Annotated in this window: 60 protein-coding genes, 1 pseudogene, 2 riboswitches and 1 other annotated feature (1 of these 64 running past the window's edge); of the genes and pseudogenes, 39 read left to right on the forward strand and 22 right to left on the reverse strand. The window is 36.3% G+C overall.

Going from position 1 to position 57,671, the window contains the following annotated elements:
* The 3 genes and pseudogenes from HMPREF2846_RS13815 to HMPREF2846_RS01660 all read right to left on the reverse strand — a co-directional run.
* Positions 1-153: pseudogene (locus HMPREF2846_RS13815) on the reverse strand (ornithine carbamoyltransferase subunit F); the annotation flags it as partial.
* A 275-nt stretch (positions 154-428) separates the two neighbouring features.
* A complete protein-coding gene (locus tag HMPREF2846_RS01655) occupies positions 429-767 on the reverse strand; it encodes a type II toxin-antitoxin system PemK/MazF family toxin (protein WP_060804334.1) in 339 nt (112 codons plus the stop codon).
* Entirely contained in the window at positions 761-1,018 is a 258-nt protein-coding gene (locus tag HMPREF2846_RS01660) for an AbrB/MazE/SpoVT family DNA-binding domain-containing protein (protein WP_002480320.1), read from the reverse strand. Before HMPREF2846_RS01660 ends, HMPREF2846_RS01655 begins: the two co-directional genes overlap by 7 nt.
* A 153-nt stretch (positions 1,019-1,171) precedes the next feature.
* Here HMPREF2846_RS01660 and HMPREF2846_RS01665 point away from each other — a divergent pair, with 153 nt between their 5' ends.
* The 6 genes from HMPREF2846_RS01665 to HMPREF2846_RS01690 all read left to right on the forward strand — a co-directional run bounded on the left by HMPREF2846_RS01665 (position 1,172) and on the right by HMPREF2846_RS01690 (position 5,528).
* A complete protein-coding gene (locus HMPREF2846_RS01665; protein WP_070625394.1) occupies positions 1,172-2,155 on the forward strand; it encodes a thermonuclease family protein in 984 nt (327 codons plus the stop codon).
* Between the two features lie 161 nt (positions 2,156-2,316).
* Entirely contained in the window at positions 2,317-2,613 is a 297-nt protein-coding gene (rpsF, locus tag HMPREF2846_RS01670) for a 30S ribosomal protein S6 (protein ID WP_070625396.1), read from the forward strand.
* 21 nt (positions 2,614-2,634) lie between these two features.
* On the forward strand, positions 2,635-3,153 hold the full coding sequence (ssb, locus tag HMPREF2846_RS01675; RefSeq protein ID WP_070625398.1) for a single-stranded DNA-binding protein: 519 nt from the start codon (positions 2,635-2,637) through the stop codon (positions 3,151-3,153).
* A 53-nt stretch (positions 3,154-3,206) separates the two neighbouring features.
* Positions 3,207-3,449, forward strand: a complete 243-nt coding sequence (gene rpsR / locus HMPREF2846_RS01680) for a 30S ribosomal protein S18 (protein WP_002480324.1) — start codon at positions 3,207-3,209, stop codon at positions 3,447-3,449.
* Positions 3,450-3,992: 543 nt separating this feature from the next.
* A complete protein-coding gene (locus HMPREF2846_RS01685) occupies positions 3,993-4,604 on the forward strand; it encodes a hypothetical protein (RefSeq protein ID WP_070625400.1) in 612 nt (203 codons plus the stop codon).
* A 336-nt stretch (positions 4,605-4,940) separates the two neighbouring features.
* Positions 4,941-5,528, forward strand: coding sequence for a histidine phosphatase family protein (locus HMPREF2846_RS01690; protein WP_070625402.1), 588 nt, complete (start codon positions 4,941-4,943; stop codon positions 5,526-5,528).
* A 56-nt stretch (positions 5,529-5,584) separates the two neighbouring features.
* Here HMPREF2846_RS01690 and HMPREF2846_RS01695 read toward each other — a convergent pair whose 3' ends face one another.
* Positions 5,585-6,751, reverse strand: a complete 1,167-nt coding sequence (locus HMPREF2846_RS01695; protein ID WP_023014893.1) for an ArgE/DapE family deacylase — start codon at positions 6,749-6,751, stop codon at positions 5,585-5,587.
* A 158-nt stretch (positions 6,752-6,909) separates the two neighbouring features.
* On the opposite strand from HMPREF2846_RS01695, the gene HMPREF2846_RS01700 reads away from it, so the two are divergent.
* A complete protein-coding gene (locus HMPREF2846_RS01700) occupies positions 6,910-7,350 on the forward strand; it encodes a carboxymuconolactone decarboxylase family protein (protein WP_023014894.1) in 441 nt (146 codons plus the stop codon).
* Positions 7,351-7,415: 65 nt separating this feature from the next.
* Here the strand turns inward: HMPREF2846_RS01700 and HMPREF2846_RS01705 are convergent, their stop codons facing one another.
* From HMPREF2846_RS01705 to HMPREF2846_RS01730, 6 genes are all read right to left on the reverse strand, one after another.
* Entirely contained in the window at positions 7,416-8,039 is a 624-nt protein-coding gene (locus tag HMPREF2846_RS01705; RefSeq protein ID WP_083309955.1) for an NDxxF motif lipoprotein, read from the reverse strand.
* A gap of 63 nt (positions 8,040-8,102) precedes the next feature.
* Positions 8,103-8,639 carry a phosphatase PAP2 family protein gene (locus HMPREF2846_RS01710; RefSeq protein WP_023014895.1) on the reverse strand — a complete coding sequence of 179 codons (537 nt, stop codon included), beginning with the start codon at positions 8,637-8,639 and terminating at the stop codon, positions 8,103-8,105.
* A 195-nt stretch (positions 8,640-8,834) separates the two neighbouring features.
* The gene (locus HMPREF2846_RS01715; RefSeq protein WP_070625404.1) at positions 8,835-9,161 is read right to left on the reverse strand and encodes a hypothetical protein; all 327 of its coding nucleotides are present in this window, start codon (positions 9,159-9,161) and stop codon (positions 8,835-8,837) included.
* Positions 9,162-9,319: 158 nt separating this feature from the next.
* A complete protein-coding gene (gene ahpF / locus HMPREF2846_RS01720; RefSeq protein WP_002480332.1) occupies positions 9,320-10,843 on the reverse strand; it encodes an alkyl hydroperoxide reductase subunit F in 1,524 nt (507 codons plus the stop codon).
* 16 nt (positions 10,844-10,859) lie between these two features.
* Entirely contained in the window at positions 10,860-11,429 is a 570-nt protein-coding gene (gene ahpC, locus HMPREF2846_RS01725) for an alkyl hydroperoxide reductase subunit C (RefSeq protein ID WP_002480333.1), read from the reverse strand.
* Positions 11,430-11,810: 381 nt separating this feature from the next.
* Positions 11,811-12,587, reverse strand: coding sequence for a 2-keto-4-pentenoate hydratase (locus HMPREF2846_RS01730; protein WP_002480334.1), 777 nt, complete (start codon positions 12,585-12,587; stop codon positions 11,811-11,813).
* A 144-nt stretch (positions 12,588-12,731) separates the two neighbouring features.
* On the opposite strand from HMPREF2846_RS01730, the gene nfsA reads away from it, so the two are divergent.
* Positions 12,732-13,487, forward strand: coding sequence for an oxygen-insensitive NADPH nitroreductase (gene nfsA / locus HMPREF2846_RS01735; protein WP_002480335.1), 756 nt, complete (start codon positions 12,732-12,734; stop codon positions 13,485-13,487).
* Between the two features lie 153 nt (positions 13,488-13,640).
* On the opposite strand, the gene HMPREF2846_RS01740 is transcribed toward nfsA, so the two are convergent.
* The 4 genes from HMPREF2846_RS01740 to HMPREF2846_RS01755 all read right to left on the reverse strand — a co-directional run bounded on the left by HMPREF2846_RS01740 (position 13,641) and on the right by HMPREF2846_RS01755 (position 17,574).
* Positions 13,641-14,966, reverse strand: coding sequence for an L-cystine transporter (locus HMPREF2846_RS01740; RefSeq protein WP_371099726.1), 1,326 nt, complete (start codon positions 14,964-14,966; stop codon positions 13,641-13,643).
* Positions 14,967-15,325: 359 nt separating this feature from the next.
* Entirely contained in the window at positions 15,326-16,297 is a 972-nt protein-coding gene (locus tag HMPREF2846_RS01745; protein ID WP_070625406.1) for a hypothetical protein, read from the reverse strand.
* Positions 16,298-16,413: 116 nt separating this feature from the next.
* Positions 16,414-17,079 carry a hypothetical protein gene (locus HMPREF2846_RS01750; RefSeq protein WP_002480338.1) on the reverse strand — a complete coding sequence of 222 codons (666 nt, stop codon included), beginning with the start codon at positions 17,077-17,079 and terminating at the stop codon, positions 16,414-16,416.
* A gap of 96 nt (positions 17,080-17,175) precedes the next feature.
* Positions 17,176-17,574: a general stress protein gene (locus tag HMPREF2846_RS01755; RefSeq protein WP_070625408.1), complete on the reverse strand. Its 399-nt coding sequence runs from the start codon at positions 17,572-17,574 to the stop codon at positions 17,176-17,178.
* 232 nt (positions 17,575-17,806) lie between these two features.
* A riboswitch (purine riboswitch) is annotated at positions 17,807-17,908 on the forward strand.
* Positions 17,909-18,301: 393 nt separating this feature from the next.
* Between HMPREF2846_RS01755 and xpt the strand changes: the two genes are divergently transcribed.
* The 4 genes from xpt to guaA are packed head-to-tail and all read left to right on the forward strand — an operon-like array spanning position 18,302 to position 23,215.
* On the forward strand, positions 18,302-18,892 hold the full coding sequence (gene xpt, locus HMPREF2846_RS01760; RefSeq protein ID WP_002480340.1) for a xanthine phosphoribosyltransferase: 591 nt from the start codon (positions 18,302-18,304) through the stop codon (positions 18,890-18,892).
* Complete coding sequence (pbuX, locus tag HMPREF2846_RS01765; protein ID WP_070625410.1) at positions 18,889-20,157, forward strand: xanthine permease PbuX; 1,269 nt, start codon at positions 18,889-18,891, stop codon at positions 20,155-20,157. Before xpt ends, pbuX begins: the two co-directional genes overlap by 4 nt.
* 33 nt (positions 20,158-20,190) lie before the next feature.
* Positions 20,191-21,657: an IMP dehydrogenase gene (gene guaB, locus HMPREF2846_RS01770; RefSeq protein WP_002480342.1), complete on the forward strand. Its 1,467-nt coding sequence runs from the start codon at positions 20,191-20,193 to the stop codon at positions 21,655-21,657.
* Positions 21,658-21,673: 16 nt separating this feature from the next.
* A complete protein-coding gene (gene guaA / locus HMPREF2846_RS01775; protein WP_070625412.1) occupies positions 21,674-23,215 on the forward strand; it encodes a glutamine-hydrolyzing GMP synthase in 1,542 nt (513 codons plus the stop codon).
* A gap of 191 nt (positions 23,216-23,406) precedes the next feature.
* Here guaA and HMPREF2846_RS14890 read toward each other — a convergent pair whose 3' ends face one another.
* Together HMPREF2846_RS14890 and HMPREF2846_RS01780 are read right to left on the reverse strand one after the other, a co-directional pair.
* Positions 23,407-23,472 carry a hypothetical protein gene (locus HMPREF2846_RS14890; protein WP_107552666.1) on the reverse strand — a complete coding sequence of 22 codons (66 nt, stop codon included), beginning with the start codon at positions 23,470-23,472 and terminating at the stop codon, positions 23,407-23,409.
* A 349-nt stretch (positions 23,473-23,821) separates the two neighbouring features.
* The gene (locus HMPREF2846_RS01780) at positions 23,822-24,496 is read right to left on the reverse strand and encodes a hypothetical protein (RefSeq protein WP_070625414.1); all 675 of its coding nucleotides are present in this window, start codon (positions 24,494-24,496) and stop codon (positions 23,822-23,824) included.
* Positions 24,497-25,568: 1,072 nt separating this feature from the next.
* Here HMPREF2846_RS01780 and HMPREF2846_RS01785 point away from each other — a divergent pair.
* Positions 25,569-26,630: a PTS sugar transporter subunit IIC gene (locus HMPREF2846_RS01785; protein ID WP_031262374.1), complete on the forward strand. Its 1,062-nt coding sequence runs from the start codon at positions 25,569-25,571 to the stop codon at positions 26,628-26,630.
* Positions 26,631-26,712: 82 nt separating this feature from the next.
* Here HMPREF2846_RS01785 and chrA read toward each other — a convergent pair whose 3' ends face one another.
* Together chrA and HMPREF2846_RS01795 are read right to left on the reverse strand one after the other, a co-directional pair.
* The gene (gene chrA / locus HMPREF2846_RS01790) at positions 26,713-27,870 is read right to left on the reverse strand and encodes a chromate efflux transporter (protein WP_070625416.1); all 1,158 of its coding nucleotides are present in this window, start codon (positions 27,868-27,870) and stop codon (positions 26,713-26,715) included.
* A 151-nt stretch (positions 27,871-28,021) separates the two neighbouring features.
* Positions 28,022-28,426 (reverse strand): NUDIX hydrolase, encoded by a 405-nt coding sequence (locus HMPREF2846_RS01795; protein WP_060804230.1) that lies wholly within the window; start codon positions 28,424-28,426, stop codon positions 28,022-28,024.
* A 163-nt stretch (positions 28,427-28,589) separates the two neighbouring features.
* On the opposite strand from HMPREF2846_RS01795, the gene HMPREF2846_RS01800 reads away from it, so the two are divergent.
* From HMPREF2846_RS01800 to HMPREF2846_RS01845, 10 genes are all read left to right on the forward strand, one after another.
* The gene (locus HMPREF2846_RS01800) at positions 28,590-29,186 is read left to right on the forward strand and encodes a complement inhibitor SCIN family protein (protein WP_070625419.1); all 597 of its coding nucleotides are present in this window, start codon (positions 28,590-28,592) and stop codon (positions 29,184-29,186) included.
* A gap of 134 nt (positions 29,187-29,320) precedes the next feature.
* Entirely contained in the window at positions 29,321-31,219 is a 1,899-nt protein-coding gene (locus HMPREF2846_RS01805; protein ID WP_070625421.1) for a glycosyltransferase family 2 protein, read from the forward strand.
* Between the two features lie 280 nt (positions 31,220-31,499).
* Entirely contained in the window at positions 31,500-32,225 is a 726-nt protein-coding gene (locus HMPREF2846_RS01810; RefSeq protein ID WP_070625423.1) for a phosphoadenylyl-sulfate reductase, read from the forward strand.
* Between the two features lie 159 nt (positions 32,226-32,384).
* A complete protein-coding gene (locus HMPREF2846_RS01815; protein WP_037556148.1) occupies positions 32,385-34,220 on the forward strand; it encodes an assimilatory sulfite reductase (NADPH) flavoprotein subunit in 1,836 nt (611 codons plus the stop codon).
* 18 nt (positions 34,221-34,238) lie between these two features.
* Positions 34,239-35,945, forward strand: a complete 1,707-nt coding sequence (locus HMPREF2846_RS01820) for an NADPH-dependent assimilatory sulfite reductase hemoprotein subunit (RefSeq protein ID WP_002480352.1) — start codon at positions 34,239-34,241, stop codon at positions 35,943-35,945.
* Positions 35,946-36,047: 102 nt separating this feature from the next.
* The gene (cobA, locus tag HMPREF2846_RS01825) at positions 36,048-36,809 is read left to right on the forward strand and encodes a uroporphyrinogen-III C-methyltransferase (protein ID WP_070625425.1); all 762 of its coding nucleotides are present in this window, start codon (positions 36,048-36,050) and stop codon (positions 36,807-36,809) included.
* Positions 36,810-36,967: 158 nt separating this feature from the next.
* Positions 36,968-37,882: a sulfite exporter TauE/SafE family protein gene (locus HMPREF2846_RS01830; RefSeq protein ID WP_070625427.1), complete on the forward strand. Its 915-nt coding sequence runs from the start codon at positions 36,968-36,970 to the stop codon at positions 37,880-37,882.
* A 15-nt stretch (positions 37,883-37,897) separates the two neighbouring features.
* The gene (gene sat, locus HMPREF2846_RS01835) at positions 37,898-39,097 is read left to right on the forward strand and encodes a sulfate adenylyltransferase (protein ID WP_070625428.1); all 1,200 of its coding nucleotides are present in this window, start codon (positions 37,898-37,900) and stop codon (positions 39,095-39,097) included.
* 2 nt (positions 39,098-39,099) lie between these two features.
* Entirely contained in the window at positions 39,100-39,699 is a 600-nt protein-coding gene (gene cysC / locus HMPREF2846_RS01840; protein ID WP_002480356.1) for an adenylyl-sulfate kinase, read from the forward strand.
* A 140-nt stretch (positions 39,700-39,839) separates the two neighbouring features.
* Positions 39,840-40,622 carry a (S)-acetoin forming diacetyl reductase gene (locus HMPREF2846_RS01845; protein WP_070625429.1) on the forward strand — a complete coding sequence of 261 codons (783 nt, stop codon included), beginning with the start codon at positions 39,840-39,842 and terminating at the stop codon, positions 40,620-40,622.
* Positions 40,623-40,674: 52 nt separating this feature from the next.
* Here the strand turns inward: HMPREF2846_RS01845 and HMPREF2846_RS01850 are convergent, their stop codons facing one another.
* Entirely contained in the window at positions 40,675-41,145 is a 471-nt protein-coding gene (locus HMPREF2846_RS01850; RefSeq protein ID WP_023014909.1) for a thioesterase family protein, read from the reverse strand.
* Between the two features lie 390 nt (positions 41,146-41,535).
* Here HMPREF2846_RS01850 and HMPREF2846_RS01855 point away from each other — a divergent pair, with 390 nt between their 5' ends.
* The 10 genes from HMPREF2846_RS01855 to HMPREF2846_RS01900 all read left to right on the forward strand — a co-directional run bounded on the left by HMPREF2846_RS01855 (position 41,536) and on the right by HMPREF2846_RS01900 (position 49,058).
* A complete protein-coding gene (locus HMPREF2846_RS01855) occupies positions 41,536-42,168 on the forward strand; it encodes a DUF5067 domain-containing protein (RefSeq protein ID WP_002480359.1) in 633 nt (210 codons plus the stop codon).
* A 122-nt stretch (positions 42,169-42,290) separates the two neighbouring features.
* Positions 42,291-42,390, forward strand: a riboswitch (SAM riboswitch).
* A gap of 75 nt (positions 42,391-42,465) precedes the next feature.
* Positions 42,466-42,648: a hypothetical protein gene (locus tag HMPREF2846_RS01860; RefSeq protein ID WP_002480360.1), complete on the forward strand. Its 183-nt coding sequence runs from the start codon at positions 42,466-42,468 to the stop codon at positions 42,646-42,648.
* A gap of 16 nt (positions 42,649-42,664) precedes the next feature.
* The gene (locus tag HMPREF2846_RS01865) at positions 42,665-43,135 is read left to right on the forward strand and encodes a 2-thiouracil desulfurase family protein (RefSeq protein WP_061054948.1); all 471 of its coding nucleotides are present in this window, start codon (positions 42,665-42,667) and stop codon (positions 43,133-43,135) included.
* Between the two features lie 70 nt (positions 43,136-43,205).
* Positions 43,206-43,440 (forward strand) — a binding site (T-box leader).
* Positions 43,441-43,513: 73 nt separating this feature from the next.
* A complete protein-coding gene (locus HMPREF2846_RS01870) occupies positions 43,514-44,638 on the forward strand; it encodes a 5-methyltetrahydropteroyltriglutamate--homocysteine S-methyltransferase (protein WP_002480362.1) in 1,125 nt (374 codons plus the stop codon).
* Between the two features lie 216 nt (positions 44,639-44,854).
* The gene (locus tag HMPREF2846_RS01875) at positions 44,855-45,178 is read left to right on the forward strand and encodes a PadR family transcriptional regulator (protein WP_002480363.1); all 324 of its coding nucleotides are present in this window, start codon (positions 44,855-44,857) and stop codon (positions 45,176-45,178) included.
* Positions 45,171-45,731 carry an HAAS signaling domain-containing protein gene (locus HMPREF2846_RS01880; protein WP_023014914.1) on the forward strand — a complete coding sequence of 187 codons (561 nt, stop codon included), beginning with the start codon at positions 45,171-45,173 and terminating at the stop codon, positions 45,729-45,731. The genes HMPREF2846_RS01875 and HMPREF2846_RS01880 overlap by 8 nt, the downstream gene beginning before the upstream one ends.
* Complete coding sequence (locus HMPREF2846_RS01885) at positions 45,728-46,531, forward strand: DUF4097 family beta strand repeat-containing protein (protein WP_070625431.1); 804 nt, start codon at positions 45,728-45,730, stop codon at positions 46,529-46,531. Before HMPREF2846_RS01880 ends, HMPREF2846_RS01885 begins: the two co-directional genes overlap by 4 nt.
* A 166-nt stretch (positions 46,532-46,697) precedes the next feature.
* Positions 46,698-47,246, forward strand: coding sequence for a hypothetical protein (locus HMPREF2846_RS01890; protein WP_002480366.1), 549 nt, complete (start codon positions 46,698-46,700; stop codon positions 47,244-47,246).
* A 183-nt stretch (positions 47,247-47,429) separates the two neighbouring features.
* Positions 47,430-48,419: a ring-cleaving dioxygenase gene (locus tag HMPREF2846_RS01895; RefSeq protein WP_070625433.1), complete on the forward strand. Its 990-nt coding sequence runs from the start codon at positions 47,430-47,432 to the stop codon at positions 48,417-48,419.
* A 39-nt stretch (positions 48,420-48,458) separates the two neighbouring features.
* Positions 48,459-49,058 carry an alpha/beta hydrolase gene (locus tag HMPREF2846_RS01900; protein ID WP_070625462.1) on the forward strand — a complete coding sequence of 200 codons (600 nt, stop codon included), beginning with the start codon at positions 48,459-48,461 and terminating at the stop codon, positions 49,056-49,058.
* 190 nt (positions 49,059-49,248) lie between these two features.
* Here the strand turns inward: HMPREF2846_RS01900 and HMPREF2846_RS01905 are convergent, their stop codons facing one another.
* On the reverse strand, positions 49,249-49,866 hold the full coding sequence (locus tag HMPREF2846_RS01905; protein WP_070625435.1) for a LysE/ArgO family amino acid transporter: 618 nt from the start codon (positions 49,864-49,866) through the stop codon (positions 49,249-49,251).
* Between the two features lie 413 nt (positions 49,867-50,279).
* On the opposite strand from HMPREF2846_RS01905, the gene HMPREF2846_RS01910 reads away from it, so the two are divergent.
* The 4 genes from HMPREF2846_RS01910 to HMPREF2846_RS01925 all read left to right on the forward strand — a co-directional run bounded on the left by HMPREF2846_RS01910 (position 50,280) and on the right by HMPREF2846_RS01925 (position 54,144).
* On the forward strand, positions 50,280-50,780 hold the full coding sequence (locus HMPREF2846_RS01910; protein WP_061054946.1) for an isoprenylcysteine carboxyl methyltransferase family protein: 501 nt from the start codon (positions 50,280-50,282) through the stop codon (positions 50,778-50,780).
* A gap of 158 nt (positions 50,781-50,938) precedes the next feature.
* Positions 50,939-51,664 (forward strand): alpha/beta hydrolase, encoded by a 726-nt coding sequence (locus tag HMPREF2846_RS01915; protein WP_083309956.1) that lies wholly within the window; start codon positions 50,939-50,941, stop codon positions 51,662-51,664.
* Between the two features lie 281 nt (positions 51,665-51,945).
* Positions 51,946-52,509, forward strand: a complete 564-nt coding sequence (locus HMPREF2846_RS01920; protein WP_070625437.1) for a TetR/AcrR family transcriptional regulator — start codon at positions 51,946-51,948, stop codon at positions 52,507-52,509.
* 303 nt (positions 52,510-52,812) lie between these two features.
* Positions 52,813-54,144, forward strand: a complete 1,332-nt coding sequence (locus HMPREF2846_RS01925; RefSeq protein WP_002480373.1) for a sodium-dependent transporter — start codon at positions 52,813-52,815, stop codon at positions 54,142-54,144.
* 109 nt (positions 54,145-54,253) lie between these two features.
* On the opposite strand, the gene HMPREF2846_RS01930 is transcribed toward HMPREF2846_RS01925, so the two are convergent.
* A complete protein-coding gene (locus tag HMPREF2846_RS01930) occupies positions 54,254-54,856 on the reverse strand; it encodes a CPBP family intramembrane glutamic endopeptidase (protein WP_070625439.1) in 603 nt (200 codons plus the stop codon).
* A gap of 495 nt (positions 54,857-55,351) precedes the next feature.
* Here HMPREF2846_RS01930 and HMPREF2846_RS01940 point away from each other — a divergent pair, with 495 nt between their 5' ends.
* Positions 55,352-56,257, forward strand: coding sequence for a PLP-dependent cysteine synthase family protein (locus tag HMPREF2846_RS01940; protein WP_070625441.1), 906 nt, complete (start codon positions 55,352-55,354; stop codon positions 56,255-56,257).
* Positions 56,258-56,272: 15 nt separating this feature from the next.
* On the forward strand, positions 56,273-57,421 hold the full coding sequence (locus tag HMPREF2846_RS01945; RefSeq protein ID WP_070625443.1) for a bifunctional cystathionine gamma-lyase/homocysteine desulfhydrase: 1,149 nt from the start codon (positions 56,273-56,275) through the stop codon (positions 57,419-57,421).
* Positions 57,422-57,492: 71 nt separating this feature from the next.
* On the opposite strand, the gene merB is transcribed toward HMPREF2846_RS01945, so the two are convergent.
* Positions 57,493-57,671 carry the 3' end of an organomercurial lyase gene (merB, locus tag HMPREF2846_RS01950; protein WP_070625445.1) on the reverse strand. The gene runs 421 nt beyond the window's last position, so the window shows 179 of its 600 coding nt (coding positions 422-600); the start codon falls outside the window, past its right edge; it ends in the stop codon at positions 57,493-57,495.

The raw sequence follows: 57,671 nt of genomic DNA on the forward strand, positions 1-57,671 counted from the left end.
AATTAATGCAATGTTTTTTCCTTTAAGTGTTTGTTGCTCAATACCGGCGTATTTCGCACGTTTCAAATCCTCTGAAAGGTTTAATAAATATTCTACTTCTTTTTGGCTGAAATCTAATAATGTTAGGAAATGTCTGTTTCTTAAGTTTTGCATTCTACTACAACTCCTCTTTGTGATATATTACACCTTCATTATAAGTGACTTATTTTTCAAGACAATGAAATAAATATAGTTTTAAAAAACTTTACAGAACTCTAATTATTCCTAAACAATTGCGATTCTATAATTTTGAAAATTAGGCTTTAATTGTAATCTGCTTCTTATTGTTAGAAATAAAGGTATGAGACATTGGTTTTGATTTATTATACACTATTACGAATAAAGATATATAATTATTTATAAAAAAACACACTTTTTGAAAAAGCGTGTTAGAAATGCTCCATTTTCAGAATGTGCGTAATAATATCGTCGATTTTGTGCATGACTTCGTGCGTTGTACGATCAACGATTTTATAATGCCTCGAGCTTAAATCTAAAGTACGTATTTGACCGACATCGACAGTACCCTTAATTCGATGTTCCATAGTATGTAGTTCAACATCAGTAGGATACTTAACAGCTCTACTTGTAATAGGAGAAACCCATACTAAACCTGTCTTTTGATTGAATTCATTTCTGCTTAGAACGACACAAGGTCTATATTTACCTTTCTCGCGACCAAGTGTGGGATTCAGATTAACTTCTATAATTTGATATTGTTTTACCATTGCTCACGCTCCGATGCTTCGCCCCATTCATGCGTTTTGTAATCTGAGTAATCGCCGCCCTGTTGAAAGAAACGGTTCCACTCTTTAGTAAAATCTTCATGGTTTACTTTTTTTAAAACGATAGTATCGTTGATTATTTCGTGAACTAATTGATCTCCAGGTTTTAAATTTAAAGATTCTATCACAGTATCAGGCAATGTAACGGCATGACCTTGTTCAGTTTTGAAAATTCGTGCATGTTCTTCTGACATAAATAACACCTCTTCAGACTTATCATATCTTATTTAACTTAAAATCGGCAGAAATAATGTTGGATTTATTATAAAGTGTAGATTGAATCTTATTAATAATAAAGAAATAGTTTAGAATAGAAAGAAACAAGTGCTAAAGAGGAGGTGTACAAGATGTTGGGAATACTAGGTGTGTTGTGTTTTATTGTATTTATAATTTACATAGCCATGTTTGTCTTTTTATGGATAAAAGGTAAGCAGAAGAAAGCAGCAGGTATCATTGCTTTAGTAGCATTTATTTTAAGTATGATGTTCTTTGGAATGTCTGAACCAGATACAAAGCCTGAAACAACGAATAATCAAACTGCAGATACAACACAAGATCAATCAAAAGATGAATCGAAAGATACACAAAAAGACAATCAGTCAGAACAACCTAAAGCAGCTCCGAAATCAGAACAAGAATCGGACAATGGCCAAAAGAAAGAAACGAGTGAACCTAAATCTGAACCGCAAACACAACCTAATGGTTTAGTTAGAGAAGAAGTTGAATTCACACGTCCTGTAGATGGAGATACAGTAAGATTGAGATATGAAGGAAAAGAATCTGCCTTCAGATTATTGTTGATTGATACACCGGAGACGAAACATCCTAGAAAAGGCGTAGAACCATATGGTAAAGAAGCGTCTGATTTTACCAAGAATATGTTGATGCATGCTTCTAAGGTTGAAGTTGAGTTTGATAAGGGCGGTAAGACAGATAAATATGGCAGATATCTAGCATATGTCTATGCCGATGGTGTGATGGTAAATGATGCATTAGTCAGACAAGGTTTAGCAAAAGTGGCTTATATTTATCCGCCAAGTGTTACGTATTTAGACCAATTACAAGAGAGTCAACGTTTAGCGCAACAGGAGCATCTGAATATTTGGAGTGGTAACGTCCCAGAAAATAATTATCAAAGTAGCCTGCCGTCAGGCTCCCAAGGATCTCAAAATCATTCACAAAACAGTGCGTCTCAAAATGGAGGAACGAAGTATTATGCTAACTGTACAGAATTGAGAAAAGACTATCCTGGAGGCGTGTCTAAAGATCATCCGGCTTATAGAGATAAAATGGATGGAGATAAAGATGGATGGGCATGTGAGATAAATTAATGGGTATGAAAAAAGTAGAATTCGTTTGAATTCACATAATAAAAATGATTGTAAAAAGTAAATGGCTATGCTATAATTCTTGATTGTGAGTAATGAAAATTATTCCTTGCTTACTCCAATTGAGAGTAAGCCGTATAGTCCACGAGGAGGTGCAGATAAAAATGAGAACATATGAAATTATGTACGTTGTTCGTCCAAACATTGAAGACGAAGCGAGAAAAGCATTAGTTGAACGTTTCAAAAATATTTTAACTAACGACGGTGCTGAAATCATTGAAGAAAAAGATTGGGGCAAACGTCGCCTTGCTTACGAAATCGACGATTTCAAAGAAGGTTTCTACAACATTGTACGTATCAACACTGAAAACAGTGAAGCTACAGATGAATTCCAACGTTTAGCAAAAATCAATGACGATATCATTCGTTATACGGTTATTCGCGAAGACGAAGATAAGTAAAAACAGAATGGGGGCGTTTAAATGATTAACAGAGTTGTATTAGTAGGCCGTTTAACTAAGGATCCTGAATACAGAACGACACCCTCAGGCGTAAGTGTAGCGACTTTTACTCTAGCGGTTAATCGTACGTTTACGAATGCGCAAGGGGAACGTGAAGCGGACTTTATTAACTGTGTTGTTTTTAGAAAACAAGCAGAAAACGTAAGCAATTACTTGTTTAAAGGAAGTCTTGCAGGCGTTGATGGTCGCTTACAATCACGCAGTTACGAAAACCAAGAAGGACGCCGTATCTTTGTTACTGAAGTTGTATGTGACAGTGTTCAATTCCTTGAACCAAAATCACAAAACCAACGTCATGGCCAACAACCTGGCGGTAATAACCAATTCCAGAGCTATGGTCAAAACTATGGTGGTCAACAACAAGGACAAAATACGTCATCTTATCAAAACAACAATTCATCCAACGCTGGTCAATCAGACAATCCATTCGCAAATACGAACGGACCTATTGACATCAGTGACGATGATTTACCATTCTAATACGTGTAATGAACGTAAAATTTGAAAATATCGATTAAAGGAGGCAGTTAACCATGGCAGGTGGACCAAGAAGAGGCGGACGTCGTCGTAAAAAAGTTTGTTACTTCACAGCAAACGGAATTACACACATCGACTATAAAGATACTGACTTATTAAAACGTTTTATCTCAGAACGCGGTAAAATTTTACCACGTCGTGTAACTGGCACTTCAGCTAAATATCAACGTATGTTGACTACAGCTATCAAACGTGCTCGTCATATGGCTTTATTACCATATGTTAAAGACGAAAACTAAGATAAAACTTATAGATAAACCCCGTAGGCATAGGCTTACGGGGTTTTTTCATGTTCAAAAATAATAATAAAGGGCGAAATAAGGGCAGAAAATATTAATCTAAAAGAGGTAAGATTCTCTAAAATTTGATTTATTAACAGAAAAAATACGCCCGACATTGCGAGCGTATTAAGAAAGTCATTAAGTATTTATGGATTATTTTTTAGGAGCAAAAGTGTCTACTAAGTTCACGATTAACTTGATAATACCACCAATAATATCTGCGATCATCATGATAAGCAACCTCCTTTTTTTATCTTAATTTTATTCTAGATGTTTTTTCTATTTCATTGCGCAAAATTCCTTAAGTCATCATTTAACCTACTTAACTGTTAAATTTTGACTCTGGAAATAACAGTTACGTTCCCTAAGTGTTCTAAAAGTATAAGTATGATGAGTTGTACACTGTGTTTATTGCGTTTATGGACGGGTAAAATATTTTTGAAATGTATCCACTACATTGGACAAGTGAATAAATGTCAAGTTGAAAAGGAGCATCTTGATATGAGTAGACAAGGATTAAATAAAAACGATAAGAATGAAACATCTCATCCAACGCACTACGAAGGATTAGATCATAGCGGTAAAAGTGAAGAACACTTTGATCTGCATAAAGCGAATGATTTATTAACAGAGTACAAAGAAAATGAAAATAAGTGGTCAAAAGAAGAACGTAATAAAGAATTAGAATTAATCGAAGATGAAATCAAAAAACAAAAAATGTTGGTTAAAGATAGAGTGAAACCAGATAGTCAACCAGAAAAAGATCGTTTAGCTAACTTATCAGATAAAGTGACTGAACAAGTATTCGGTATTTTTGAACATACAGATGATTTAGAAGAGGCTAAAAGATTTTTAGAGTCTCATTATCAACGTGGTAAAGTTGATATTGCTTATGGTCGTTCTTTCATTTTAGTTTGTGAAGATTCACTGCTTGCACAAGCAAAAAGCGAATACTCAAGCAATAAAGATAATGAAGAGTTAGTTAATTTTATCTCTGAAAAGAATATTGAATTAAGTAAAGAAATTATGTCAGATGATTACGTTCATTTATTAGAAGTAGAGCGTGAATTCTTAAAAATCTTGATGAAAAATAATCAACTTGACGAAATTTAAAAGTTAAATAAAAATGTATGAGACCTTAACCCTGTAGCATTGATGCATATCAATATTACAGGGAATTTTTTATCTGATTTTATTTTCATTAGCTATCTGTATAGGTTGAAAGGAATGTTTGGGTGTTGTTAATGTAAGAAGTACATAAAATATAATCGCTTGTACACAAGAGACCGTACAAGAATGTTAAAATTAGATAACAAACAAACATTAAGTCGATAAAATTATATAAAAACATGTTATCATTACGTTAAATCTATTTGCTCAGTGTCATAATGAAGTAAAGTGAATTGAGTAAACGGCAGAGGATAACGAGATTATAGGAGTGAACACAACGTGAAGCTTTATTTGATACGGCATGGAGAATCAACCGCAAACTATGATAATCATCATGGAAATCAATACTTTACTGGACAATTAGATGTCTCTTTAACAAAAGAAGGCGTATGTTCTGCACAAGCATTAAAAACATATTTTGAAGGTATACATATAGACCATATCTACATTTCTGATTTAACCCGTACGATTCAAACATATGAAAATGGTTTTGACAGTGCGATTCCACATACTTTTTCGCCATTATTAAGAGAACGCTCTCTAGGGGAGTTTGAAGGCTATCCAAGAGAAACATTGCGTGACAATCCCGTTTATAGTCGTTATTTTGAAGATCCACGATACAGCGACTTTCGAAACAGTTTCACACAACGTGCACCTGGCGGTGAAAACTATTCAGATGTATTAGGAAGAATAGATGAATTTTTTAAAGATGTATTGGATATTAAAGACGAAGTAGTAGTGATTGTGGCGCATCAAATTTGGATACGTTGCTGCTTGTATTATTTAGGTGTAATTACTGAAGAAGAATTATTCGACAAACACATTGAGAATTGTGATCCGATTCTTGTAGATACTGAAAACATATAAAAGCGGTTGAATCCTTTGTTTTGGATTCAACCGCTTAACATTTATCTTGATTGATTTTATTTTAATTTGTCGATTGCTTGAGGTAATAACTCTTCAAACAAATCAATAAAGTTTAAATAAACATCTTTATAAACGTATTCATCAATTCGGTGTGCTTGGCTTGTTTCGCCAGGACCGAACATAATAAGTGGGAAGTCTTTTCCTTTATCAAGCATTAAGTCAGCCGCATCTGTGACACCTGGTGAAGCTTGTTTAGGAATAGATTCACCTAAATATTTTTTACCGAGTGATTGTGCTAGGTCTACTACTGGATTATCACCAGTTGTGAAGACTGCAGAACGTGACATATACGTATCAATGTCTAAATCACAATCACTGTATTTTTCTTTAACATCTTTTGCGACTTGTTCGAATAAGTCTTGGTAGCCATCATTGTCTGCTTCTGGAATTGTTCTGATATTAAATTCTACTACTGCGCGGTCAGGAATAGAGTTGACTTGTGTACCGCTATTAAAGATTGTCGCATTTGCGACAGGTTCGCCTAACTCTTCATTTGTCGCAGTAATTTTAGCTTGTGCTTCATTAATGCGATGCACAAAGTCTACTAATGGATTCAACGCATTATAACCGAGTTGAGGCATAGAACTATGCACAGATGAACCTTTTGATGTGACACGGATATCCATAGAACCTTTGTGTGCATAAATAATTTTATCTTGAGATGGTTCTGAAATAAGCAATGCATCTACATCATCCATATAACCATCTTTATAGAAGGCTCTAGCTCCGTCACCTTCAATCTCTTCGCCTACTGTCGCAAGTAAACGGATTGTGCCTTCTTTTGGTAAGCCTTGGTCGTGTAATTCAATTAAGCTGATCACAAATGCAGCTAAACCAGATTTCATATCTGCTGCACCACGACCGTGTAGACGTCCTTCATCATCTTCAGTTAGTTTGAAAGGTGGTGTTTGCCAATCTTCTGGGTTACCTGGTGAAACAACATCCATATGACCAGATACCCCGATAACAGGGCTGCCGCTACCAATTTCAGCTACAAGGTTTGCGCGTGTATCTGTTAATTTAATAATTTTAGCGTCGATATTATGTTTTTTGAAAAGGTCTTGCAGATACTCTGCGACGTCTAATTCATTATCGTTCACAGATTCAATACCGACTAAATCTCTTAATATATGAATACGTTCATCTGACGTTAATTTACCCATATCATCAGCTCCCTCATAAATTTTCATACAATATAAGCGTAAAATATCGGATAATAGTATTCAAACAATTCGCACTTTTGAACGTTAAAATAAATAAGCGTAAACTCGGAGGTAGAGGGGAAAATAATAAATGAGTCGAAGACATTGGAGGAATCGTATTGGATAATAGAATTCAATATCAAAACGTTGCGAAAGATAAGGTTAATATTCTATACGAAATGGAAAAACAATTGAAAAAAGCGAGCATCGATCATCACTTACAAGAATTAGTGAAAATTCGTGCTTCTCAAATTAATGGCTGTGCCTTTTGTTTGGCAATGCATACAAGCGATGCACGTAAAATCGGTGTAAGTGAGGAAGAAATTTTCTTATTGAACGCATGGCATGATACGAATATATATTCTGAGAAAACGAAACTGGCTTTAGAATTAACAGAAGCTATTACTTTAATTTCACAACATGGCGTATCTGATGAGCTATATCGCCGCGTACGGGAAGTATACTCAGAAGAAGAATATACAGATTTAGTCTTTGTGATTAATCAAATCAACTTCTGGAATAGACTCTCTATTTCAATGGGTAATGAACATAATGTTTAATATCATATAAAGAAGCGCGCGAGCACTGTTTAATGAGTGTTCGCGCGCTTTTGTATGTTCAATGATTATTTATCAATCGCTTGAGTAGATAGCTTGTGTTTCTTTAAGAAAGCTTTGATTTTCTTTTGTTGTTTTAAATTTACGTCACCTGCGTAGTTTGTAGGAACATCGACGACATTGATTGTTTTTTGTGGACTATAACTCAACTCTTCTAACTGTTGGTCTGCACGTGCAACTTTATAGTTAACAGCGCTGAAGTATTTATTAATACGTTCGATATCTTCTTTTTGATTAGAAGGAACTTTATTATCTTTTAAGAATGCTTCGAAATTCATTTGATTCTTCGTTGTAAGGTTAGCTAATTCTCGTAAATCTGTATCTAACTGATCTGAGACTTTTTGACGACCATCATATTGTTGGTCTAGCTTATGTTGTAAGACGTATTTGTTATCAATGATATCGTTATTCGCTTCTAAGTAACGTTTTAAATAATCACGCGTTTCTTGTTCAGTTAAATCTTTACCTTTTTCAGAGGTTTTAAAGATTTCTATTTTGTGAATCGGTGTCGCATTTTTCGGCGCATATTTTGCGTGATGTTCTTGTTTTCCGTCTTTTTGTGCACAAGCTGTAAGCGTCACAGCTAACATTAATGTGAAAGCGATGATTAATAGTTGTTTTAGTTTACTCACTTTTGTTTCTCCTTCACTGTTCTATATAATTACTTTCATTATAGCCTAACATCCTAGTATGCGTTAAGTATCTCGTTGCCATGGAGATTCCAGTCTTGAAGTGAAAGGAACATCGAGTTGATATTTTGCGATGAAATGTTGCGCAACGTGCAGCATGAGATAGCCGAATAACACAGCACCGACTGTATCAGAAAAGTAATGCGCATGAACGTAAATGCGTGAAACCATCATAATGAAAATCATCAAATACGCGATATAATGCCAATAACGTTTACGCATTAACGTTAAGAAGACCACTGCCGCAACGACAATTGTTAACGTATGCAAACTTGGGAAACTGAATCCTGAGATATATTCCACAGGACGTGCGCGATGAATAAAGTACTTCAATCCAATTCCTAATAAAAGTGTCACAATTGCCCAAGTCATTGTTATCAATGAGAGCTTTTTATTCTTGAAGAATAAAATAATTAAAATGACAGCCATAAAACCAACTAAGTGCCATGGTTGAAATAGGTTAGAGTAGACGATTAAGAAGCGGTCCATAAATGGTACTTGATGTAAGAGTCTGACGAAGTTATAAATCGGTTCGTCTATCATAAGGATGAAGTCCAATTTCACCAGCAGCATTAAAATAATAAAAATAACGAGGGTAATGCCGATATGTTTGGTATGTAGGACCTTCATAATAAAACCTAACTTTCTTTCTTGATTTAGATAAATTATAGCTTACTGTCTCATCTTTGCCATCCTACTTTGGAATGAACTAAACCTAACGGTAGGTGATAGGTTTGATTAATCATGGGATTGAATATATTTTTCAACTTTACGCAGTATAAAGAAGAGCAGTGCTAAATATACACCGAGTTCGACTAAAATGAGCCATGCGTGGCCAAATTTGATAAGTATAAATAAGTCGAAGACGCTTAATGGAAGACTGACGTATAAAAGACGTTTGAAGTAACGTGTTTGCAGTGACTGATAAAAGCGTTGCAGCTGTTCCCAATTGAGGTTTCTAGGAAACGTGCGGGTTCGATTCAAACCGATGAAAAGATTGTTAAAATTGACAGTAGAACGAGAAGCTTGGCTGAGATGAACTATAGAAACAAGTAATAATAACATAGACAACCAAAGCTCCTTTTCTCAGCTATATTGTAGTGAATTATATTAATTGTAACATGAATATGTATAAAAAAAGACAGGCAAAGATAGCTTTCTTAAAGAAATTTATCTTTGCCTGTCTTATTAGTTATCCGTCTTAATCAAATGATAGGGAGAGATTAGTTACGGATAATATAATCAAATGCGTTCAGTGCAGCATCTGCACCTGTACCCATTGCGATGATAATTTGTTTGAAGCGATCGTCTGTTACGTCGCCTGCCGCGAATACACCCGGCATACTTGTTTCTTGTTTACGGTCTACGATAATTTCGCCATGGTCGTTTGTGTCAATTGCACCGTGCAACCATTCAGAGTTTGGTAATAGACCGATTTGGACGAAAATACCATCTACATCAATTTGATGTGTTTCGCCAGTTTTGTTGTCTTCATATTTAAGACCGGTAACATGATCGTCACCAAGAACTTCTGAAGACTGTGCATTTTTCAAGATTGTAACGTTTGATAATTCACCTAAACGTTTTTGTAAAATCTCATCTGCACGTAAGAAGTCTTTGTATTCTACAAGTGTAACGTGTTTTACAATACCTGCTAAGTCAATAGCAGCTTCAGCACCAGAGTTGCCGCCGCCGACAACCGCAACATTTTTACCTTCGAATAAAGGTCCGTCACAGTGAGGGCAGTATGCAACACCTTTGTTGCGTAACTCGTCTTCACCTGGAATGTTCAAGTTTTTGAAGCGTGCACCTGTAGCAATAATAACTGTCTTACTTTTTAGTTTGGCATCATTTTCTAAAGTAACAACAATGCCGTCTTCAGTTTTCTCAACGTTAGAAGCACGGATACCATCCATCACATCAATATCGTATTCATTGATGTGTTGCTCTAAAGCAGATGAGAATTCTGGACCTGTTGTTTCTTTAACTGTGATAAAGTTTTCGATACCTGCAGTTTCAGTCACTTGACCACCGATACGATCTGCCACAATACCTGTACGTAAACCTTTACGTGCAGTATAGATAGCAGCTGTACCACTTGCAGGACCGCCACCGATGACTAATACATCGAATGGTTCTTTATCATTGAATTCAGCAGGGTCTGCTTGGCTGCCTAACATGTTTAAGATGTCAGAAATAGTCATGCGGCCGTTACCGAATTCTTCACCGTTTAAGAATACAGCAGGAACTGCCATAATATCTTCAGATTCTTCTCTGAAGACTGCGCCATCAATCATTGTATGCGTAATGTTAGGGTTTAACACACTCATCATGTTCAATGCTTGAACCACATCCGGACATTTTTGACAGCTTAAGCTGATAAATGTTTCGAAATGAAGTGGTCCTTCAAGCGCTTTGACTTGATCGATAACACTTTGTTCTTCTTTCGGAGGGCGTCCGCTGACTTGTAATAAAGCCAATACGAGTGAGTTGAATTCATGACCTAATGGCACACCGGCAAATACTATGCCTGTGTGCGCATCAGGAGTATCTACACTGAAACTTGGTGTACGTTTCAGCGTATCCTCTTTAACAGTGATATGCGATGACATATCAGCAATTTCATCTAACAGGTCTTTCAACTCTTTAGATTTGTCGCTGTCATCATAGCTCGCTGTTAAAACCACGTCGCCTTCCATTAATTCAAGAAGTTGAGATAATTGTGATTTTAACTCTTTATCCAGCATTTATATGAATGCCTCCTTAAATTTTACCTACTAAGTCAAGACCTGGTTGTAAAGTTTCGCCGCCTTCTTCCCATTTAGCTGGGCAAACTTCACCTGGATGTTGACGTACATATTGAGCAGCTTTAATTTTGTGAACTAAAGTGCTTGCGTCACGGCCAATACCGTCTGCGTTAATTTCTGCAGCTTGTACTACGCCATCAGGGTCAACGATGAAAGTACCACGTTGAGCTAATCCTAGTTCTTCATCTAATACATCAAAGTTACGAGTGATTGTTTGTGATGGGTCACCAATCATTGTGTATTGTAATTTGCTGATAGCATCTGAGTGGTCATGCCAAGCTTTGTGTACGAAATGAGTATCTGTTGAGATTGAGTACACATTAACACCTAATTTTTGTAATTCATCATATTGGTTTTGAACGTCTTCTAATTCAGTTGGGCAAACGAATGAGAAGTCTGCTGGGTAGAATACTAAAACGTTCCAAGAACCTTTTAATGTTTCTTCTGAAACTTCGATGAACTCATCTTTTTTAGGATCATAAGCATTTGCTGTGAATGGTAAAATTTCTTTGTTAATTAATGACATAAAATACATCCTCCTAGAAATTAAAAAGTTTTTTTGATTAGAAAGCTAATCAGGATAGCTAAATTATCCTAATTATTTATTTATAATAATTCTAATCTCCTTGATTCCTATTATCACATTATCGTCAGAAATAGTCAATACTCGTGATTGTGTAAGTGGAATAATGCATAAAACACTGTAAATACTAGTGTATTAGAAATATTAACGACTTTTAGAATGTGTGTAAAGCAAAGAAATTCATAGGAAATTAACAATTATTTCTCAATATCAATTAGAGATTAATTTTCTCAATAAAGATGACTGATTATTAATCGCAATCTCTACAATAACGTTATACCCCGTTTCTGTCTCTATAATAACAGAAAGGGGTATTGTAACTTATTATTCAAATGTGACCTCAATTGAGCCTGGGTAACTATATTCTGCACGATACGTACCTTTTTCAGCTGGAACAGGTGGAACAAATGTACCAGAAGAAACAATTTGGCCTTTAAGCAGTTGTTTATCTTGTGATGCAAGTTTTTTAACTAACCATTTTAATGCTTCAATTGGATTACCTAGTACATCTGAAGAAACACCTGTCGCAATTTCTTCATTATCTTTTGTTAATTTTAAAGTGATATTTTCAAAGTCTTCATATGAGACACGATCAGCAGCTTCACCTAATGCGACTAAACCTGAAGCTGTGTTGTCAGAAATTAAGTCGCCTAAAGTGAAGTTAGGGAACCAATCTTTATAGCGTGCATCTGGTATTTCAATACCTGGCGCTACTTTAACGCTGTTTAAGATATCTTCGTCTGATGCATCGGGACTAATATCATTTAATATCACGAACACGAGCTCAGGTTCGATAAGCGGTGCGAATAATTTGGATAATTGAACTGTTTCACCTGATTTTACAACTTTATCAGATAAAATTGTTCCGTAAGCCGGCTCATCTGTATTCGCGTAAGCTTGCGTTTCTGCACTGGTCATACTTACTTTGTAGCCTGCGATTTCGCTGTTGTTTGCTTGTGTCAATTCACTGATTAAAGCATCTTGGATTTGATAGGCTACCGATTCGCTGATGCCATATTTTTCTGAAACGAAGTCAATCGGTTCATGATTTTGTTGTGCTTTAAACAATGCATTTACAATTTCTTTTTTGTATTGGACCATAGGTATCTCCCCTTATTCTGAATATTACTATTATTAGAATAACTTTTATTGTCTTAACTTTCAAAGCATTAAATTTTTATGACTTATGAAAAGAGGGTAAAATAAGAGTGCTAAAATCATTTGAAAGGTAGGAATGAAAATTCTATGTCAGATGTAATCGATCAAATTATGATGAAACACCACTCTGTAAGAAAATTTAAAAATGAACCTTTAAGTAAAGAAACGGTTAAAAAGTTAGTGGAAGCAGGCCAAAGAGCTTCTACATCAAGCTACTTACAAACATACTCTATTATTGGTATTACAGACCCTGAAATTAAAAAAGCATTGAGAGAAATTTCAGGTCAACCTTATGTAGAAGAAAGCGGCTATTTATTTGTCTTTGTGATGGACTATCACCGTCAAGATTTAATCAACAATGAAGTTGAGCAAAACTTACAAAGTTCATTTGAATCTGCAGAAGGCTTACTTGTCGGTACAATTGATGTTGCGTTAGTTGCACAAAATATTTCAATTGCGGCAGAAAGCTTAGGACTTGGTATGGTTTATTTAGGTTCATTACGTAATGATGTTGCTCGCGTGAAAGAGCTATTGAACTTACCTGAATACACATTCCCATTATTCGGAATGGCGCTAGGTGTTCCTGCAGATGATGAAAATGGTTCACCAAAACCACGTTTACCATTTGAAGCTGTCTTCCATGAAAATGGATACAACCAAAACGATGACGAAGAATTAGGTTATATTAAAGATTATGACAAAGAAGTCAGCGCATATTACGACAAACGTACAAATGGAGAACGTAAAGAAACTTGGTCAGAACAAATTGCACAATTCTTAACAATGAAAGAACGTGCAGATATGTTAGACGAACTGCATAAGTCAGGTTTCATTAAAAAATAAGTGTTCAATTCATCAGACACTTGATTAAAAATAGAAAAATTAAAAAATCAGCCCTATCACGCTCACTTTAATTGTGAACGCGATAGGGCTGATTTATTTTACATAAAGCCTAATATTTAACTCGTACTTATAAGAAGTTAGCCTTCTTATCTCTTAATAGTCTGTACTTAAGTCATTATATTGATTTTCATTAAATTTCTTTTTATCCAAGTTGCCAGTTAATTTAGCACTGCCGACACCTGCAAGCATAGAGTCATTGACGTTTAATGCTGTACGACCCATATCAATTAATGGTTCTACTGAAATTAGCACACCAGCTAATGCGACAGGCAAGTTCAATGTTGAAAGTACTAAGATCGCAGCGAATGTTGCGCCGCCGCCAACACCTGCAACACCAAATGAAGAAATAATAACAACCGCAATGAGTGTCACAATAAACTGCAAGTTGACTTCAACATCTGCAACCGGTGCGACCATCACTGCTAACATTGCTGGATAGATACCTGCACAACCGTTTTGGCCGATAGATAAACCGAAAGATGCTGATAAGTTCGCAATACCTTCAGGTACACCTAAACGTGATTTTTGTGTTTGTACGTTTAATGGCAGGGCACCTGCACTTGAGCGTGATGTGAATGCGAAAATTAATACTTCAGCGACTTTACGGACATAGCGCCAAGGATTCAAGCCGAGGATGCTGACAATAATTAAATGAATGATGAACATCGTAATTAAAGCCGCATATGAGGCCAATACGAACTTACCTAATGTCCATAACGCTCCGAAATCACTCGTCGCAATGGTATTTGCCATAATAGCTAAGATACCGTAAGGCGTTAAACGTAAAACGAAAGTTACAACTGACATAATTACTGAATAGATAGCTTCAATTGCACGTTTTACGATATGACCATTTTCAGGTTGTTTACGTGCGACACGTAAATATGCGAAACCGATAAATGTCGCAAAAATAACTACAGCGATTGTAGATGTTGTACGTTGACCTGTGAAATCTAAGAATGGATTTCTTGGTAATAATTCTAAGATTTGTTGGGGTAGCGTACTTGCGGTCATATCTTTTGCTTTCTGAGCAAGTTCTGTACCGCGTGATTGTTCTGCACTGCCTAAATCAATAGATGAAGCATCTAATCCGAAGACAAGTGCTGAAATAATACCAATTGTTGCTGCGATTGCAACTGTTCCAATTAGGAACACAAAGATGTAGAAACCGATTTTCGCGAATTTTTCACCTAATTGAATTTTAGTGAAAGCTGCGACAATCGAAATGAAAATTAGTGGCATAACGATCATTTGAAGTAATGCGACATAACCATTACCTACAATGCCGAACCAATCTGTTGTAGTGGTTGTGATTTTAGAACCAGCACCATAAGCCAGGTGCATAATAGCGCCAAGTACAATTCCGATACCTAGTGCGGTGAAAACACGTTTTGAGAAAGAAACGTGTTTTTTTGCCATAACAAAAAGTCCAGCGAGAAGCAGAACGAAGATGACAATATTAAGAATAGTGAAACCCAATTGAATCAAACTTCCTTTCATAAATATTTATCTTATAGCAAAAGATAAGACTTGATTTGAATTCAAATAACTGCTCAAAGAAGGAAGTTCATTTTATGATAACTGAACTTAGCAGATATGTATCAACTTTTTTATACAACAGTATAGGATAGTTGTAAAGTCCGTTTAAATACATAGTAAATATATCGTATATATAAGAAAGGGTCAATGGCGGTTTTTAACTGTTTCTTTAAAAATACTGTGAACAAAATAAAAAAATCCAACCCGAATTATCGGATTGGATTTGAATAGTGTTTAATTTACATACCGAATAAACGTGCGAAGAAACCTTTTTTCTCTTCTTTCTTATGATGTGGAACAGTAGGTTCATGTTGATTGTCAATCGGTATTTCTGGTTCAGGTGTTGTTGAATTTGGTGTACCTTGAACTTCTGTCTCAGGTGTTTCATTTTCTGATTTAGTTGTTTCAGATGCATCAACTTCTGGTTGTTCTGAAGTACTTTCAGATTTAACTGGTTCTGTTTGTGTCGGTTGTTCAGTTTCAGTTGATGCTGTGGCACCTTTATAATCAGAAAGCGGTGTTTCTGTAGTTTTTTGAGTTTGTTCTTCTGAAGATGTTGTTTCAGTTTTAACTTCTTCCGTTGAAGGTTTAGTTTCTTTGACTTCAGCAGTTTTAGCCACTTGTTCCTCTGCTTTAGGTTCAGTTTTAGTTTCAACAGTAGGTTGTGGTTGTGCTAAAACTTTTTCAGTATGAGATTTCATAGCTTCAGTGTTATCTTGAACTGCTTTTGCTTGATCTTTTTGTGCTGTTTCAATCGCTTTAAGTGTTTTTTCGTGTTGACCAAGCTTATCTGTCATTTGTTGTTGTAAAGTTTGTAAATCTTTTTGCTGTTGGTGCACTTGAGAAATCATTTGGCCTAGCATTTGACGTTCTTCACGCATCTTAGTGATGTCGTTATGTAAGTCACTTAATAATTTTGCGAAGTTTTGATCGCTAGGAAGTTGATTTTGATCATCCTCTTTAACAACAATTTGTAAGAAATCATTTTCTTTCTCTAATTCTTCGAAAGCTAAGTCGTAACTATTTGTTTGCTTAACTTTATCCGCAATCTCTCTGAATAACTCGATGTCTTCTTCTTGGAAGTCAGTTGCTTCACGACCACGGTATTCTGTTTTCTTTAAATGGTAACCGCGTTCTTCTAAATGTTGTACGATTTTACGTACTTGTTTCTCACTTAATTCGACGCGTTGGGCGAATTCTTTTGTTAGCATCTGATCTATATCCTTTCACTCTATGATTTTAAGTGGGATGTATGTCTTACGTCACACAAACGTTAGTCTAACCTCTATGTTAGTTTAACCCGATTTCCTTTTGATTTCAAGGGTTCTCACGATTTTCGAAGATCCATTTGTTCAAGTAGCGGATAAACGGTTTTGCGTGAAAGGTGATTTGCGAAAACATATTTTAAAATATAGCAAGATTTAACACTAGTACCGTAAATGTCTTTAGTCAACGGAATGCGTGTGTGCAAGAATAATTTCAATGGAATTGGTTCGCCGCCTGGCTCTATAGCAGGACGAATATAATCGATTTCTCTTTGTTCTTCAAAACCATGTTCTTTTAAGAAAAGGTGACGTTGCATAAGCAAATCTGCATCAGGTTCATCTAAAGAATCCGGAATCGGCAATGCTTCCATCATAAAGAAATTCACATCGCGGTCATGCACACGGTTGGCTAGATTATCCAATCCTTCTTGGAGCTTCTCTAATGTTTCAGTTAAATAACGTTCTCTTTCTGGTGTGTCTACAGCAACTAGATACATAATAAATGCTGCATTTGTAGTAGCTTCATAGTGGCCCGTGGCAAAACTGACAACTTCATCGTTATCTAAACCGACTAAGAAGACGTAATCATTTTGGGTGCGTTTATTTTCAAGTGATTGTTTGAACACATGGTGTTTTTGTGACACATTTCCGAATTGATAGTTATCAAAGAGATTTAAAGCTGCCTCATACAATGGATCGGATGTTTGTTTTACTAATTTAAAGTCCATAGCGCTGCCCTCCCATTTTTCTTTTGATTATAGCATATTGATACACTGGGCTTATATGTAAATAAAAAAATAATCAGCAGACTAAGCTGCTGATTATCATGAATGCAAATTAAATTTCATATTCTTTATCGTGTTTATCTTTTTTGTTTCGTATTCGTCTTTGAACTCTTTTCGGCTGATATCATGTTTATCAGCAAGCACAACGATATTACCATTAAGTAATTCGCGTTTTAGAATTTGACGTTCTGTGTCTGATAAGTCGTATTGTAATAAGACTGCTTGTTCACCGTCTTCCCCAGTTAGAAGGCGAGCAATTCTGTCACTGAACGTTCCGCTTGTAGATTGCACTGTCATGTCCGTGCTTGCTATACTGCCAAGGTTTAATTTGTTTTTGCTGATAACTGAAATCTCGTCTTTGGTATACCCCTCATCTAATCTGCGTTTTAAAGTATCAAAAATTTCGTCTTGTGATGTAAGTACAGTAATGTTTGCCATGTTAAAGCTCCCCCTCTGTGAAATATGTTTAATGTTATAATGTATACCCTTTTTTTATATAATTGAACCATCTAAATTATACTATTATACGGCTAAGCTATCAAATAAATATAAGAAAATTCACACTATTATCAACGCAAGGACGTATTTTCTTCGATGCACAATTCAATTTTATGGAAATATGATGAATTAAGTTTCAGTTATTGAAATAAAGCCTGAAATTTGATATTATCATTAAATAATTTACCTTACTCATATAATCTAGAGAATTAGGCTTTAGAAGTTTCTACCATGTCGCCTTAACGACATGACTATGAGTCACTGATACAATACAACACAATGGTGCTTTCAAAACAAACGGGTAGACACGTGTTCATTCTATAATATAAGTTGAGGACTATTTGGGAGATGGGACTTATATTTTAGTGTTCACAAACATCGAGCGATTAAGTTTTGAAACGCGGAGAACAATAACAGCTTCTCAAACCGTCATTTATAAGTTGCTTTGGCAACACGCTTGAAGGGGTTGAACTTGCGTTAACCACAGAAGGCGTCAACAAGAATGGTCTTATATTTAATGAATATAAGATGATTTAAATTGACCTCCTGACTCCAAAGTGAACTTCATATTGATAATGATGTGTATTGCCTGTGCCACTCATAGATCCTGAAACTCATAGAGTAGTTTGGGATTTTTTTTATACACAAATTTAGGAGGTTTGTTGACGTGGAAGCGTTGAAAAAGAAGGTTAAAGAAGACGGCGTCGTCATTGGCGAAAAAATCTTGAAGGTAGATGGGTTTTTAAACCATCAAATTGATGCAGTGTTAATGTATGACATTGGCGAAACATTTTATGAACAGTTCAAAGATCAAGGCATCACTAAAATCTTAACTGTTGAAGCATCAGGCATTGCGCCAGCTATTATGGCAGCATATCGTTTTGAAGTACCATGTCTCTTTGCGAAGAAGGCTAAGCCAAGTACTTTGGCAGATGGATTTTATCAGACAGATATTCATTCGTTTACGAAAAACAAGACGAATCGCGTCATTATCTCTGAAGAATTTTTAGGGGAAAATGACCGTGTATTGATTATCGATGACTTTTTAGCGAATGGAGATGCGGCACTTGGTTTGAACCGTTTAGTTGAACAAGCAGGTGCAGAAACAGTAGGTATCGGTATTGTAGTAGAGAAAAGTTTCCAACAAGGCCGTAAAAGATTAGAAGAAGCTGGCTTAAAAGTTTCTTCACTTTGCCAAGTCGCATCGCTTCAAGGCAACCAAGTAACTTTAGTAGGTGAAGGTGAAGAGAACGCATGAAGAATTTCATCTTGAGTCTACAACATTTACTTGCAATGTATGCAGGTGCTATACTTGTTCCAATTATCGTCGGGACGAGTTTGAAATTCACACCAGAACAAATCGCGTACCTTGTAACAGTCGATATCTTCATGTGTGGGGTAGCCACATTTTTAGAAGCGAATAGAGTAACGGGTACAGGTTTACCGATTGTTTTAGGGTGTACCTTTACTGCGGTTGCACCGATGATATTAATCGGCCAGACCAAAGGTTTGGACGTATTATACGGGTCACTCTTTGTATCAGGGATTTTAGTGGTCTTAATTGCACCTGTCTTTTCTTACGTTGTTAAATTCTTCCCACCTGTCGTAACAGGTAGTGTGGTAACGATCATCGGGATTAATTTAATGCCGGTTGCTATGAACTATGTAGCAGGTGGACAAGGGGCAAAAGACTACGGCAATATGAAAAATATCATTTTAGGTTTTTCAACGTTGTTGATTATCTTGCTTTTACAACGTTTTACACATGGTTTCTTAAAGTCTATTGCAATCTTAATCGGGTTGATTGCAGGAACTTTGCTCGCTGGTGCTTTTGGTGTTGTCGACTTGAATCAAGTTGGAACAGCACATTGGTTCGAGTTTCCGAAACCATTCAGATTCTCAGGCTTTGCGTTTGATATCGGTGCGATTTTAGTATTCTTTATCGTCGCATTAGTCAGCTTGATTGAATCAACAGGTGTATACACAGCGTTAAGTAAAATCACAGGAAGAACTTTGACGCGTAACGACTACCGCAAAGGTTACACTGCGGAAGGGCTTGCGATTGTGATTGGTTCTATCTTCAACGCATTTCCATATACTGCATATTCTCAAAATGTCGGTTTGGTTTCACTTTCTGGCGTGAAAAAGAATAATGTCATCTATGGAATGGTCATCTTACTCTTAATTTGCGGTTGTATTCCAAAGTTAGGCGCGTTAGCAAATATTATTCCATTACCTGTACTCGGCGGGGCGATGATTGCGATGTTCGGTATGGTAATGGCTTATGGTGTCAGTATCTTAGGCAGTATCGATTTCAAGAAGCAGAATAACTTGTTAGTTATTGCTGTGGCTGTCGGTTTAGGAACAGGTATCAGTGCTGTTCCGGAAGCATTTAAAGCAATGGGCGAACAATTCGCTTGGTTAACACAAAATGGAATTGTACTAGGTGCTATCTCAGCAATCGTACTTAATTTCTTTTTTAACGGCTTAAAGTATCAACAAAACGAAGAAAATGTGAAATAATGTAATTAAAACAAATAATGGAGGCTGTATTCAATGTGGGAAAATAAATTTGCTAAAGAATCTTTGACGTTCGATGATGTACTGTTAATTCCAGCGGAGTCTGATGTATTACCTAAGGAAGTAGATTTAAGTGTTGAGTTATCAGACAGAATCAAATTGAAAATTCCAGTTATCTCAGCTGGTATGGACACTGTAACTGAGTCAAAAATGGCAATTGCTATGGCAAGACAAGGCGGTCTTGGTGTCGTTCATAAAAACATGAACATCGAAGATCAAGCTGATGAAGTACAAAAAGTTAAACGTTCTGAAAATGGTGTTATTTCTAATCCATTTTACTTAACACCAGAAGAAAAAGTTTATGAAGCTGAAGCCTTAATGGGTAAATACCGCATTTCAGGTGTACCGATCGTAGACAATAAAGAAGACCGCAACCTCGTTGGTATTCTCACAAACCGTGACTTACGTTTTATTGAAGATTTCTCAATCAGAATTTCAGATGTCATGACAAAAGAAGACTTAATCACAGCTCCAGTCGGCACAACTTTAGACGAAGCAGAAAAAATCTTACAAAAACACAAAATCGAAAAATTACCATTAACTGAAAATGGTAAATTAGAAGGGCTTATCACTATCAAAGATATTGAGAAAGTTCACGAATATCCAAACGCTGCCAAAGACGCACAAGGCCGTTTATTATGTGCAGCAGCTATCGGTATTTCTAAAGATACTGACATCCGCGCAGAAAAATTGGTTGAAGCAGGTGTTGATGCATTAGTTATCGATACTGCACACGGTCACTCACAAGGTGTTATCGACCAAGTTAAACACATTAAAGCTAAATATCCAGAAGTAACAGTTATCGCTGGTAACGTTGCGACAGGCGAAGCTACAAAAGCACTATTTGAAGCTGGCGCAGATGTTGTTAAAGTAGGTATCGGACCTGGTTCTATTTGTACAACTCGTATTGTTGCGGGTGTAGGTGTACCTCAAATTACTGCAGTGTATGACTGTGCAACTGAAGCACGTAAACACGGCAAAGCGATTATCGCTGACGGCGGTATCAAATACTCTGGTGATGTTGTAAAAGCATTAGCAGCTGGTGGGCACGCAGTAATGTTAGGCAGCTTGCTTGCGGGTACTGAAGAAAGCCCAGGAGAAACTGAAATCTTCCAAGGTAGACAATATAAAACTTACCGTGGTATGGGTTCATTAGGTGCAATGGAAAGTGGTTCAAATGATCGTTACTTCCAAGAAGATAAAACACCTAAAAAATACGTTCCAGAAGGTATTGAAGGCCGTATCGCATATAAAGGTTTATTACAAGACAACATCTATCAATTGATGGGTGGCGTGAGAAGCGGTATGGGTTATACAGGCTCTCACAACTTGAAAGAATTACGTGAAGAAGCAATGTTTACACGTATGGGACCTGCTGGTTTAGCAGAAAGCCACCCACACAATATCCAAATCACAAAAGAATCACCAAACTACTCAAGATAAAAGGAGAAACTGATTTATGGAAATGGCGAAAGAACAAGAGTTAATTCTTGTATTAGACTTTGGTAGCCAATACAACCAATTAATTACACGTCGTATTCGTGAAATGGGTGTGTACAGTGAGTTGCACGACCATGAAATTTCAATTGAAGAAATTAAAAATATGAATCCAAAAGGTATTATATTATCAGGCGGACCAAACTCAGTTTATGAAGAAGGTTCTTACACAATTGATCCTGAAATCTTCAATTTAGGCGTACCTGTACTTGGTATTTGTTATGGTATGCAGTTAACAACAAAATTATTAGGTGGAAAAGTTGAGCGTGCGAATGAACGTGAATATGGTAAAGCAATTATCCACGCAAAATCTGATGAAATCTTCTTCGGTTTACCAGAAGAACAAACAGTATGGATGAGCCACTCAGATAAAGTGATTGAAATTCCAGAAGGCTTTGAATCTATCGCAGATAGTCCAAGCACGCCTTACGCAGCAATCGAAGATAAAGAACGTCGTATCTACGGTGTTCAATTCCACCCAGAAGTGCGTCATACTGAGTATGGTAATGACATTTTACGTAACTTTGTGCGTCGTGTATGTGATTGTACAGGCGAATGGACAATGGAAAACTTCATTGAAGTCGAAATTGAAAAAATCCGTGAAAAAGTTGGAGACCGTAAAGTGCTTTGCGCAATGAGCGGCGGTGTAGACTCTTCAGTTGTTGCAGTGCTCTTGCATAAAGCAATCGGCGATCAATTAACTTGTATCTTCGTAGACCACGGTTTACTTCGTAAAGGCGAAGGCGACATGGTTATGGAACAATTCGGTGAAGGTTTCAACATGAACATCATCCGTGTGAATGCGAAAGATCGCTTCATGGATAAATTAAAAGGTGTTTCTGACCCTGAACAAAAACGTAAAATCATCGGTAACGAATTCGTATATGTCTTCGACGATGAAGCATCAAAACTAAAAGGTGTAGACTTCCTTGCTCAAGGTACGCTTTACACTGACGTCATTGAATCAGGTACAAAAACAGCACAAACAATCAAATCTCACCATAACGTAGGTGGATTACCTGAAGACATGCAATTTGAATTGATTGAACCTATCAATACATTATTCAAAGACGAAGTACGTGCTTTAGGTATCGAACTTGGTATTCCTGAACACTTAGTTTGGAGACAACCATTCCCAGGTCCAGGACTTGGTATCCGTGTTCTAGGTGAAATTACTGAAGAAAAATTAGAAATCGTCCGCGAATCAGACACCATCTTAAGAGAAGTGATTCGTGAAGAAGGTTTAGAGCGTGAAATCTGGCAATACTTCACAGTACTTCCAGGCATGCGTTCAGTAGGTGTAATGGGCGATTACCGTACGTATGACTATACAATCGGTATCCGTGCCGTAACTTCAACTGATGGTATGACAAGTGACTTTGCGCGAATCGACTGGGAAGTCTTACAAAAGATTTCAAGTCGTATCGTTAACGAAGTAGATCACGTCAACAGAGTAGTCTATGACATTACTTCTAAGCCACCAAGCACAATCGAGTGGGAGTAATTAATCTATAATATATAAAACGAAAACCCTTTAACCGCAATGGTTAGAGGGTTTTTTAAGAATACTTTACTTTTAAAATCAACACGAATTCTCAAAAGTGAACATGTATATTATAATTTAGGTAACAAATATGATGCTAACGTGATAAACACCGAGCCTGATAACTATTCGCAGTAGTTACCGGGCTCTTTTTAGGTGTATTGGCTATGCCGTTGCTTTTTAATTCGATTATTTAGCCAATAGGAAAATAACGTGATTGTTACCCCTACTTAAATAGGGGCAATAAAGATACAAATATGATGCTGAATATAATGTCACCTCCTCCCATGCTAGATACAGCATGGAAGTAAAACGACGACCTCATATTAGATTATTTGATGGTAAGGTAAATAAGGACATATTAGTTGGAAATTTCAGGCTTTTTTGTAGATGAAGAAGCCCATGCTAATAGAATAGTCTATGATAATGATATTAATTTTAAGTTTGTAAGTAGTTATATAAAACAATAAAACCTCTTAGATGTAAAACTTAAGTATCTGTTTTAGGTTAGGTCAACATAATGCATGATTATTAACTTGATGGTGAAAGCTCACTATATACTTGGTATTAGAAAAAGTTAGTAAAAGATATTACTCGAATATGTTGTATATTAAAAATAGAACAGAAGTATGAATTATTCGTTGATATTTTAATCAATATTTTTGTTGGATGATTTTTTGTGGTGCTTATATTTTTGATAAAACTCAATGGGTTTATCGTAAAATGAAATATTATCCATTGAAATTTTTTCCAAAAGACACCCCTTGTAGTGGATATTTTTACAAAAAGCGTATTATGATTTAATTTAAAATTATTTATTCCTTCATCTGCGATATCATTTGAAAAATCAAATCGAATTATATCTTTTGTACTTGAGTATGGTTCAATATTAATTGGAAGAGAATTATTATATAATGTAGAACTAAAATTATTTTTGGAACCTGCTGTGAAAAGTATTTCAGTAACACTTATATCTTTGAAAATTTGCTTGTTTTTAACCTCGTTATTAAAAAATATTGATTTTTTAACTCTTGAGTCATATACAGTGATTTTATTTATTCCAATAGGTAATTTAGAGAGATTCATAAAAGAGATGAAAATATCGAATTTTTTAGGGTTTTTAAATATTAGTGCTTCGTGTATTTCTATGTTGAGGTGCTTTTTTTCTTGCCATAATACCTTAAATAGTGTAAATGCAGATATAATAATAGCAATTAAGGACAACAAATCAGAATTAGTCATGGGTTCAACTCCTAATTTATTTAGATATAGTAATCAGATTATTTTTAGAGTAAAGGACAAAAGGTCCTTATTTTAAAATTACTGTAAAAAATGTTTTTGTTGCACGAATCTTTCTATTTATTCATCATGTATTTATATTTTTTAGTTAAATGTAGTTTTGTATTTATAAGTTTTATGAACTCCATAATAAGAATCAAGTGATTAAAGCTCCATAGTATAGTAGGTCATATTGGATGGACGTTTTATATAGATTGAACACTTCATAGTGGATATGTGATTTGGATTTTATACATTAGTTTGAATCTCATACATTTTTAGGAAATTCCTTCTTAGAATTAACTTCTTAACGACTTATTAATTTTTTAGGCGTTATGCATCAAGTAATATTTATTGAATTATATTATTGTTAAATATATTTCGTAATAAATTTAGCTTTTAAACTAAGTAAGAAAGATGGGTAAATTACTGGACCAGTTTTATGCAAAAAAGAGTAATTATTTCTACACTAAAATTATACTCTACTAGAAATTAAGGATATTGTACACTTTTGACTTATACTATATCAACTTTACTTGGAATTAAAGGTAAAAATACCTTTTTGAAGACAAGAATAAGGAAAAAATATAAAGGTAAGTGACTTTTGTTTTAATTCGGTAAATTAAGTTGTTTCCCTAACCGAAGAGAACTTGAAAAAGTAATTACTGTTTCCCAGTATTTTTTTCACTTTGTTTTTTGATTTTTGTGATCCAAATGAACTTAAATTGAAAAAAAGAAACTGTCATTAGTAACAATCAGCGTCGAGTTTATTTCCCAAACATCTATTATTTATTGAATATATTATTATATGTCATGTTATAGTCAAAAATTACTATTATAAAATAGTCGTTGAGTTGTAAGTTGGAAATTTTAAGTCGTAGTTAATAACTAGGATTAGCGAGTTGTTTTGAAATTTCGTGAATAAGTACTTTATAAAAATTATTAGAAAATTCATACTATAACGAAAATAACATTTGCTTTCATGTGCTAAAAGGTATAAGCTTGAATGAACACATGTAAAAAGGGGCTGTGCAAAATAGATATATTAATCGGTACAGGTTTATTGTTACTTATTTTAGTATTTTTCACTGTGTTCACGTATTATGCGCCAGATGGGCGTGCAGTCATGGGGGCTTTAGCAACAGCAGCAATTGCAACATTCTTAGTTGAGGCGCTGCAAGGGTTTGTATTGGGAGATATTTTCGATATTAAGTTTTTAAAGGAAACGGGTAGTCTAGCTGGGACATTGAGTGGGGTCATTGTCGCATTCCTAGTCGCATTATCGAGAAAGATCAATCCACAAAACTCAGCGTTGCTTGCGGTCGCATTTGCGGAAATCGGGCTGATTCCTGCATTGTTTGCGGCTTATCTGATGTCGTTTGTGATTCGCTTTATTGAAAAGAAAATTACAAACGGTATGGATTTTATTATCGTAGTATTATTCTGTATTCCAGTTGGACGATTGTTAGGGGTTTGGTTCACGCCACTAGTCGATGGTTCATTATTGAAAATCGGCGGTATTATCGATGTGGCGATGAATACAAGTCCATTGCTGATGGGTCTGATTCTTGGTGGTATTGTGACAGTTGTTGGAACATCACCACTAAGTTCTATGGCATTAACAGCAATGTTAGGCTTAACAGGTGTACCAATGGCAGTTGCGGCGTTAACAGCGTTTGCGTCTAGCTTTATGAATACAACGTTACTACATCGTTTGAAAATCGGTAACTTGAAATCAGTTATTTCTATTGCGATTGAGCCACTGTCAAAAGCAGACTTAGTGTCTTCTAATCCAGTGCCAATCTATGTGACGAACTTTATCGGTGGAGGACTAGCTGGTATGGTCATTGCTTACTCGGGGTTAGTCAATGATGCGCCAGGTACAGCAGCACCGACACCAGGTATTCTCGTTATGTTTGGTTTCAACCCAGCACTCGACGTATTAAAATACGCAGCCATCGCAGCTGCAATTTGTTTCATTGTCGGTTGGGTAATGTCATATGTATTTAGAAACTATCCAATCCGTAACAGTGAAGTGACGGGTTATAAATCTAAAATCATAGAAAACAAAGCTAATCCAACAGTGAATGAAGCATAGAAATAAAGAAACAACACACTAAAGGGACATACCTGATGTGTGTTGTTTTTTTAGTGCCAAAAATGACACGAACTATTAAGCTTTAATAGAACAATACACCTATTCCAATTCCAATGAGTACGATTGCCCATGAAGGTAGTTTGAAATAAGCTAATAAGACAAATAATATCGTTACGAATGTGAAATCTAAAGGTTGTTTAACCGTAGAAGTCCAAATAGGTTGGTAGAAAGCCGAGATTAAAATACCAACCACACCTGCGCTGATACCTTTCAAAAAGCCTCTTGCATAAAGGTTGGACTTAAAACTATCCCAAAATGGCAAGACACCAAACAACAGTAAAAAGGCAGGTAAAAAGATTGCGAATGTCGCAAGCAACCCTCCTATTATGCCTTCGATATTTGTGCCGATATAAGACGCAAAAGTGAATAATGGGCCAGGCACAGCTTGTGCTGCCGCATAACCTGTAATGAACTGATCAGAAGAAATCAATCCTTGCGGTACAAACTCCTTTTCTAACAGTGGCAACACGACGTGGCCGCCACCAAAAACAAGTGAACCAGAACGATAGGAACTGTCGAACATTTTAATCCATATATTTTGAGTGGTTGCGCTTAAGATAGGCAATACAACAAGCAAAGAAACAAATAACGATAAAGAGATAATCCCTAATCTTTTAGGTAAATAGAACGCTTTAGAATCAGCGTCTGGCGCTGATGTAGGTTTAAGGAATAAGACACCATATAAGCCAGTTATAGCCAGCGCAATCACTTGAATATAAATACTATTGATCAATAATGAGAGTGCTAACACAAACATAGCCAATGCGATGGTTGTTTTCGTATTGGTTAATTTTTTGCCCATACCAATAATTGCTTGTGCCACAATTGCGACAGCAACAAGTTTCAATCCTTGCATCCAAGTAAAGTGTGTATCCCCCTTCACAAATAAAGTTGAAAATAACATTAAAACAATCACTGAAGGCATAGTGAATCCTAGAAATGCGAGAATACCACCGAATGCACCACCTCTGATGGTACCTATACCGATACCGACTTGACTGCTGGCAGGGCCTGGAAGAAATTGGCATAACGCGACTAAGTCAGAGTACTCTCTTTCATCCAACCATTTTCTTTTCTTCACATATTCATCATAAAAATAACCTAAATGCGCTGTAGGTCCACCAAAGGACATCAAACCAAGTTTTAAAGCTACAATAAAAATGGTGAAATAATGAGACATAGGCAACTCCTTATATAAATTAGCATCAATTTATAGATTTTGCGTTAGTCTTCATTATATTTCGAAATGCGTAAAGGTGATGTATGGATTTTGTAAAGTTTATGAATGACATGTATTTGAGTTTTATGATCAATTCTATAGTATCTCTATATCAAAAGGATACTAAGAAGGGTTGTTCGTCTTCTGTTAAACATAAACGAATGCGTTCTGTGAAATTCCCCCAAGTGACCTTTTGCATGACTTCTTCATAAGTAAAGAATCCAACTTCCAAACTTTCATCGCTAGTCGTAAGTGTGCCGTCAGTGTAGATCCCTTTAAATAAATGATTGATGATACTGTGTTCAGTATTTTGAAAGACACCACAGTATGTCGTGAGTTTGATGGTGACGCCAGCTTCTTCTTTCACTTCACGAATGACACCCTCTCGAATGGTTTCACCATTTTCAATTTGCCCGCCAGGAATTTCCCAGCCACGCAAAGGACTTTTGATTAAAAGTATTTTATTCTCATCATTTGTGACCACACATGAAGCGGAAACAATATGTTTTGGGGTCATCTTAATCCTCCTAGAGTTGTGTTATTGAATGATACTCGTTAAAAGTGAACAGCTAGTGTCTAAAAATATGTAAAAAATAATTTATAGTTAATAATTAGTTAATTCAATTGTAGTGTATGTCTGTTTTATAATAAAAGCATGTAAATTAAAGGAGACAACAACGATGAATTTTAAACAATTTTTACTGACAGGCCTCGCAAGTGTATTACTTGGATCAGCAGGTGCACATGTATTTTCATATCAAGCAGAAGCTGCCCAATTCGGCGCACACGAATTTCGTGATTACAGCGTACAACCTAAAGAAAACTTGAAAAACTTATTGAACGCGAGTCACTATTATAAAGACATGGCGAAAGAATCAGGTGCAACATTCTACCAGAATAAATTAAACCAAGCGATTTATTTTGCTAAGAAACAACAAAAGTCTAATAATGATTCACAAGTTGTGACAGCAATTAATCAACTTTCAGCTATCTATAATGAGGTATTTCAATTGCATTTGCAAACTGAAAAAGGCAGTGCCGACATCTTAAGTAAAAAAGCAGAACTACAAAACCTAATTGTAAAGGCAAACCATTTATTAACTGAAAGTCATATTTCAATGAATCAAGATGAAGCACAGCTAAAACAAACTGTTGCGCAAGCACAATCTGTATTAAACCAAACAGCACCAGACTTTGAATTAGTGAATGCGATTAACGCAGTTCAACAACACATTCAAAATGTAGAGTCATATCAGGCATTTGTAGCACATCATTAATAAAGATATAAGCGATAGAACACAGTAATCTCTATAGGGTTGCTGTGTTTTTTTATGTTCAGTTTTTTGACTGAGGGGTATATAGGTAAACATAACTACACATATGAGAGACAACATCCAAGGGGGGGAATGTTATGTCTAAGGCATTATCGATTATTGTTCCTGTATATAATAAATCTCAGTTTTTACAACAATGTGTATCATCTATTGATGAGTTAAAGTTGAATCATGATGAGATAGAAGCCATCTTTGTTGATGATGTTTCAACAGATGACTCATTGGAACAATTAAAACAGTTAGAACAAACGCGTGATTACATGCGTGTTATAGAGTTAGAAGCAAACAGCGGCAGTCCAGCTAAGCCGAGAAATGTAGGGGTGGAAGCGGCTGAAGGCACTTATATTACGTTCTTAGATGCAGATGACTGGTTAGATACAGAAGGTTTTCCGAAGTTGCTTGACCAAGCTTTAACTACAGAGAGCGATATAGTGTTCGGTCAAAGTTTAAAACATAAGGACCAGTCTGTGAGCCAAATTGCGCGCTTTAGTGCTTATACAAAAGAAGAAGGACTTGTGCCTTACGAAATTGATAAAATCTTTCGTGCCGTCGGTCCACCTGGAAAAATAATAAAACAATCAGTGATTCAAGATCATCATCTTTATTTTGAACCGATGAAATACGGAGAAGATAAGTTATTCTTTACTGAAGTAATTGCGCACGCTAAAACAGCCGCTATGAATAATATCGTGGTCTATCATGTGAATCGATATGGTGCGAATCAATCATTGGTCAGTGAAACAGATATTTTTGAAAAAACAGCTTTTAATTTAGAAGTGTTAAAGCAGTTATTAGATTTAGACATCCCGGAGACTGCACGCAAACATGCGATCAGTCGAATAGTAGAAATGGATTATTTATCACGCTTATTCATGAATCGTCGCTTCTTAAAAAGCGCAGAGAAAAATAAATTCTATGAAGCTTTTGATCAGTTAGTTTCAACTTTAGACCAACATGACTTAGATATTAAAGATTACTTGACTGAACCGAAATATGAGAAAGTATGTGAATGCTTATTAAATAGCGATAAAGAAAAAGTAGAAGCATTGATTACTTTATTAAGCGAAGGTATACGAGCGTCACATTATATTACAGACGGATTAGTATATTATCATTTGCCGGAAGACTTGCACACCGTTGAACCCTTATACGAACCCTTCTATGCGGTCTATAGCGGCACACATCTTAAAGATAATCACTTCTATGAGGTTATTACGCTATATAAAGAGGATTCAACAGAAGTCGACGCAGTGCATTTGGTGAAGCTTTCTGATGAATCCGTTACGCAGGAAGTAATGTTTGAGCAGCAAGACAATCAACTCTGGATACCTTCAGATGCATTAAACGTAGATTTCGATTTTAATCTGCAAGTTATTTATGATCACTACAAACCATTTTTAGTACACATGATGTTGCCAAGCATTACGGAAAATCATGCTTTAAAACGTCAAGGTCAGAAAGTAGAATTCGTTTCAACACAACAAGAACAAGCATCATCAGCTGAACCTAATGAGGTGGATACTACAAAGTATTATGCAGAAAACCCAGGGAAAGTATGGGCGATTAAGAAGTTTAAAGTGTATGGTGATACTGAATTTACACAAGAACAAGCTCAATCTATGGAAGTCGGTGAGGTGTTTAATGTATCAGAGATACAGTATTCTAAAAAAGGGACACCGCGATTAGTATTAGAGGATGGGAACGTGATTACTGCGAATAAAAAGTTTGTCGAACAGTTAGACAGTGATCTGTCTGAACATTATATTGTAGACTGGCCAATCACGATTCAAGTCATTAAAAAGTGTAAAGCTTATGAAGATCGTAACTTTAAAACTGAAGCAGAATTCCAACCGAAGTTAAATGACACGATAGAAATAGATAAAATTGTGTGTTCTTCTAAAGGGACACCGCGTTTAAAAACAAAAGCGGGTTATTTTATCACCGCAAATCGAGATTTTGTGCAGGTTGTAAAGTAAGAAGAAGGGATGAAAATCTCTTCTTCTTTTTTGTTTGGATAACGTGGTAATGCGTTAAAGTATCATTAAATATTTTAAAGAAATCGGTTGTGAATAGTATAAAATAACGTATATTGCTAGAAGGTTATTAAGTTTGTGAAATTATTATAAATATTGTTGACAGGGGATAGAGAAAACGGTAAGATTCAATACATAATTATTTTCTGACAATTCGAATATCATTGTATCAATTTGAATTGTAGGGTGCTATATCTATATACTATAAGGGGAGAGTATTTTATTGACTTCTAAAATTACTTATACAGACTTCACCTCAGACCCTTTTGAATCATTAGATGTTTCAGATGAAACAAAAGGTGCGTATCATGTTCTGAAATGGGCATATGATACTTACCGAGATGAAATTGTATATGCTTGCAGTTTCGGAGCAGAGGGCATCGTTCTGATTAACTTAATTTCGCAAGTAAAACCAGACGCACGTATCGTCTTTTTAGACACGGGTCTCCATTTCGATGAAACGTACGATTTAATCGACCGTGTTAAAGCAAAATATCCTAAATTGAACATTGTTATGAAGAAGCCAGATTTAACACTTGATCAACAAGCTCAAGAATATGGCGGTAATCTTTGGCGTAGAGATCCAAACCAATGTTGTTATATCCGTAAAGTTAAACCGCTTGAAGAAGTATTAACTGGCCAAACAGCTTGGGTATCAGGATTGAGACGTGAACAATCTCCAACAAGACGCAACACAAACTTTGTGAATAAAGACGACCGTTTTGAATCTATTAAAGTTTGTCCGTTAATCCATTGGACTTGGGATGATGTATGGGATTATATTAAATCGAATGATTTACCTTATAATGCTTTACATGATCAGAACTATCCAAGCATCGGATGCGCACCATGTACTTCACCTGTTTTTGAAGGCGGCGACTCTAGAGAAGGCAGATGGCAAAACAACATGAAAACTGAATGTGGTTTGCACATCGGACGTAAATCTTAATTTGAAAGTTACAATTAATTTTTTTGTATACAATTCCTAGTGGATATGTTGGAATTTTGAAAGCACAATGACTATACTTGAATTAAGTGTAGATATTTTTTTAATTTCAATTCCTACTAAAAAACTAAGGATAAAATCTATCATATGGGGGGAAGACACTTGAATTTATCAGCAACAAATAGTCCGTTCAACGATGAACAGGCACAACTCATTAATCAAGCGTTATCAACATTATCAAATGACCAGAAGCTCTGGCTTAGCGGTTATTTAACGGCACATCTCCAAGATGGCACAGCAACACAAGCACCTGCTTCTAGCGCAGCAGCAACGCAGGCGCCAGCAGCACCAGCGCAACAACAAGCTGTAGAACCACGCAAAGTCACTGTATTATTTGGTTCTGAATCTGGTAACGCGCAGTGGGTGGCAGAATTACTCGAAAGTAAATTAAAAGAAAACGATTTTGATGCCACATTAACTGAAATGGACCAATATAAAACGAAAGATTTAAAAAATGTTGAAGACCTACTTATCGTAACGTCAACACATGGTGAAGGCGATCCACCGGATAACGCATTATCTTTCTATGAATTCTTATACGGACGTAAAGCACCTAAATTAGAAGGCGCACGCTTCTCAGTACTTGCTTTAGGTGACCAATCTTATGAATTCTTCTGTCAAACGGGTAAAGACTTTGATGCACGTTTAGAAGAATTAGGCGCTGACCGTATTTTACCGCGTGTCGATTGTGATATTGACTTTGAAGAACTCGCAAATGAATGGATTGAAAACATTATTAATGAGTTAGGCGATCAAGAAGTAAAGCAAGTGGTTCAAGAGGCACAAGATGCACCTGTTGAAGATGCTTCTGGACCCATTTACTCAAGAACATTTCCTTACGAAGCAGAAGTCTTAGAAAATATTAATTTAACTGGTCGTGGTTCTGATAAAGAAGTTCGCCACCTTGAATTATCATTAGAAGGTTATGGCGATGACTACGCACCAGGCGATTCCATTAATATCTTACCGGAAAATGACCCAGAACTTGTGGATGAAATTATCGATATGCAAGATTGGGTGGCAGAAAAAGATATTACTGTGAATACACAAGGTGACAAAATGTCGCTAGAAGAAGCATTGACGTCATACTTTGAAATCACAAAATTAACGAAACCATTAATCGAAAGTGCAGCACAGCTCTTTGATAATGAAGACTTATTAGATAGAGCCTCTGATAGTGAATGGGTGAAAGATTATATCTACGGTCGTGACTTAATAGACTTATTGAATGATTTCCCTACAGAGTCACTACAACCGAACCAATTACATCAAGTCTTAAGAAAAATCCCTGCACGCAGTTACTCTATTTCAAGCAGTCATAAAGCAAATGAAGATGAAGTACACATTACAGTATGTGCAGTACGTTATGAAGCACATAATCGTAAACGCTCAGGTGTCTGCAGTGTACAACTCGCAGAACGTGTAGAGCCGGGCGATAAATTAAAAGTATACTTGAAGAAAAATCCTAACTTTAAATTCCCATTCGATGAGAACACACCAGTCATCATGATTGGACCAGGTACAGGTATCGCTCCATTCCGCAGTGTCTTACAAGAACGAGAAGAATTGGATTTAACAGGCAACACATGGTTGTTCTTTGGTAACCCACACTTTACAACAGACTTCTTATACCAAACCGAAATTCAAGATTGGTTGAAGAGCGGCGTGTTAGAAAAAGTAGATTTAGCCTTTTCACGTGATCAAGAAGAAAAACGTTATGTTCAGCATTTAATCGATGAAAACAGTGCAGAATTTTATGAATGGTTAAGAAATGGCGCAGCAATTTATGTCTGCGGCGATGAAAAACACATGGCGAAAGATGTACATCAAGCCATCATTCATGTATTGGAAAAAGAAGGCGGCTTATCTGAAGAAGAATCAGAAGAGTACCTATCAGAATTGAAAAAAGAAAAACGCTATCAACGTGACGTGTATTAATTTTTGAGGAGGCAAATTATGGCTGAGAATAACAATGATTTATATAAAGGCTTAGATGATTTAGAACGTAATAAAGGCGAAAGCAATTATTTGCGCGGTACCATTGCACAGGGTTTAAAAGACCCTGTGACTGGTGCAATCGCTGATGATGATACCAAGTTATTAAAATTCCACGGCAGCTATATGCAAGATGACCGTGACTTACGTCAAGAACGACGCAAACAAAAATTAGAACCTCTCTACGCATTTATGATTCGTGTACGTATCCCTGGAGGCCGTGTTTCCACGGATCAATGGTTGAAGCTAGATCAATTGGCAGATGATTATGCAGGTGAACAAATTCGTTTAACCACACGTCAAACTGTACAGTATCATGGGATTTTAAAACGCAACTTAAAAAAATCAATGCAAGCGATTAACGCAGCTGTACTTGATTCAATCGCAGCGTGCGGTGACGTCAATCGTAATGTCATGTGCAACCCTAATCCCTACCAATCTGATGTGTATAGTGAAATAAATGATTATGCGGATAAAATCAGCGGACACTTATTACCGAAGACAACAGCGTACCATGAAATTTGGTTAGACGGTGAAAAAATCATCGATTCTAAACAAGAAGATCATGAACCAATGTACGGTAAAACATACTTGCCACGTAAATTTAAAATCGGTATTGCGTTACCACCTTCTAACGATATTGATGTCTATTCACAAGATATCGGCTTAATCGGTATCGTTGAAAATGATGAATTAACCGGCTTCACAGTAACTGTCGGCGGCGGTATGGGCAGTAAGCATGATGATTTAAGAACACATCCTCAAGTCGGTAAAGTATTAGGTTATATTCCTAAAGAAACAGCACCGGAAGTTTGTGAGAAAATCTTAACGATTCAACGTGATTTCGGTGACCGTGCAGACCGTCAACAAGCGCGTTTCAAATATACAGTGGAACGTAAAGGCGTGGATTGGATTCGTGAAGAATTAAATCGTCGTTTAGGCTGGGAAATCGAAGATGCGAAACCATTTGAATTTGACAGTAACGGTGACCGTTTAGGTTGGGTTGAAGGTTCAGGTAAGTATCACTATACATTATTCATTCAAAATGGTCGTATTAAAGATACAGAAGACTTTAAGTTGAAAACAGCGATTAAGAAATTAGCGCAAACACATAAAGGTGAAATTCGCATGACACCGAACCAAAACCTGATTTTTGCGAATGTTGAGAAAGAAGATAAAGCCGCTATTGATGCGATTATCGAAGAGTATGGTTTAACAGACGGCAAAAATTACAGTGGTTTACGTCGTAACTCTATGGCTTGTGTGGCCTTTCCGACTTGCGGGCTTGCGATGGCAGAGTCAGAACGTTATTTACCTTCTTTAGTGACTAAAATTGAAGACATTTTAGATGAATTTGGTTTACGAGAAGAAGAAATTACGATTCGTATGACAGGTTGCCCGAACGGCTGTGCACGTCCTGCATTAGCTGAAATTGCTTTTATTGGTAAAGCACCTGGTAAATATAATTTCTATTTAGGCGGTAGCTTTATCGGTGAACGTTTGAATAAATTATATAAAGAAAATATCGGAGAAGCGGAAATTTTAGAAAGCTTACGTCCAATTTTAGAACAATACAGTAAAGAGCGTGAAACAGGGGAACACTTCGGTGACTTTGTAGTACGTAAAGGTATTGTAGAAAAAGTTACAGATGGTCGTGACTTCAGATAAGCAGTAAGCATTACCTCAGAAAGTGACGTATCTACGCACTTGGATACGTCCTTTCTCCAGTAATGCCCAACATCTATTTAAATAAAACAAAGAGGTGATCGAATGGGAAAAGTATATATCGTAGGCGCAGGTCCTGGAGATCCGGATTTAATCACAGTAAAAGGTGTCAAAGCTATAGAACAAGCCAATGTGATTCTATATGATCGCCTCGTTAATAAGGCCTTATTGCAATATGCAAAGCCGAATACAAGATTGATTTATTGTGGGAAAGACCCGAGTGGTTTATCAATTCCTCAAGTAGAAATCAATGCATTAATGGTGAGTTTCGCACGTAAAGGTCATACTGTAACAAGATTAAAAGGCGGAGATCCTTTCTTGTTCGGTAGAGGTGGAGAAGAAGCGGAAGTTCTGGCAGAACATCACATCGCTTTTGAAATTGTACCTGGTATTACCTCAGGTATCGCCGCACCTGCTTATGCAGGTATCCCAGTTACACATCGAGACTATAGTTCTTCTGTCGCATTTGTGACAGGTGTTAATAAAGAAAAAACGTTAAAAGAAGATTATTGGAAACATTTAGCATTAGGTCCTGAAACACTGTGTATTTACATGGGTGTCAGCAGGTTGCCTGAAATCTGTCGCTTGTTAGTGCAACATGGCAGACCGAAAGATACACCTGCCGCATTGGTTTATCAAGGAACAAGCGGAGTTCAACAAACTGCAGTCGGTACTTTAGAAACCTTTGTTGATGTCGCAAAAGATTTTAAAAATCCATCGATGATTGTAATCGGTGAAGTCGTACAATTACGTGAGAAAATCAGCTGGTTTGAATCTGTTTCAGCCCAAGCAGCAGCGCATCAATAAATGTGTCATACCGGCAAGGAAGGCATATTAAGTTCATTTTTTTAACTTTAATTCCTTCTAAACTGATAAGAATAGTATCGTCTATGTACTACACAACATAAATAATATGAAAATTCTAACAATCAAAACTTGATTATTGAAAGAAAGGAGCAAAGACAATGAAAAAACTATTAATTATTGCCTTCGTAGGGTTTTTTGCACAATTGGTTGATGGTTCCCTCGGCATGGGCTTCGGCGTAACATCATCATCGATTTTGTTATCGCTTGGTTTAGCACCAGCCATTGTATCAGCGACAATCCATTTTTCTGAAATTGCGACAACAGCAGCATCAGGTGTTTCGCACATGTCATTCTCTAACACAGATAAGCGTTTAATACTGAAATTAGCGGTGCCGGGATCGATGGCAGCTTTCATTGGTGCAGCAGCAGTCAGCCATCTGCATGCAGGTTTAGTTAAGCCTGTCGTTGCTTTGTTCCTGATTACCATCGGTATTTATATTTTAGTTCAATTTGCGTTTAAACGCGGACAAACTAAAAAGCTGACAAGAGGGTCAGAGTTGAGTAATAAATTTATGTTTCCGCTTGGTGCGACTGCTGGATTTTTAACAGCTATCGGTGGAGGCGGCTGGGGACCAGTCAATACTTCTGCATTACTTGCACGTCGTGATATCAATGTTCGTCATGTTATCGGCAGTGTATCTATCAGTGAGTTTTTCGTAACGATTGCAGCGTCTATCAGTTTCTTGATTTTCTTACCCCTTCATTTAATTAATTGGGGTTTGGTTCTGGCATTAAGTGTCGGCGGCGTTGCGGCTGCACCATTTGCGGCATGGCTCGTTAAGATCATCCCAGTAAATGTCTTAGGCATTTTTGTGGGTGGTTTGATTATCTTTACCAACAGCAATACTTTGTTGAACGCATTTGGTGCACCAGGTGAAGCGATTGCTTTCGTAAGAATCGCAGTGGTTATCGGTTGGTTTGCATTATTGTTTGTCATTTTGCGCAAAGAAGGTAAATTATCGAACTTTTTTCACAAAAAAGAAGCAAATAAAGTAGGAAGAGTAAAACAATAAGAGGAGATGAGTTAAATGGCTACAACAACACAAATTTTAGAACATACGAACACACCGCATGGTGGGAAGTTAATTAATCGTCAACTTGAAGGAGCAGAACGTGAAGCATTAATTGAAGCAGCAGAAGCTTTTAAAACATTAACGTTAAACGCATGGAGTTTATCCGACTTAGAATTAATCGCAATTGGCGGGTTCAGTCCATTAACAGGATTTATGGGAGAAGCGGACTATCAAAACGTCGTTGAAAACTTACATCTTGCAGATGGAACGTTATGGAGTATTCCAATTACTTTACCAGTTAATGAAGCAGAAGCGGACCAATATGAAATTGGAGAACAGATTGCGCTTTATGGAGAAGATCAACAGTTATACGGTGTCTTAACTTTAGAAGAAAAATATACGTATGATAAAGAAAAAGAAGCACAAAATGTTTATGGAACGACAGAAGAAGCTCATCCAGGCGTCAAAAAAGTATATGACAAAGGTAATGTGTATCTAGCAGGTCCGATTCAATTAGTAAATCGTCCAGACCATAGTGAGTTTGAAGAATTTGAATTAGATCCGATTGAAGTACGTCAAATGTTTCATGATTTGGGCTGGAAAACAGTCGTAGGTTTCCAAACACGTAACCCAGTACATCGTGCACATGAGTATATCCAAAAAAGTGCGTTAGAAACAGTTGATGGTCTCTTATTGAATCCATTAGTAGGCGAAACAAAGTCTGATGATATCCCAGCGGATGTTCGTATGGAAAGTTACCAAGTGATTTTAAAACACTATTATCCAGAAGATCGTGCACGCTTAGCGATTTATCCAGCTGCGATGCGTTATGCAGGACCACGTGAAGCGATTTTACATGCGATTGTGCGCCAAAACTATGGTTGTACACATTTCATTGTAGGACGTGACCATGCAGGTGTAGGTGACTATTATGGTACATATGAAGCGCAAGAGTTGATTACGAAATATCAAGAAGAGTTGGGCATTCATATTTTAAAATTTGAACATGCTTTCTATTGCACGAAGTGCGGTAATATGGCGACAGCGAAAACGTGCCCGCATGGTGCAGAACATCATGTGCTTTTAAGCGGGACAAAAGTCCGTGAAAAATTACGTAATGGAGAATCTTTACCGAAAGAATTCTCACGTCCTGAAGTCGCTGAAGTGTTAATTCGCGGTTTACGCAGACATAGAGAACAAAATGAGGAGGCGTAACGATGACAAAATCTCAAAATATTACATGGCATGATTCAGAAGTAACGAAAACAGAACGTCAAGCTCAAAATGGCCATAAGAGTGTAGTCCTATGGTTCACTGGTTTATCCGGTTCAGGTAAGTCTACCATCAGTGTTGCTTTAGAAAAAGCATTATTCGAACGTCGTATTCATGCGTATCGTTTAGATGGGGATAATATTCGTCATGGTTTAAATAATAATCTTGGTTTCAGTCCAGAAGACCGTAAAGAAAATATCCGTCGTATCGGTGAAGTCAGTAAATTATTAGCAGATGCAGGACTGATTACATTAACGGCGTTCATCTCACCTTATCGTGAAGATCGTGATCGTGTCCGTGAAATTTTAGAAGATGGCGAATTTATCGAGGTATATGCGAAAGCCAGTGTTGAAACGTGTGAGCAGCGTGACCCGAAACAGTTGTATAAAAAAGCACGTGCAGGAGAAATTAAGAACTTTACTGGTATTGATGCGCCATATGAAGCGCCAGAACATGCGGAAATTGTCGTGGATACAGAGACAACTTCTGTGGAAGAAGCGGTTCAACAGATTCTAAACTATTTAGAAGACAAACAAATTATTTAATATCCCGAGCACACACAAACCTTAAATTGTGTGTGCTTTTTTGGTGGATAATATCACGGTTAAGTTTTGCGATTATTCTGAAATTGAATTAAAATAGAAGTGTACAATAATATATGAAACAACAAGGAGAGTCGAACAACATGGCAGAAGTAAAAGGCAAAGTAGCAATGGTGACAGGCGGCGGACAAGGTATCGGAGAAGCAATTTGTCGCAGACTCGCAAAAGACGGGTTTAAAGTAGGTGTGGCAGATTTTAATGAAACAACTGCAGAAGCGGTTGCACAAAGCTTACGTGATGAAGGTTATGAAGCGCTTGCGGTTAAAGTAGATGTATCAGATCGTGATCAAGTCTTCCAAGCAGTCAATACAGTGAAAGATCACTTCGGAGATTTTAATGTGATTGTTAATAACGCTGGATTAGGACCACAAACACCACTTGATACAATTACTTATGATCAATATCGCAAAGTTTTCGATGTAAACGTCGGCGCAATTTTCTGGGGCATTCAAGCAGCGGTTGAAGCTTTTGAATCATTTGGTCACGGTGGTAAAATTATTAACGCTTCTTCTCAAGCAGGACAAGTCGGAAAGCCAGGGCTTGCATTATATGGCGCAACTAAATTCGCAATCCGCGGAATTACACAAACTGCAGCGCGTGACTTAGCTGATAAAGGTATTACTGTGAATGCGTATTGCCCAGGTATCGTTAAAACACCGATGATGGAAGATATCGCACAAAAAACAGCTGATGAAGCAGGTAAACCATATGAATGGGGTATGGAACAATTCTCTAAAAATATCGCATTAAAACGTTTATCAGAACCTTCAGATGTTGCAGCATGTGTATCTTATCTTGCAGGACCAGATAGTGATTATATGACTGGCCAAGCTTTAATTATTGATGGCGGTATGGTCTTCAATTAATACAAGACATAAAGAAAGGCAAGTGCACCTAAACAGGACACTTGCCTTCTTTTTATTTTCTAGGAATACCAATCGCATGACCGAGTTGTTTCGGTGTTTCAAATTCCCCTTGTTCCTCATAATATGTTTTGATGTTATCAAAAACAAAATCTGGAAAAGCACTGCTGCGACGTTGTTGGTTATCAATAGCCATCATGATAACCTCATACGTTGCAGTCGGGACTTGATCTTGATTAAACATCTTTAAAAAGAAATGTACACGTTTGTGGTCATAGTCATAAACATAAACTTCTACCGTAAACGTTTCATCTAGCAACATTTCTTTTAAGTAAGTGATATGTGCTTCTAAATTAAAAATTGTTGTGTCATGTTTTTGTCGGTAATCAATCGAGAACCCCATTTTCGCAAAGAAACCGACGACCGCATCACTGAAAATTGAAAAATACTGTGCATCATGTAAATGTTGATTATGATCAATCCAAGAAGGATGCACCTTATCCTCATAAGTATAAATGTACCCCATATTTAATTTTCCCCCTTTAATGCATATAACTGCAGTGTATCATATAAATGAAATCGATAGCTTGGACGTACTATCTTTAGACTATGATGACATTCGTATGAAGTGACTAAAGCAGGAGAAACGTTCCTGAAATTGAAACAGGATTAGAATTATTTTATTCGCACATTCTAAAAATGAATTCAAATTATCAATTTAAGTAAGAGATACAATACCAACTATTTTGCTGAAGTGTATTATCAATGAAATTTATCATCGAAAAAGTATAGTAAATGTTAAAGAATGTATAAAGAATAGAACTAAAATATTCTTCTGTATAAAGTTAACTATTTTATGAAATTTGTGTATAATGATTTGTAATAATGCAACACATTAAACAAATGGGGGGATATCATGAAGAGGCTATTATGTTTATTAAGTGCATCAGTATTAATTTTAGCGGCTTGTGGTGACAAAAAAGAGGAGTCGGAGAAAGAGGAAACATCTAGTTTAGATGCGAAACAAGCAAAAACAAAAGAAAAAGCTAAAATTAAAGATAACGCAGTTGAAATCAAAGGGGTAAAGGTGAAAATTGTGGGTACAGAAATTGTGCCTAAGGGGACAACAGAATATCAAGATGATGATGTTTTAGTTGTAAAATATGAAGTGACGAATAACAGTAAAGATGACAATGAAGTTAAACCAACTAGGTCTTATTTGAAAGTGTTTGAAGCGTATCAAGATAGTAAAGATTCAGAAAAGCGCTTAGATTACGGTCATGTAAGAGGAGAAACTTATGATAGTGAAAGAGATAAAGGTGAAGATAATATTAAAAAAGGAAGTACAATTTCATCTATTGAAACGTACAAGTTAAATGATTTAGAGTCACCTGTGTTATTAAAAGCGAAAGATCAAGAGAACTACGAGGATCCAAACATCGGTTCAATCAAAATTAATATTAAAGACAAGAAATCATCTGATAATAAATCATCTGATAAGAAGTCATCTGAAGACGATATTAAAAGTGAGGATATGACTGACTTATAAGAAATCAAAACACTGGAATAAACGATATTTCAGTGTTTTGTTATGTTGATTTAAATCAATAAAGTTTATCAAATAAGTTGAAAAAATAAGTTAATACGGTATGATAGTAATAAATAAAATAGTTCTTATTAAGAGTGAGTGGAGGGACTTGGCCCTGTGAAGCTCCAGCAACAACCGCAAGGTGACGTGCTAAATCCAACAAGGTAACTTGAAAGATAAGAAGACGTACGTGAAGCGCTTCTTCTTGCAAGGAGGGCTATTTTATTTATCCAAAATGAGAAAAAGGTGGTAAATAAAATGACAACATTCGCTAAACAACAAATCAGAGAGAAAATGCAAGAGCTGGAACAATGGGAGAATTATGAACCAATGAATATGGCTAGCAGTATGGGAAGAAAAGCCCAAATTCATGATATTGAGGCAACAATCAGACAAATGGTTCCATTGGAAGTGATTAAAGATTGGCTAGAAGAAAAGTAAGAAAGAAGAGAAGTTCATGATCGCAATCAGTGCGTGTTTAATTGGAGAGAATGTACGTTACGACGGCAGTCATAAATTGAATGATACATTACGCCAACTTGTTCAAGAGGATAAAGCGATAGCGCTATGTCCTGAAGTATTAGGCGGTTTGACTACACCGAGACCAGCAGCTGAAATTGTTGGCGGGGATGGCTTTGATGTGTGGTCAGGTCGTGCTAAAGTCATTGCGACGACAGGTGAAGATGTTACGGAGGCATTTAAAGAAGGTGCATTAAAGACATTGGAATTACTGCAAGCACATCAATGTACGGCAATGATTCTAAAGTCGAAAAGTCCTTCTTGTGGAACCTGTGAGATTTATGATGGGACATTCAGTGGAGACTTGAAATCCGGCGAGGGTGTCTGTGCAGCGTTATTAATACGGCACGGAATTACAATTATGAATGAATTAAACTGGAGAGAAAAATTAGATTTCACGTCGATTTAATTTTTAGTGTGAATTTTCTTATTGACAGAATATTCTTTTAACTATAGACTAGGATTAATTCAAATAATATTAATTGATTATGATGAGTAAAGTACATATTGAAGAATTAACAGAGAGCTTTTGGTTGGTGTGAAAAAGTAATTCGACAATATCGAAAATGGACTCTGAATCTGTCAGCTGAATCGTTAAGTTGGCACGTGTTAGCAAACGTTACCACTGCTCGAGTATGATAGTACTGTTGAGGAGAAGTATGGACTTCTTGAAACTGGGTGGTACCGCGCAGAATCGAATTCTACGCCCCTGTAAAGCTTTAGTATAGGCTTTATGGGGGCTTTTTTATTATTTGAAATAAGAACATAAACATAGGGGGAAGTTAAGATGAGTGAATTATTACGTTATGATATTGTAGGAAGTTTCTTAAGACCAGAGGCATTAAAAGAAGCACGTGCAGCGTTCGAAAAAGGAGAAATCGATCAAGCTGCCTTAAGAGAAGTAGAAGACCGTGAGATTAAAACATTGATTGAGAAGCAAGTAGAGAATGGTTTGAAATCTATTACAGATGGAGAATTTCGTAGAAGTTGGTGGCATTTAGATTTCTTCTGGGGATTGAATGGTGTAGAAACAGTCAAAGATGAAGGCGGATTTGAGTTCGATGCGGTTCAATCTCGTATTGAAACAGCACGTTTATCAGGCCCGATTTCAGGAGACAATCATCCGTTTGTGGCAGACTTCAAATTCTTATTAGCTCATACACCAGAAGGTATCGAGGCACGTCAAACTGTACCAGCACCTGCCAGACTCTTCTCAGAGCTGACACGAAAAGAAAATATTGAAGCAACACGCAAATATTACGAAACAGATGACGCATTAATTGATGCCATTGCGGATGCATATCAAACAGTGATTGAAGATTTATATGAAGCGGGTCTCAAAACGATTCAATTTGACGATACAACATGGGGGCGTTTAGTCGGAGACCAAACTGAAATTAACGGTAAAAACGGTGACCAACAAGAAAAAGAACGCTTAAAACAATTATTCAAAGACGTGAATAACCGCGCAATTGAACGTTTACCTAAAGACTTGCGTGTTCAAACTCATATTTGTCGTGGTAATTACCGTTCCACATGGTTCGCATCAGGCGCATATGACAGTGTCGCAACACCGTTGTTCGACCAAGAAAATGTAGATGCTTATCTTTTAGAATACGATAGTGATCGTTCAGGTGGATTTGAACCGCTTCAATACGTATCAGATGATAAACAAGTCGTATTAGGTCTCATTACTTCTAAAGATGGTGAATTAGAAGATATAGATGAAGTCATAAAACGTATTAAAGAAGCGTCACAATATATCCCGTTAGACCGTTTAGCTTTAAGTACACAATGCGGCTTCGCATCAACAGAAGAAGGTAATAACTTAACTGAAGCACAACAATGGGCTAAAATTCGTTTAGTCAAAAGTATTGCGGAAGAAGTATGGCCTGAAAAAGTAAAAGGTTAAATCATCAATACATTAATGAATGATAGAAGATGAATTTCACTAGAGAAGGTGGAATTCATCTTTTTTTATTCATTTCTTTAAGTTAACTTCACAAAAGTCACCAAGCTGACAAAGATTTTTAATCACTACCTTGTATTATTTAATAGTAAGGGGTATATTATAAGTGAACTACTATTAAATATTAAACAGTACTGAATAATGTGTTGGAGGTTTGCTATGAATATACAATTTAAGAAAGGCGCACTTGAATTTTTAGTCTTGCTTATTATTCAAGGTGAAGATCAGTATGGCTATTCACTTGTACAAAAGATAACACCGCGTATCACAATCGCAGAAGGTACCGTCTATCCTTTAATGCGCCGTTTAGTTAAGGAAGGTTATTTAACAACTTATTTTAAACCGTCGACAGAAGGACCAGCACGCAAGTATTACCGAATTACCGAAGAGGGTCATGAACGTTTAGAAGCACTACTTGAAGAATGGAAGGCCTTTACAGAAGCTGTAGATTTATTTATTGAGGAGAGTGAGAGAGATGAGTAAACAAGAATATTTACAGTTATTAAATCGTTATTTAACGCGCGTTTCACCGGAAGAACGCCAAGATATTTTAAACGAGTATGAAACACACTTCATCAGTGGTAAAGAAGCAGGAAAAACTGAAGAAGAAATTTCCCGGGAATTAGGTAATCCGAAAGACATCGGGCGTGAAATGAGTGCGAATGCGGCGGTAGATAAAGCAGAATCTTCTCGCAATGCCGGCAATGTCACGAATGCTGTGTTAGCGGTTATGGGATTAAGTATTTTAAACTTCTTCGTTATTACCATTGTAATTGCGACATGGTTCGGTGTGCTTTTATCTTTAGGTGTGGCGACGCTTACTTTTCTAGCTGCACCTATATTCTTACTGGTCAAAGGCATGATAGATGGATTTGGAGAAATTATTCCTCTAGATATCTATGTTTCATTTACATGCTTTGGAATCGGATTGATGTTATTTACAGTAACGTACCTTGCTTATAAATGGAGCTTCGTTCTCTTTATGAAATATTTACGTTGGAATATTAAAGTTGTGAAAGGAAGTGCGCAATCATGAAAAAAGCATTGTTGATTATCTTTAGTATAGGCTTAGTGATTACAGTCGGTTTCGGAATTGCGGGCTATGTAGAAGGAAAAAAGCAACTTAAAAAAGCTGATAATCCAATTCATTACACAAAAGACTATAAGCATGAAGATGCGAAAATAAAAAACTTGAAAATCAATACGGATACATCAAACGTCATCATTAAAAAAGGTGACCACTTCCATGTTAAGGGGGAAGGTGGTATTAAAGGAAAAACAAAAATTAACAGTACTATCAAAGGTGATACATTAGCGGTTGAATCAAAACTTCCAAACCCTACGATTAATTTTACATTTGGAAATATCACAAACAGCACCATCACAATTACAGTACCTGAACGTCAATTGTCAGATGTGACAATTTATAATGATACAGGAGACATGACAATTGAAGGTTTAAAAGCGAATCATTTAGAAGCGCAATTGGATACAGGAGAGTTAGTGTTAAAAGCAGCTGATCTTAATAAAGTAGATTTAACAAGTGATACAGGTGATATTGAAATCACGCAAACACTTTTCAAAAATATGAGGATTGGAAATGATACTGGCGATACTGAAGTCAAAGGTATCAAAGGCGATGTGAATCTCCAAGTGCAATCAGACACAGGTGATATTGAGGTAGATTATGCAGAACCACCTAAAAATACTAAGGTTATTCATAAAGAAGATGTAGATATGGATATTCATCAACCTGCTTTAAAAGCAAAACGTTATGGCAATGCTTCGCACACAATTGAATTAGAATCAGATACAGGTACAGTAGAAATTAATTAAAGTTATCACTATGAGCACCTAAGCAGAGAAGTTCTGTCTAGGTGCTTCTTTATATTGATAAAATTAATATTTTTAAATTTATTTTCGTATATAAGTTTAATTACTTTTTTCTCGTTTGTGTATACGTTAGAATGTCTTTTGCGAAAATGAAAGAAAGGAGAAATATATGATTAATCTGTTATCAGCCATTGGATCTATCGGGACATTTATTATGGCTTTGTTCTATTTAGTGTCTGTATCGATTCAACTCTATCAACTGCGTATTTCATTTACGCCAGCCATTGGTTTTAATCAAATTTTACTGCAGACAAGTAAAAATGATCGATTGAAGTTATTTAATATCAGCGCAGCAAACCAAGATAGTAATCGCTTTTTAAAGCTATATAACTTAGGCGGCGGTGCCGCAAAAGAAGTGATAGTCACAATCACACACATGGGTAAAGAAGAAGTACTTCAAAGGAAATATGTCAGTATTTTACCAAGTAAAGAGTATTATCTTGTGCCTATTAATGAAGGTGTCTTTCATGAATTAGAAGAAACGATTCAACAGAATGGCTATGAAGCAGCTTTAAAAGTAGATATAAACTTCAAACACAACTTAAGCCGTAAAACACAGCATATAGAGTTATTCGGTAAAATCGATAGTTTCAATCAATTAGATGAAAATCCAATCTATGAATTGCAGTTTGTTCAAAAATCTGCGATTAACCAATAGTGAATGGGCTCCAAAATATCAAGTTTGGGGTCTTTTTTTATGTATGAGCATAAATACTTGCATTATTCCTAAAGTAGTATTATTATATGAAGTATAATAAGTATATCAGAAGAACAACGTCCTCATTATAAGATAGAAAAGAGTAGAAAAGGGAAGTTATTCAAAGATAAGGAGATGAAATAAATGAACAACAACAACTTAAAAGGTATGCACCATGTCACTGCGATTACAAGTGATGCGATTAAAATATATGATTTCTTTACAGACGTATTAGGTCTAAGATTAGTGAAAAAAACAGTAAACCAAGATGATATCCAAACGTATCATTTATTCTTTGCGGATGATGAAGGGAATGCAGGAACAGATGTCACATTCTTCGATTTCCCTGGAATTCCTAAAGGTACACATGGAACAGATGAAATTGCACGTATTACATTACGTGTACCATCAGATGCGGCGATTGAATTTTGGAATGACCGTTTAAGTGAGTTTGACGTGAACCATGAAGCGCCAACAGAACTATTCGGTAAAAAAATCTTACGTTTTGAAGATTTTGATGGCCAACTTTACACATTAATTTCTGATGAATCAGATTCAGCAGACAGTGTAGAACCAGGTGTTGCTTGGAAAAATGCGCCAGTACCAGAAGAATATGCGATTGTCGGTTTAGGACCTATCGAATTAAACGTGAGCCGTTTCGATCCATTCAAACAAATTTTCGAAGAAGTATACGGCTATAAAGAAGTTGAATCTGAAGGCGACTATCATTTATTCGAAACAGGAAAAGGCGGTAACGGCGGACAAGTTATCGTACGTAAACTTGGCGGCAACCCAGGTATGCAAGGTTATGGTACAATCCATCACACTGCGTTCCGTGTGGCTGATAAAGATGAATTAGATGTCTGGATTGACCGTTTGAATAAATATCAAATCGGCAACTCTGGATTTGTAGAACGTTACTTCTTCAAATCACTTTATTCTAAATTCTATCCAGGTATCTTAATTGAAATTGCGACAGATGGTCCAGGTTTCATGGGAGATGAACCATACGAAACAGTAGGTGAAATCTTATCATTACCACCATTCTTGGAACCAAAAAGAGAACAAATCGAAGCACAAGTACGTCATATTGAAACAACGCGCCACAACCAACCAGGCCGTACAAATCAATAATTTATCACTAAGGAGGCAGGTATCATGGCTTTAGATACAATGAAGCACATTTTTAGAAAAGGTCAAAGTTCAGATCAACCTACATTCATCTTATTACACGGAACAGGTGGAGACGAATCTGATTTATTCCCGCTCGCATTACGTTTGAACCCAAACTATAACATGTTAGGTGTGAAAGGAAATGTGGATGAAAATGGTATGACACGTTTCTTCAAACGTCATGGTGAAGGTCAATATGATTGGAAAGACTTAGAAGAACGCGGCACAGAATTATATGAGTTCTTACAAGCAGCCGCAAAAGAATATGACTTTGATTTAGAAAATGCAATCTTAGTTGGTTTCTCAAACGGTACGAACATTGCGATTAACTTACTATTACGTGAGGAAACTAAATTTGCGAAAGCATTATTATTCGCAGGACTTTATCCAACACATATTGACCATGTGAAAGATTTAAGTGGCACAGACATCTATTTTTCAATGGGTACGCATGACCCTATCGTACCTGTATCTGAAAGTGAACGTTTAATTGATTTATTCCAACGTTCAGGTGCGAATGTTACAACACATTGGACACAATCACACGGCATTACTGAAGAGTCACTTAATGAAGCAGTGAAAGTTGTGAACGAACAATAAACTTAAATAATAGCTTAATAGACACGTGATTGAAGGACCTCCAGACCAATTCAATCAAACCCCGTAATCAAGCACTCATGCTTTTTGACTAAAATTCAAAAAGTGCTGAGTGCTTTTTAATATGTGAAAGTATAATAAAAAGCTTCTGCAGACACAGAAGCTAAATTAATACGGATAGATCTTTTTAAATTCAGAGTATTAAAGCGAGAATATTCTTTAATATAATCAACGCGACCAAAAAAACGATAACGCTGGATACTTTGTTAAGAATTAAAATGAATTTGCCAGACTTATCGACAGTGCCGACTATACGTCCTAAAACTGCCAAGAAGATAAACCAAATCCAAGAAATGGAGATGGTGGCGATAGAAAAGGCCAATTTGTCATCCCCTTCATAGATTGAGGCACTTGTCCCAATGACACCGACTGTATCCATAATAGCGTGTGGGTTAAGTAAGGAAACAGAGAGCGCAAATAGAATTTGTTTCTTAGGACTCATCGGTTCAATTTCATCAATATTAGAAGGCTTTTCTTTCCAAAGTGACCAAGCCATATAGATTAAGAATACAAAACCAACGATATAGATCACTAATTGTAACGTCGGCATAGACATTAAAATCAAAGACACACCGAGTATTGCGACTACAATTAAAAATGTGTCACAAAATCCTGCAGTGAGGATGACAGGTAAAGCATGCGTCAATTTTTTCTGATTCGCACCTTGGTTAAACACAAAGACATTTTGTGCGCCTAAAGGCAAAATCAGACCTAACGCTAACAAAACACCATGAAGTATCGCTTGTAACATAAATGACTACCCACTTTCTCTATACAATGTCTCTTTGATTTTGTGATTGGGCTAAGCGTGTACATAAAGAGGGATTGTATGTATGTTAGTTAATTTGTAGTATATACAAAAACTAAATGGTGAACAACGCATAACAAAAAGATGAATAAGATAGGTATATAATTCAGTGTCTCATTCGTTTGTAATCTATTTTGTTAACTCGAATTAAGAAATTATTAAACTTTGGTTTATGGTGTATGCAGATACAAAACGCTACACTGAAAATAGGAAATTAAGTAATTATTTTCTATGGATTTTCATTAGTTGACCGCTATATGAAACCAATTATCCTTATTCGTTGGATATCCGGATTTTGGCTATCGTTCAAAATTCGGATTTTTTAATTCTTTGAGAAAAGGTAGGTTACGCTTTTTATGGTTTTAATGATTCTAGGTTTATTCTTTATTATTCGCTTATACTCTTTATCCATCTCTATTCGTCATGAGCGTGAATTGATTGCGCAAGGTGCAGTGCAATATGGCGCAAAGAACTCAAAATATCTTGCGTTATTACATATTTTAATCTATGTGACCAGCTTTGTTTATGCGACAATCGCTCAACCCGCATTTAATGTAGTATCACAAATTGGCCTCTTATTACTGATCGTCAGTTATGTGATGTTGTTTTGGGTCATTCGTACACTAGGTCCAATTTGGACGTTGAAGGTCTACATACTTAAAGAACATCATATTGTAAAATCAGGACTCTTTAAATTCGTTAAACATCCCAATTACTTCTTAAATATTATTCCTGAATTAATCGGTGTGATTTTATTAACACAAGCTTATCCAGTAAGTGTACTGCTTATTCCGTATGCAGTTTCACTATATGTACGCATTCAACAAGAAGAAAGCGCGATGGCACATCTTAAATAAATAACATAACGGTGTAAGACTAAGAACAAATTTTAAACGTTCTTAGTCTTTTTTGTTAAGAGTTTTACAATATTTAATGGCGTTTAATTGAAGGTGGAAATAAGGAGGAAAGAGAACCTATAATAGAATTAATACGAATGTGTTGGAGGTGAGTAAGTATGTTGAAGGTGAAAGCACCGAACCATCTCTTTTTGGAAGGGGGAGATGAAGCGGTGTTGTTGTTGCATTCTTTTACTGGGACTGTACAAGATGTCAAAGAAGTAGCAGAAGCATTACATAAAGAGGGTTATACCTGTTATGCGCCTTGTTATAGGGGGCATGGTCTGCCTGTTTCTGAGTTCGTACAATATGATATTAGAGATTGGTGGGAAGATGCAGAAGCGGCTTATGGTTTTCTACATGCAAAGGGATACCGTAAAATCACTGTTCTTGGCGTGTCGTTAGGTGGTATTTTTGCATTAAAAATAGCTGAACAATTTGACGTAGATCGTGTGATTGGGATGTCAGTGCCTTATCATAAATCTGCAGAAGGTGTGTTAAGCAGATTGAACCATTATGGTACACGACTACAATACTATATTGGTTGTACTGAAGAGGAACAAGCAGAAGAAATGGCATATGTGCCTGCTTATCAAGAGGGTGCCGCCCATTTTGAAGCGTTTGTGAATCAAACCATGAATGAGCTTGGCAGAATCAAAGCACCGACACTGTTATTATACGGTGGAAAAGATGATGTTTCGTATAAGGAAAGTGTAGATAGCATCGCTAAAAAGTTGGTTCATGCATCGGATATTGAAACTGGATGTTTTGAGGATTCAGGTCATTTAATGACAAGAAGCACAGAGAAACAAAAAATCATAGAAAAAATCATTAATTTTATGTAAGATTAAAATGAATTTTTGTGAAACCGTTTTACTTAACAACGAAAATAGCGTAAAATCATACAAGATAATGTTTTTTTCAGAGTGTTCGTATATGATAAGATGGCCATAAGAGTACTTTTACTATTAAATTTTCTACGAACACTCGAACCGTGTGTTGACTGTGATAGTTAAATATAGAGTATTCGATTGTAAATCAACAAACAAAAACTAATTACCCTGAAAAATAGATATTTCCACCCAAGAAGAAGAGAAAGAGAAAGATGAATTGGAGGGATTTCGTTATGAAAAACGAAATAGTCAACAACGCGATTGAGCTATTTGCGAAAAAAGGATACTATGGTTGTACTTTAGAAGAAATAGCCAACAGTGTATCTATAAAAAAAGCGAGCTTATACTATTATTTCCCAAGTAAAGCTAATATTTATGAAGCATGTTCAAATAGAATTATCCAATATTTTAATAGAATCTTAGACTTACAAGAAAATATATCGCAACGTACTTTAGAAAACTTACGTCAATTTATCATAGATATGGTTTTTAAACCTAACATCAGTTATTTACGTATGTATATACAATTTAACCAAGCACCAGATGAGTTTAAAGAACAACTGTATCAAGGTATTGCTGCACTGCATAGTAAATTGAATCGTATTTTAGAGCTTTATTACGAGGTGAATGACATTTCAATGCCTATCAGAGAGCTTAAAGATTTAATGTTAGGTATTATGGAAAGCGGCTTTATTAGAACAACTTTCGTTAATTACTTTGATGAATTAAGTTATCGCAGATATGCTATGGAAAAAGATGTTGAAGCAACATTAAACGCTTTGCTGGAATTAGAATAAGTGCATATTGATCGTAACTTTAAAGCAAGATGAGATTATCCAAAAGGGTAATCTTTTTTTATGCCATTTTGAGTTGAAAATGAATGCATAAGCAATGTTAAGCAGCTTTAAGAGATACGGGGTAGAAAAAATCTAAAATATATGAGAAAGCCTATGATGACAAGGTTATAACAAGATATTCTGTTTAATTGCTAGTTGAGGGATTGCTATATTTGTGTTATAGTATACTTACTTACATGAACGCTTTAACGCTTTAAAGTAAATTAGTTTTTAGCCTGAAAATAACAGAAAAGGATGAGCAGCGTGTCGAAACAATCACAGTGGAAAACCTCAACCGGTTTTATTTTAGCAAGCGCAGGTTCGGCCATCGGATTAGGGGCCATGTGGAAATTCCCATATATGGCTGGTATCTATGGCGGCGGTGCGTTTCTACTTATGTTTTTAATATTTACAATTTTTATAGGCTTGCCGTTACTCATTATGGAATTTACAATCGGTAAGCTTGGAAGAACTTATACAACCGCTATTTTCGGTAAATTATCAAATAAGAAATGGACAAATGTTATTGGCTGGAGCGGTAACCTCGCTGTTTTTGTCTTATTTGGTTTCTATAGCGTTGTTGGTGGTTGGATTATGATTTATATCGCACAAGTTGCGATGCAGATAATAGGACTAAGAGACGGGACACTTGGCAGTATTCAATTTGAACAAGTCATCTCAAGTCCGCTTTATACCATGTTAGGACAAGGTTCTTTTATCTTAGTGACGATGGTAATTGTTATGTTAGGTGTTGAGCATGGGCTTGAGAAAGCATCTAAAGTTATGATGCCTTTGCTGTTCATCTTTTTAATATTAATTGTGGTACGTTCACTCTCATTAGAAGGTGCTTCTGAAGGTGTACGTTTCTTATTAGAACCACGTATGGAAGAGCTATCTATGGAAGGTATTCTCTTTGCGCTTGGCCAATCATTCTTCGCCCTCTCATTAGGAACGACAGGGATGATTACGTACGCAAGTTATGCCCCTAAAGAAATGACGATTAAAACTTCTGCGTTATCCATTGTAATTATGAATATTATTGTGGCTTTACTTGCAGGTTTAGCGATCTTCCCTGCAATCAATGCGTTCGGTTATAAACCAGAAGAAGGTCCTGGCTTACTCTTTAAAGTACTGCCGCATGTATTTGAGAAAATGAGCTTTGGTCCAGGATTTTATTTCATCTTCTTGATTTTATTCTTATTCGCAGCGTTAACATCATCCATTTCATTACTGGAATTGAATGTGTCTAACTTTACTAAGAATGACAACCGTAAACGTGGTAAAGTAGCGTTAATCGGCAGTATATTAGTCTTTATTATCAGTATCCCAGCAACTTTATCATTTAGTACATTAAGTCATGTACACTTTTTAGCGGGTACGATTTTCGACAATATGGACTTTTTAGTTTCTAATATTTTAATGCCTTTAGGCGCACTTGCGACGACTTTATTTGTCGGTCAATTATTGAAAAAAGAAGATCTGAAATCAGTATTTGGTAATGATCGTTTGAAAATCTTTATGCCTTGGTATTACTTAGTTAAATATGTCTTGCCTGTGGTAATACTCTTAGTTTTCGTCATCCAATTCTTTAATTAAAATAAAATGAATCACAAAAGAAAATTCCCGTTGCATCATGCATGCAACGGGAATTTTTTACTATTTAACCTCAATATCTAACTTAATTTGAGAATGTATCCAGTAAGTTTTATGGAGTCTCCACCTTATTGAATTTACGCTTTAGCTTTATATATTGGTGATGCTCCCACTTATGACGCAACTGTTTAAAGTCATCAGATTTAAGATAGACAAGTAACCCTATAAGTGCAGTTAAAACTAACAAGATATTAATAACAACATTAATCTGTTCATAGCCATATTCATAGAGGTGAACGCTAGAATTATTAAGTGTGTGCAGTAAGATAGTGATTTTGATATCTCTAGTTAATGCAAAAACGATACTGTAAATGAATCCTGGAACTAAATAAGGGAAAACATGCTGGTAATCGCCTGAGACTACCACATGAAGAAAGCCGAAAATGATTGTAGAAAGTGTTACATAAATTGCCATTCTCAAAAACATGGATTTGCGGTTAGTTTCGTTAAACAGAAAAGAAGTGGTGGTTAAAATAATGATAAAAAGCATACCTCTAAATATTACTTCTTCTATGATAGGTGCATTAAAACTAGTACCAAGAAATGAAGAAGGAAAATCAACAGCTTTCTCTTTTAAAATCTTTTGATTCTCTGACTCGCCTGTGTAAACAAGTCTACTTAGAATACTTGTGGAAAAATAGGAAACAGTAATCAAGGAAAATTTGATAGATCAACCTAATTTTGTTGATTGAACGTATTTGGGGTTGAATAAAGAAGGTATATGACATATTTTCAAATAATACTGATAAACGAATAAAACGAGTATCGGAATAATAATATAAAGTACACATAGTGTTATCGGATTTTCAAAGTGATCAGTTGCAAATAATAAGCTATACATAAAAGCACTCATGAGTAGTATTGATATGATAATCCATTTAATTGCTAGAAAAATAGTTTGTATGAAGTTTTTAAAAGTATTGTGCGTGTGAAGCACGTTGCATCCTCTCCTAACTTTTAATTTTATTTTGATTATTTGTGAATAGACACAATGAAGTTACATCAATATTTTTAAGTTACACTTTAAGAGAAAATTGCATTTACAACTGCATTGCGCTATAATTCATACCAGTACGATAGGAATAATGGGAATGAATGATGGGAAACAGGAGTCGGGCCTGTCATCATGCATTTCACGGGGAGGACATCTATGATTGGATTTGATTTAATCGGCAATACACCTTTGGTTAAATTAGAGTCGTTCAGTGATGATAAAGTATCAATTTATGCAAAACTAGAACAATTCAACCCTGGCGGCAGTGTAAAAGACCGCTTAGGCAAATACTTAATTGAACAAGCAATGGAACGTGGACAAATTAAGCGCGGTGACACAATAGTGGAAGCCTCAGCAGGCAATACGGGTATTGGCTTAGCAATTGCGGCAAACCACTATGGTTTACAATGTGTGATTTATGCGCCGATCGGTTTTGCGGCAGAAAAGATTTCAATTATGGAAGCATTAGGCGCAAAAGTGATTCGTACACCGCAAAATGGCGGTATGTTAGGTGCGCAACAAGCGGCACGTGATTATGCGGCTGAACATGGTGCGTATTATACGAATCAGTTTGAGTCAGAAGATAATCCAGGTGCGTATCGAGATACGATGGCACAAGAAATCTTAAAAGAATTGCCGGAAGTAGATTACTTTGTGGCAGGTGTCGGTTCAGGCGGAACATTTACAGGAACTGCCGAAGTATTAGCACAACACGGTGTTAAAAATGTCATTGTTGAACCTGTCGGGTCAGTGTTAAACGGTGGTAAAAAACGCCTGCATGACACAGAAGGTATCGGTTCTGAAAAATGGCCAGGCTTCTTAGATAAAGGTTTAGTAACAGACATTTTAACTATTACAGATGAAGATGCCTTTCATAATGTAAAACAACTTGCGCTACAAGAAGGACTGTTAGTCGGCAGTTCCTCAGGTGCCGCATTACAAGGTGCATTAGAAATTAAAGCACGTATAGACAAAGGAACGATTGTCACAGTCTTCCCAGACGGCAGTGATCGTTATATGTCTAAATCGATTTTTAATTATTCGGGAAAAAATAAGGCGTAAAGGAGTTAAAGATTTATGAATAAGAAAACACAAATGGTACATGGCGGCCATACAACAGATGATTATACAGGTGCGGTAACGACACCGATTTATCAAACAAGCACTTATTTACAAGATGATATCGGGGATTTGCGTGAGGGTTATGAATATTCACGTAGCGGTAATCCAACACGTGCTGCCCTAGAAAGTGCGATTGCAGATATAGAATATGGACATTTTGGTTTCGCATTCGGCTCAGGTGTAGCCGCGATGTCTGCAGTTATCATGTTATTAGATAAAGGTGATCACATCGTTGTGAATTCTGATGTCTACGGCGGTACATTCCGAGTGTTGACAAAAGTGTTCAATCGCTTCGGTATTGATGCGGACTTTGTAGATACAACAGAAGTTGAAAAAATTGAAGCAGCGATTAAACCAGAAACAAAAATGTTAATGGTTGAAACACCATCTAACCCATTATTACGTGTGACGGATATTAAAGCTTCAGCAGAAATTGCGAAAAAGCATGATTTGATTTCTGTAGTGGATAATACATTCATGTCTCCTTATTTCCAAAATCCATTAAAACTAGGTGTAGACATTGTCTTACATTCTGCTTCTAAATATATCGGTGGCCACAGTGATGTTATCGGTGGTTTACTCGCAACAAGCGATGAAGATTTAGCTGAACGTCTTGGCTTCATTCAAAACTCAACAGGCGGTGTGCTTGGACCACAAGACAGTTATTTATTAATTCGTGGTATTAAAACATTAGGTTTACGTATGGAACAAGTCAGCCGTAGTGCAGTGGCAGTTGCGAAAATGCTTGCGGAACACCCTAATGTTCAAAAAGTATATCATCCAAGCTTAGAAAGTCATCCAAATCACGATGTACATGAAAACCAAGCATCAGGTCATACAGGTGTTGTGTCATTTGTAGTTTCTGATATTGATGCCGCAAAGGCAGTGATTCGTGAAACAGAATACTTCACATTAGCTGAAAGCTTAGGTGCAGTGGAAAGTTTAATTTCAGTACCCGCTCTAATGACACACGCTTCTATTCCAAAAGAAGTACGTGAAAAAGAAGGTATTGAAGACGGTTTAATCCGTTTATCTGTTGGTATTGAAGATACAGAAGACTTAGTCGCTGATTTAAAACAAGCTTTAGACCAATTACAAAAATAATTTCATATAAAGATGTATAGATAAAGGTGCCTTCCAAGTCGGAGAGGCACCTTTATTATTTAAGCAATTTGCTATTCATTGATTTCGCGAATTTCGAAAATCTCTTTAGCAACCGTATCGGCTTCAGTAAGTGGTAAAGCGTGATAAGTTGTATGATTTTCGACCGCAATATTTTGATTGATATGTGTGTGATAGTATTGATCTAATGCGTTTTTATTGATGAAAAATTGAATTTCAGGGCAACAACTGT

This window comes from Staphylococcus sp. HMSC056G08 (assembly GCF_001812305.1).
Lineage (GTDB): Bacteria > Bacillota > Bacilli > Staphylococcales > Staphylococcaceae > Staphylococcus > Staphylococcus simulans.

What these genes read in the sequence shown, in the direction of transcription:
- HMPREF2846_RS01740 (WP_371099726.1), bottom strand. Translation starts at nt 14,966, where the DNA reads ATGGCAAAAAAACACGTTTCTTTCTCAAAACGTGTTTTCACCGCACTA.
- HMPREF2846_RS01850 (WP_023014909.1), bottom strand. Translation starts at nt 41,145, where the DNA reads ATGGGGTACATTTATACTTATGAGGATAAGGTGCATCCTTCTTGGATT.
- rpsF (WP_070625396.1), top strand. Translation starts at nt 2,317, where the DNA reads ATGAGAACATATGAAATTATGTACGTTGTTCGTCCAAACATTGAAGAC.
- HMPREF2846_RS01865 (WP_061054948.1), top strand. Translation starts at nt 42,665, where the DNA reads ATGATCGCAATCAGTGCGTGTTTAATTGGAGAGAATGTACGTTACGAC.
- HMPREF2846_RS01895 (WP_070625433.1), top strand. Translation starts at nt 47,430, where the DNA reads ATGAACAACAACAACTTAAAAGGTATGCACCATGTCACTGCGATTACA.
- HMPREF2846_RS01780 (WP_070625414.1), bottom strand. Translation starts at nt 24,496, where the DNA reads ATGACTAATTCTGATTTGTTGTCCTTAATTGCTATTATTATATCTGCA.
- HMPREF2846_RS01800 (WP_070625419.1), top strand. Translation starts at nt 28,590, where the DNA reads ATGAATTTTAAACAATTTTTACTGACAGGCCTCGCAAGTGTATTACTT.
- HMPREF2846_RS01890 (WP_002480366.1), top strand. Translation starts at nt 46,698, where the DNA reads ATGATTAATCTGTTATCAGCCATTGGATCTATCGGGACATTTATTATG.
- HMPREF2846_RS01860 (WP_002480360.1), top strand. Translation starts at nt 42,466, where the DNA reads ATGACAACATTCGCTAAACAACAAATCAGAGAGAAAATGCAAGAGCTG.
- HMPREF2846_RS01915 (WP_083309956.1), top strand. Translation starts at nt 50,939, where the DNA reads ATGTTGAAGGTGAAAGCACCGAACCATCTCTTTTTGGAAGGGGGAGAT.
- cysC (WP_002480356.1), top strand. Translation starts at nt 39,100, where the DNA reads ATGACAAAATCTCAAAATATTACATGGCATGATTCAGAAGTAACGAAA.
- guaA (WP_070625412.1), top strand. Translation starts at nt 21,674, where the DNA reads ATGGAAATGGCGAAAGAACAAGAGTTAATTCTTGTATTAGACTTTGGT.
- HMPREF2846_RS01855 (WP_002480359.1), top strand. Translation starts at nt 41,536, where the DNA reads ATGAAGAGGCTATTATGTTTATTAAGTGCATCAGTATTAATTTTAGCG.
- HMPREF2846_RS01900 (WP_070625462.1), top strand. Translation starts at nt 48,459, where the DNA reads ATGAAGCACATTTTTAGAAAAGGTCAAAGTTCAGATCAACCTACATTC.
- HMPREF2846_RS01795 (WP_060804230.1), bottom strand. Translation starts at nt 28,426, where the DNA reads ATGACCCCAAAACATATTGTTTCCGCTTCATGTGTGGTCACAAATGAT.
- HMPREF2846_RS01805 (WP_070625421.1), top strand. Translation starts at nt 29,321, where the DNA reads ATGTCTAAGGCATTATCGATTATTGTTCCTGTATATAATAAATCTCAG.
- guaB (WP_002480342.1), top strand. Translation starts at nt 20,191, where the DNA reads ATGTGGGAAAATAAATTTGCTAAAGAATCTTTGACGTTCGATGATGTA.
- HMPREF2846_RS01830 (WP_070625427.1), top strand. Translation starts at nt 36,968, where the DNA reads ATGAAAAAACTATTAATTATTGCCTTCGTAGGGTTTTTTGCACAATTG.
- ahpC (WP_002480333.1), bottom strand. Translation starts at nt 11,429, where the DNA reads ATGTCATTAATTAACAAAGAAATTTTACCATTCACAGCAAATGCTTAT.
- HMPREF2846_RS01730 (WP_002480334.1), bottom strand. Translation starts at nt 12,587, where the DNA reads ATGGTCCAATACAAAAAAGAAATTGTAAATGCATTGTTTAAAGCACAA.
- ssb (WP_070625398.1), top strand. Translation starts at nt 2,635, where the DNA reads ATGATTAACAGAGTTGTATTAGTAGGCCGTTTAACTAAGGATCCTGAA.
- pbuX (WP_070625410.1), top strand. Translation starts at nt 18,889, where the DNA reads ATGAAGAATTTCATCTTGAGTCTACAACATTTACTTGCAATGTATGCA.
- HMPREF2846_RS01875 (WP_002480363.1), top strand. Translation starts at nt 44,855, where the DNA reads ATGAATATACAATTTAAGAAAGGCGCACTTGAATTTTTAGTCTTGCTT.
- HMPREF2846_RS01750 (WP_002480338.1), bottom strand. Translation starts at nt 17,079, where the DNA reads ATGGACTTTAAATTAGTAAAACAAACATCCGATCCATTGTATGAGGCA.
- rpsR (WP_002480324.1), top strand. Translation starts at nt 3,207, where the DNA reads ATGGCAGGTGGACCAAGAAGAGGCGGACGTCGTCGTAAAAAAGTTTGT.
- HMPREF2846_RS01755 (WP_070625408.1), bottom strand. Translation starts at nt 17,574, where the DNA reads ATGGCAAACATTACTGTACTTACATCACAAGACGAAATTTTTGATACT.
- HMPREF2846_RS01845 (WP_070625429.1), top strand. Translation starts at nt 39,840, where the DNA reads ATGGCAGAAGTAAAAGGCAAAGTAGCAATGGTGACAGGCGGCGGACAA.
- HMPREF2846_RS01655 (WP_060804334.1), bottom strand. Translation starts at nt 767, where the DNA reads ATGGTAAAACAATATCAAATTATAGAAGTTAATCTGAATCCCACACTT.
- HMPREF2846_RS01715 (WP_070625404.1), bottom strand. Translation starts at nt 9,161, where the DNA reads ATGTTATTATTACTTGTTTCTATAGTTCATCTCAGCCAAGCTTCTCGT.
- ahpF (WP_002480332.1), bottom strand. Translation starts at nt 10,843, where the DNA reads ATGCTGGATAAAGAGTTAAAATCACAATTATCTCAACTTCTTGAATTA.
- HMPREF2846_RS01660 (WP_002480320.1), bottom strand. Translation starts at nt 1,018, where the DNA reads ATGTCAGAAGAACATGCACGAATTTTCAAAACTGAACAAGGTCATGCC.
- HMPREF2846_RS01940 (WP_070625441.1), top strand. Translation starts at nt 55,352, where the DNA reads ATGATTGGATTTGATTTAATCGGCAATACACCTTTGGTTAAATTAGAG.
- HMPREF2846_RS01695 (WP_023014893.1), bottom strand. Translation starts at nt 6,751, where the DNA reads ATGGGTAAATTAACGTCAGATGAACGTATTCATATATTAAGAGATTTA.
- HMPREF2846_RS01665 (WP_070625394.1), top strand. Translation starts at nt 1,172, where the DNA reads ATGTTGGGAATACTAGGTGTGTTGTGTTTTATTGTATTTATAATTTAC.
- nfsA (WP_002480335.1), top strand. Translation starts at nt 12,732, where the DNA reads ATGTCAGATGTAATCGATCAAATTATGATGAAACACCACTCTGTAAGA.
- HMPREF2846_RS01710 (WP_023014895.1), bottom strand. Translation starts at nt 8,639, where the DNA reads ATGATAGACGAACCGATTTATAACTTCGTCAGACTCTTACATCAAGTA.
- HMPREF2846_RS01910 (WP_061054946.1), top strand. Translation starts at nt 50,280, where the DNA reads ATGGTTTTAATGATTCTAGGTTTATTCTTTATTATTCGCTTATACTCT.
- HMPREF2846_RS01745 (WP_070625406.1), bottom strand. Translation starts at nt 16,297, where the DNA reads ATGCTAACAAAAGAATTCGCCCAACGCGTCGAATTAAGTGAGAAACAA.
- HMPREF2846_RS01920 (WP_070625437.1), top strand. Translation starts at nt 51,946, where the DNA reads ATGAAAAACGAAATAGTCAACAACGCGATTGAGCTATTTGCGAAAAAA.
- HMPREF2846_RS01820 (WP_002480352.1), top strand. Translation starts at nt 34,239, where the DNA reads ATGGCTGAGAATAACAATGATTTATATAAAGGCTTAGATGATTTAGAA.
- HMPREF2846_RS01870 (WP_002480362.1), top strand. Translation starts at nt 43,514, where the DNA reads ATGAGTGAATTATTACGTTATGATATTGTAGGAAGTTTCTTAAGACCA.
- HMPREF2846_RS01885 (WP_070625431.1), top strand. Translation starts at nt 45,728, where the DNA reads ATGAAAAAAGCATTGTTGATTATCTTTAGTATAGGCTTAGTGATTACA.
- HMPREF2846_RS01945 (WP_070625443.1), top strand. Translation starts at nt 56,273, where the DNA reads ATGAATAAGAAAACACAAATGGTACATGGCGGCCATACAACAGATGAT.
- HMPREF2846_RS01905 (WP_070625435.1), bottom strand. Translation starts at nt 49,866, where the DNA reads ATGTTACAAGCGATACTTCATGGTGTTTTGTTAGCGTTAGGTCTGATT.
- HMPREF2846_RS01685 (WP_070625400.1), top strand. Translation starts at nt 3,993, where the DNA reads ATGAGTAGACAAGGATTAAATAAAAACGATAAGAATGAAACATCTCAT.
- cobA (WP_070625425.1), top strand. Translation starts at nt 36,048, where the DNA reads ATGGGAAAAGTATATATCGTAGGCGCAGGTCCTGGAGATCCGGATTTA.
- sat (WP_070625428.1), top strand. Translation starts at nt 37,898, where the DNA reads ATGGCTACAACAACACAAATTTTAGAACATACGAACACACCGCATGGT.
- chrA (WP_070625416.1), bottom strand. Translation starts at nt 27,870, where the DNA reads ATGTCTCATTATTTCACCATTTTTATTGTAGCTTTAAAACTTGGTTTG.
- HMPREF2846_RS01880 (WP_023014914.1), top strand. Translation starts at nt 45,171, where the DNA reads ATGAGTAAACAAGAATATTTACAGTTATTAAATCGTTATTTAACGCGC.